This window comes from Flavobacterium tistrianum, from assembly GCF_003254545.1.
Taxonomy (GTDB): Bacteria; Bacteroidota; Bacteroidia; order Flavobacteriales; family Flavobacteriaceae; genus Flavobacterium; species Flavobacterium tistrianum.
On sequence record NZ_QJRH01000073.1, the window covers coordinates 346,029 to 403,699 of the forward strand.

General features: G+C 34.9%; 52 protein-coding genes (1 of these 52 only partly in view). 24 read left to right on the forward strand and 28 right to left on the reverse strand.

All coding sequences use genetic code 11. From position 1 onward, the window contains the following. Nucleotides 1–1,840, reverse strand: the 5' portion of a protein-coding gene (locus DMB71_RS20540) for a sigma 54-interacting response regulator (RefSeq protein ID WP_111369440.1). The gene continues 134 nt to the left of window position 1, outside the view; only the first 1,840 of its 1,974 coding nucleotides appear in the window; its start codon is at nt 1,838–1,840; the stop codon falls past the left edge of the window. A gap of 205 nt (nt 1,841–2,045) precedes the next feature. Between DMB71_RS20540 and DMB71_RS20545 the strand changes: the two genes are divergently transcribed. After that, on the forward strand, nt 2,046–4,481 hold the full coding sequence (locus tag DMB71_RS20545) for a sensor histidine kinase (protein ID WP_111369442.1): 2,436 nt from the start codon (nt 2,046–2,048) through the stop codon (nt 4,479–4,481). A 210-nt stretch (nt 4,482–4,691) separates the two neighbouring features. Then, nucleotides 4,692–5,462 carry an alpha/beta hydrolase gene (locus DMB71_RS20550; protein WP_111369444.1) on the forward strand — a complete coding sequence of 257 codons (771 nt, stop codon included), beginning with the start codon at nt 4,692–4,694 and terminating at the stop codon, nt 5,460–5,462. 59 nt (nt 5,463–5,521) lie between these two features. Here the strand turns inward: DMB71_RS20550 and DMB71_RS20555 are convergent, their stop codons facing one another. Beyond that, entirely contained in the window at nt 5,522–6,442 is a 921-nt protein-coding gene (locus DMB71_RS20555) for an NAD-dependent epimerase/dehydratase family protein (RefSeq protein ID WP_111369446.1), read from the reverse strand. A gap of 178 nt (nt 6,443–6,620) precedes the next feature. Between DMB71_RS20555 and DMB71_RS20560 the strand changes: the two genes are divergently transcribed. After that, the gene (locus DMB71_RS20560) at nt 6,621–7,439 is read left to right on the forward strand and encodes a helix-turn-helix transcriptional regulator (RefSeq protein ID WP_111369448.1); all 819 of its coding nucleotides are present in this window, start codon (nt 6,621–6,623) and stop codon (nt 7,437–7,439) included. On the opposite strand, the gene DMB71_RS20565 is transcribed toward DMB71_RS20560, so the two are convergent. Then, complete coding sequence (locus tag DMB71_RS20565) at nt 7,436–7,888, reverse strand: YybH family protein (RefSeq protein WP_239453011.1); 453 nt, start codon at nt 7,886–7,888, stop codon at nt 7,436–7,438. The genes DMB71_RS20560 and DMB71_RS20565 overlap by 4 nt on opposite strands. Nucleotides 7,889–7,999: 111 nt before the next feature. Between DMB71_RS20565 and DMB71_RS20570 the strand changes: the two genes are divergently transcribed. Genes DMB71_RS20570 through DMB71_RS20580 form a run of 3 tightly spaced genes read left to right on the forward strand, consistent with a single transcriptional unit; the run spans nt 8,000 to nt 10,955 of the window. After that, a complete protein-coding gene (locus DMB71_RS20570; RefSeq protein ID WP_111369450.1) occupies nt 8,000–8,869 on the forward strand; it encodes an AraC family transcriptional regulator in 870 nt (289 codons plus the stop codon). A gap of 57 nt (nt 8,870–8,926) precedes the next feature. Further along, the gene (locus tag DMB71_RS20575) at nt 8,927–10,138 is read left to right on the forward strand and encodes an MFS transporter (RefSeq protein ID WP_111369452.1); all 1,212 of its coding nucleotides are present in this window, start codon (nt 8,927–8,929) and stop codon (nt 10,136–10,138) included. Between the two features lie 16 nt (nt 10,139–10,154). Beyond that, nucleotides 10,155–10,955, forward strand: coding sequence for a siderophore-interacting protein (locus DMB71_RS20580; protein WP_111369454.1), 801 nt, complete (start codon nt 10,155–10,157; stop codon nt 10,953–10,955). Between the two features lie 63 nt (nt 10,956–11,018). On the opposite strand, the gene DMB71_RS20585 is transcribed toward DMB71_RS20580, so the two are convergent. The 5 genes from DMB71_RS20585 to DMB71_RS20605 all read right to left on the reverse strand — a co-directional run bounded on the left by DMB71_RS20585 (nt 11,019) and on the right by DMB71_RS20605 (nt 18,220). After that, a complete protein-coding gene (locus tag DMB71_RS20585) occupies nt 11,019–12,443 on the reverse strand; it encodes a SusD/RagB family nutrient-binding outer membrane lipoprotein (protein ID WP_111369456.1) in 1,425 nt (474 codons plus the stop codon). Nucleotides 12,444–12,455: 12 nt separating this feature from the next. After that, on the reverse strand, nt 12,456–15,647 hold the full coding sequence (locus tag DMB71_RS20590; RefSeq protein ID WP_111369458.1) for a SusC/RagA family TonB-linked outer membrane protein: 3,192 nt from the start codon (nt 15,645–15,647) through the stop codon (nt 12,456–12,458). 905 nt (nt 15,648–16,552) lie between these two features. Then, nucleotides 16,553–16,996, reverse strand: coding sequence for a hypothetical protein (locus DMB71_RS20595; RefSeq protein ID WP_008463513.1), 444 nt, complete (start codon nt 16,994–16,996; stop codon nt 16,553–16,555). A gap of 183 nt (nt 16,997–17,179) precedes the next feature. Further along, complete coding sequence (locus tag DMB71_RS20600) at nt 17,180–17,815, reverse strand: hypothetical protein (RefSeq protein ID WP_111369460.1); 636 nt, start codon at nt 17,813–17,815, stop codon at nt 17,180–17,182. A 201-nt stretch (nt 17,816–18,016) separates the two neighbouring features. Next, nucleotides 18,017–18,220 (reverse strand): hypothetical protein, encoded by a 204-nt coding sequence (locus tag DMB71_RS20605; protein WP_111369462.1) that lies wholly within the window; start codon nt 18,218–18,220, stop codon nt 18,017–18,019. Between the two features lie 185 nt (nt 18,221–18,405). Here DMB71_RS20605 and DMB71_RS20610 point away from each other — a divergent pair, with 185 nt between their 5' ends. Next, nucleotides 18,406–19,821: an FAD-dependent oxidoreductase gene (locus tag DMB71_RS20610; protein WP_111369464.1), complete on the forward strand. Its 1,416-nt coding sequence runs from the start codon at nt 18,406–18,408 to the stop codon at nt 19,819–19,821. A gap of 417 nt (nt 19,822–20,238) precedes the next feature. Next, a complete protein-coding gene (locus DMB71_RS20615; RefSeq protein WP_111369466.1) occupies nt 20,239–20,448 on the forward strand; it encodes a hypothetical protein in 210 nt (69 codons plus the stop codon). Between the two features lie 51 nt (nt 20,449–20,499). On the opposite strand, the gene DMB71_RS20620 is transcribed toward DMB71_RS20615, so the two are convergent. From DMB71_RS20620 to DMB71_RS20645, 6 genes are all read right to left on the reverse strand, one after another. Next, nucleotides 20,500–20,748, reverse strand: a complete 249-nt coding sequence (locus tag DMB71_RS20620) for a hypothetical protein (protein WP_111369468.1) — start codon at nt 20,746–20,748, stop codon at nt 20,500–20,502. A 174-nt stretch (nt 20,749–20,922) separates the two neighbouring features. Then, a complete protein-coding gene (locus tag DMB71_RS20625) occupies nt 20,923–21,942 on the reverse strand; it encodes a cytochrome-c peroxidase (protein ID WP_111369470.1) in 1,020 nt (339 codons plus the stop codon). A gap of 58 nt (nt 21,943–22,000) precedes the next feature. Continuing rightward, nucleotides 22,001–22,867 carry an MbnP family protein gene (locus DMB71_RS20630; protein WP_111369472.1) on the reverse strand — a complete coding sequence of 289 codons (867 nt, stop codon included), beginning with the start codon at nt 22,865–22,867 and terminating at the stop codon, nt 22,001–22,003. A 50-nt stretch (nt 22,868–22,917) separates the two neighbouring features. After that, nucleotides 22,918–24,897: a TonB-dependent receptor plug domain-containing protein gene (locus tag DMB71_RS20635; protein ID WP_111369474.1), complete on the reverse strand. Its 1,980-nt coding sequence runs from the start codon at nt 24,895–24,897 to the stop codon at nt 22,918–22,920. A gap of 4 nt (nt 24,898–24,901) precedes the next feature. Further along, nucleotides 24,902–25,825, reverse strand: a complete 924-nt coding sequence (locus DMB71_RS20640) for a hypothetical protein (RefSeq protein ID WP_111369476.1) — start codon at nt 25,823–25,825, stop codon at nt 24,902–24,904. Nucleotides 25,826–26,134: 309 nt separating this feature from the next. Then, nucleotides 26,135–26,512, reverse strand: coding sequence for a hypothetical protein (locus tag DMB71_RS20645; protein WP_239453012.1), 378 nt, complete (start codon nt 26,510–26,512; stop codon nt 26,135–26,137). A 473-nt stretch (nt 26,513–26,985) separates the two neighbouring features. Between DMB71_RS20645 and DMB71_RS20650 the strand changes: the two genes are divergently transcribed. The 15 genes from DMB71_RS20650 (at nt 26,986) to DMB71_RS20720 (ending at nt 39,665) form a co-directional block, all read left to right on the forward strand. Beyond that, nucleotides 26,986–27,801 carry an alpha/beta fold hydrolase gene (locus tag DMB71_RS20650; RefSeq protein ID WP_111369480.1) on the forward strand — a complete coding sequence of 272 codons (816 nt, stop codon included), beginning with the start codon at nt 26,986–26,988 and terminating at the stop codon, nt 27,799–27,801. A gap of 59 nt (nt 27,802–27,860) precedes the next feature. Beyond that, the gene (locus tag DMB71_RS20655; RefSeq protein WP_111369482.1) at nt 27,861–28,178 is read left to right on the forward strand and encodes a phosphoribosylpyrophosphate synthetase; all 318 of its coding nucleotides are present in this window, start codon (nt 27,861–27,863) and stop codon (nt 28,176–28,178) included. A gap of 99 nt (nt 28,179–28,277) precedes the next feature. Then, nucleotides 28,278–28,910, forward strand: coding sequence for a hydrolase (locus DMB71_RS20660; protein WP_111369484.1), 633 nt, complete (start codon nt 28,278–28,280; stop codon nt 28,908–28,910). Nucleotides 28,911–29,017: 107 nt separating this feature from the next. After that, a complete protein-coding gene (locus DMB71_RS20665) occupies nt 29,018–30,346 on the forward strand; it encodes an alginate export family protein (protein WP_111369486.1) in 1,329 nt (442 codons plus the stop codon). A 241-nt stretch (nt 30,347–30,587) separates the two neighbouring features. Next, a complete protein-coding gene (locus tag DMB71_RS20670) occupies nt 30,588–31,322 on the forward strand; it encodes a M17 family peptidase N-terminal domain-containing protein (RefSeq protein ID WP_111369488.1) in 735 nt (244 codons plus the stop codon). 8 nt (nt 31,323–31,330) lie between these two features. Further along, a complete protein-coding gene (locus tag DMB71_RS20675) occupies nt 31,331–33,217 on the forward strand; it encodes an amidohydrolase (RefSeq protein WP_111369490.1) in 1,887 nt (628 codons plus the stop codon). Between the two features lie 10 nt (nt 33,218–33,227). Continuing rightward, nucleotides 33,228–33,662 carry a DoxX family protein gene (locus DMB71_RS20680; RefSeq protein ID WP_111369492.1) on the forward strand — a complete coding sequence of 145 codons (435 nt, stop codon included), beginning with the start codon at nt 33,228–33,230 and terminating at the stop codon, nt 33,660–33,662. Between the two features lie 263 nt (nt 33,663–33,925). Beyond that, complete coding sequence (locus DMB71_RS20685; RefSeq protein ID WP_111369494.1) at nt 33,926–34,399, forward strand: Dps family protein; 474 nt, start codon at nt 33,926–33,928, stop codon at nt 34,397–34,399. Between the two features lie 9 nt (nt 34,400–34,408). Next, nucleotides 34,409–35,080, forward strand: a complete 672-nt coding sequence (locus DMB71_RS20690) for a YoaK family protein (RefSeq protein ID WP_111369496.1) — start codon at nt 34,409–34,411, stop codon at nt 35,078–35,080. Nucleotides 35,081–35,199: 119 nt separating this feature from the next. Next, a complete protein-coding gene (locus tag DMB71_RS20695; protein ID WP_111369498.1) occupies nt 35,200–35,490 on the forward strand; it encodes a GNAT family N-acetyltransferase in 291 nt (96 codons plus the stop codon). Nucleotides 35,491–35,575: 85 nt separating this feature from the next. Then, on the forward strand, nt 35,576–36,199 hold the full coding sequence (locus tag DMB71_RS20700; protein ID WP_111369500.1) for an alpha/beta hydrolase: 624 nt from the start codon (nt 35,576–35,578) through the stop codon (nt 36,197–36,199). Then, the gene (locus DMB71_RS20705) at nt 36,196–36,546 is read left to right on the forward strand and encodes a cupin domain-containing protein (RefSeq protein ID WP_111369501.1); all 351 of its coding nucleotides are present in this window, start codon (nt 36,196–36,198) and stop codon (nt 36,544–36,546) included. Before DMB71_RS20700 ends, DMB71_RS20705 begins: the two co-directional genes overlap by 4 nt. 259 nt (nt 36,547–36,805) lie before the next feature. Continuing rightward, entirely contained in the window at nt 36,806–37,744 is a 939-nt protein-coding gene (locus DMB71_RS20710) for a ring-cleaving dioxygenase (RefSeq protein ID WP_111369502.1), read from the forward strand. A gap of 243 nt (nt 37,745–37,987) precedes the next feature. Beyond that, nucleotides 37,988–38,866 carry a restriction endonuclease gene (locus tag DMB71_RS20715; RefSeq protein WP_111369503.1) on the forward strand — a complete coding sequence of 293 codons (879 nt, stop codon included), beginning with the start codon at nt 37,988–37,990 and terminating at the stop codon, nt 38,864–38,866. 175 nt (nt 38,867–39,041) lie between these two features. After that, nucleotides 39,042–39,665, forward strand: a complete 624-nt coding sequence (locus DMB71_RS20720; protein ID WP_162614857.1) for a hypothetical protein — start codon at nt 39,042–39,044, stop codon at nt 39,663–39,665. Nucleotides 39,666–39,691: 26 nt separating this feature from the next. On the opposite strand, the gene DMB71_RS20725 is transcribed toward DMB71_RS20720, so the two are convergent. From DMB71_RS20725 to DMB71_RS20760, 8 genes are all read right to left on the reverse strand, one after another. Beyond that, nucleotides 39,692–40,474 carry a hypothetical protein gene (locus DMB71_RS20725; RefSeq protein WP_111369505.1) on the reverse strand — a complete coding sequence of 261 codons (783 nt, stop codon included), beginning with the start codon at nt 40,472–40,474 and terminating at the stop codon, nt 39,692–39,694. A gap of 81 nt (nt 40,475–40,555) precedes the next feature. Further along, entirely contained in the window at nt 40,556–41,965 is a 1,410-nt protein-coding gene (locus tag DMB71_RS20730) for an efflux transporter outer membrane subunit (protein WP_111369506.1), read from the reverse strand. Nucleotides 41,966–41,967: 2 nt separating this feature from the next. Beyond that, nucleotides 41,968–45,123: an efflux RND transporter permease subunit gene (locus tag DMB71_RS20735; protein WP_111369507.1), complete on the reverse strand. Its 3,156-nt coding sequence runs from the start codon at nt 45,121–45,123 to the stop codon at nt 41,968–41,970. Nucleotides 45,124–45,150: 27 nt separating this feature from the next. Next, nucleotides 45,151–46,251, reverse strand: coding sequence for an efflux RND transporter periplasmic adaptor subunit (locus DMB71_RS20740; protein WP_239453013.1), 1,101 nt, complete (start codon nt 46,249–46,251; stop codon nt 45,151–45,153). Nucleotides 46,252–46,705: 454 nt separating this feature from the next. Beyond that, complete coding sequence (locus DMB71_RS20745) at nt 46,706–47,461, reverse strand: LytR/AlgR family response regulator transcription factor (protein ID WP_111369753.1); 756 nt, start codon at nt 47,459–47,461, stop codon at nt 46,706–46,708. Nucleotides 47,462–47,466: 5 nt separating this feature from the next. Next, nucleotides 47,467–48,561 carry a sensor histidine kinase gene (locus DMB71_RS20750; RefSeq protein WP_111369508.1) on the reverse strand — a complete coding sequence of 365 codons (1,095 nt, stop codon included), beginning with the start codon at nt 48,559–48,561 and terminating at the stop codon, nt 47,467–47,469. 39 nt (nt 48,562–48,600) lie between these two features. Beyond that, nucleotides 48,601–49,647, reverse strand: coding sequence for a beta-ketoacyl-ACP synthase III (locus tag DMB71_RS20755; RefSeq protein WP_111369509.1), 1,047 nt, complete (start codon nt 49,645–49,647; stop codon nt 48,601–48,603). A 616-nt stretch (nt 49,648–50,263) separates the two neighbouring features. After that, nucleotides 50,264–51,097, reverse strand: a complete 834-nt coding sequence (locus DMB71_RS20760; protein WP_111369510.1) for a universal stress protein — start codon at nt 51,095–51,097, stop codon at nt 50,264–50,266. A gap of 629 nt (nt 51,098–51,726) precedes the next feature. On the opposite strand from DMB71_RS20760, the gene DMB71_RS20765 reads away from it, so the two are divergent. Further along, the gene (locus DMB71_RS20765; protein ID WP_111369511.1) at nt 51,727–52,116 is read left to right on the forward strand and encodes a DoxX family protein; all 390 of its coding nucleotides are present in this window, start codon (nt 51,727–51,729) and stop codon (nt 52,114–52,116) included. 332 nt (nt 52,117–52,448) lie between these two features. On the opposite strand, the gene DMB71_RS20770 is transcribed toward DMB71_RS20765, so the two are convergent. The 6 genes from DMB71_RS20770 to DMB71_RS20795 all read right to left on the reverse strand — a co-directional run bounded on the left by DMB71_RS20770 (nt 52,449) and on the right by DMB71_RS20795 (nt 57,620). Then, complete coding sequence (locus DMB71_RS20770) at nt 52,449–53,216, reverse strand: LytR/AlgR family response regulator transcription factor (RefSeq protein WP_111369512.1); 768 nt, start codon at nt 53,214–53,216, stop codon at nt 52,449–52,451. Further along, nucleotides 53,197–54,213 (reverse strand): sensor histidine kinase, encoded by a 1,017-nt coding sequence (locus DMB71_RS20775; RefSeq protein WP_111369513.1) that lies wholly within the window; start codon nt 54,211–54,213, stop codon nt 53,197–53,199. The genes DMB71_RS20770 and DMB71_RS20775 overlap by 20 nt, the downstream gene beginning before the upstream one ends. Nucleotides 54,214–54,508: 295 nt before the next feature. Further along, nucleotides 54,509–55,243 carry a DUF1223 domain-containing protein gene (locus tag DMB71_RS20780; protein ID WP_111369514.1) on the reverse strand — a complete coding sequence of 245 codons (735 nt, stop codon included), beginning with the start codon at nt 55,241–55,243 and terminating at the stop codon, nt 54,509–54,511. Between the two features lie 103 nt (nt 55,244–55,346). Next, nucleotides 55,347–55,757, reverse strand: a complete 411-nt coding sequence (locus tag DMB71_RS20785) for an organic hydroperoxide resistance protein (RefSeq protein ID WP_204251812.1) — start codon at nt 55,755–55,757, stop codon at nt 55,347–55,349. 123 nt (nt 55,758–55,880) lie between these two features. After that, the gene (locus tag DMB71_RS20790) at nt 55,881–56,867 is read right to left on the reverse strand and encodes an alpha/beta fold hydrolase (RefSeq protein ID WP_111369516.1); all 987 of its coding nucleotides are present in this window, start codon (nt 56,865–56,867) and stop codon (nt 55,881–55,883) included. Nucleotides 56,868–57,209: 342 nt separating this feature from the next. After that, complete coding sequence (locus DMB71_RS20795) at nt 57,210–57,620, reverse strand: cupin domain-containing protein (RefSeq protein WP_111369754.1); 411 nt, start codon at nt 57,618–57,620, stop codon at nt 57,210–57,212. Nucleotides 57,621–57,671: the final 51 nt, after the last annotated feature.

Genomic DNA, 57,671 nt, shown 5'->3' on the forward strand with positions numbered 1-57,671 from the left:
AATCTCTTTCATTTTCTAATATTGTTTTTATCGAAAATGATTCGGCTGGCTGTTCAGGATGCATTTTGGCAGACATAGAAAGTTCGATTTCTTTAATTGTACTTCCTTCCGTCAATAGAATAGCTCGCTGCATAACGTGTTCAAGTTCACGAATATTTCCTGGCCAATTGTAATTCATAATTTGCTGCAAAGCAGAATCAGAAAGAACAGGTGCTTTTCTGCCCATTTTGTCACTATAAACCGCAATAAAATGATTGGCTAAATCTGGAATATCTTCTTTTCTCTTTTTTAATGGCGGAACGATAATCGGGAAAACATGCAAACGATAATACAAATCCATTCTAAACCTTCCTGCCGCGACTTCTTCTTCAAGATTTTTATTGGTTGCAGCAATAATCCTAACATCAATTTTCATAGAAGAAGTACCGCCAACTCGTTCAATTTCTCTTTCCTGCAAAACACGAAGCAATTTTACCTGAAGTTCTAGAGACATCTCTCCTACTTCGTCCAGAAAAATAGTTCCTCCGTCTGCCAATTCAAACTTACCAATACGCTTATCTAAAGCACCTGTAAAAGCCCCTTTTTCGTGGCCAAAAAGCAGTGATTCTGCAAGATTTTCAGGAATTGCGCCGCAGTTTATAATAACTAGAGGTTTGTCTTTTCTTGGAGATAAAGCATGAATGCTTTGCGCGATTTTTTCCTTCCCAGTTCCGCTTTCGCCAAGAACCAGAACCGAAGTATCTGAAGGGGCAACTTTTCGGATATAATTAAAAACAGAATTCATTTGCGAACTATTGCCAATAATGCCTTCAAAACCTTCCTCTGCATTGACAGATTTAGTGTTTTTGACTTCAGCTTTTTTCGCAGGCAAATTTAATTCTTCTTTCGAATAGATTTTTTCAATAAACTGACAGAATATAGGTTCTAGTGAATTTAAAATTCGTAAATGCTCCTCCGAATACACATTCAGGTTACGGCTGTAAAACGTAAAGTGATAGTGTTGGATTCCAGCAATCGAAAAAGGAAACACTAAATACGATTTTATTCCGAAATTATGGGAAATCAAAGCTTTTATTGGAGCTTCCTGAAGATTGTTAATCAATGCTTCTTCGCTATAAATAATCGGTTCTTTATCTTTTTTAGATTTTTTGTAGGTTTCATTTATTTCTTTCTCAGACAATTCTGTTATTTGAGCAAGTTTTTGCAGATTAATTATCTGATATTGATCTATATTTCTACGCACAATTCCAAGATTATCATAATGCGCAGCGGTAACAAAACCAGTTTCTAAATAATCAAAAGGAATAAAAGTTTGAACCGCTTTGGCAAAAGCCAATAAACTATCTTCTTTCTTTAAATCGGAATTTATAAGTTCTGAAATTGCTTTCTGAAGCTGAAATTGTTGTCTCAATTGGCTTTCCAAACTATATTGTTGACGATAAAAAGCAATTTCGAGAGTGGTGAGAACATCTTGATCTCTAAAGGGTTTTACGATAAATCCGTATGGTTGTGTGGTTTTTGCTTCGTCTAAAATACTTTTGCTGGAATTGGCCGAAATAAATATAAAACCAATATGTTTTTCTTTCAGAATATGTGCTAATTCTATACCGTCTCGCTTGCCTTTGAGCATGATATCCAAAAAAACAAGATCCGGTTTTTCAATCTCAATCTGTTCCAAAGCCTGCTCCACCGATCTTGCAATTCCTGTTACTTCATAATTGGCTTTTTCAAGAATAAGCTGTAAATCGTGCGCTTCAATAAACTGATCTTCAACAATTAAAATTCGTTTTTTTAATGCTGAAACTGCAGCTTCATATCCGTTATCGGCAAACTTTTTCATAAGTGACTTAATTTTTCTTACATTACACTTAATTCATTGATACAAAAATAGTTAATTAACACAATCAAAATTGAGCGTCTCCAAATTTAGTTAAATAAAAATCACATTTTACCATAATTTTCGTGTTATTTTGCAATCCTAACTGAATTGTTTCTCTTTACATTTATTAATTAAACACTTACTAAAACTTAATTTTAATAAAACAATGAGGCCACTGTATTTTTTTTGTCTGATATTCTTTATTACAATTAACTCAACAGCACAAAATCATCCCGCAACAGCTGGCTATGATTTAAAAAAGAAGCGTCTATTAATACAAACCTGTTCTTCTTATTTATATAATTCAAATCAAGGTTCAATTGACGCCGACAGTGCTGTAGTTTTGGCCTGTAAGGCCTACAAACTGCCAGTTTCTTTAGCGTATGATGAAGGTTTTAATGACGGCTCCTATTTAATTGGAAATGATCTGATTGAAAAAGGAAATATAGATGCCGCAAAAAAGCATTTTCTTAAATCAAAAGGTATAGACAAAGTAAAACTAGCGCTGCAGTTGGGAATCTTTTATTTGTTTAAACCTTTTACAAAACCAGATGACATTAAAAATGCTAATTTTTATATAACAGAAGCCGTAAAAATCAGCAATCAGTTAAAAATTCAAAAATGGCAACATGAGAGTTTAATGCTTTTAGGAAAGTTTTATTTCCAGATTAACAAGTATCCTGAAAGCAAAAAATGCTTTTCGCAAGTCGTAAATGATTGCCGAAAACAAAACGACAAAGCTGCTCTGGCAGATGCTTTATTCTATCAGGCAACAAATCAATACGATTTAGATCCCGAAAAAGAAAAAATCTTGAAAGAAGCCGAAGCTTTATATAAAATCCTAGGCTTTCAGGAAAAAAGAATAATCACAAAAGCAAGGATATGCACCATCTATTTTTGGCACGGAAAAATAAATGATGCCAAGAAAATTTTATATCAAAACGCTGCCGATATGCGAAAAATTGGTTTCAGGCAGCAACAATACATTGAAACTACAATTGCTTATATAGAAGGCGTGCAATTTAATATTAAAAGCGCTCTCTATTATGCTTTAAAGAGTGTAGAAAGCATGGAGCGTACAAAAGATTATACTTTTGCTGATATTTTCTATATGCGCTTAGGTTTGGTGTATTTACAAATGGGACATACAGATGAAGCCATAAAAGTGTCTGAAAAAAGCATTAGATATGGACAAAACATTTTTAGCAGCGGCAGTTGGTACAAAAGTTTTATGACCGCGACAGCATCTTTGTCAATGAAGGGAAAAAACAAAGAAGCCATAGAATACATGAATTCTATTACAAGCCATTATCCACCACCGAATAAGTTTGATAACATGCTTATGAATTATGGTTATGCCAATTGCTACTGGCGAATCAAAAATTACGGCACAGCCGAAAAGTATTTCATAAAAGCAGGAGAAGCCGCAGATGCGTTAGACTCGCCACAAACTTATAGAGATGTTTGCAACACGTATTCGTCTATTGCTTTGTTCTACGGTAATCGAAAAAATCTGCAGAAAACAAAATTATATATTGATAAAATAAAAACAGTTTCAAAAAAATACAGTAAGAATTACAATTCAGAAGCTTTACAAATGTCATTGTACAAATTAGATTCGCTAAGTGGCGATTTCAGATCGGCATTGGAGCATCATAAACAATACAAAATATTGAGTGATTCAGTTTTGGACTATTCTAAAAACAAACAGATTGAAGAGCTTAAATTTCAGTACGAAACTGAAAATAAAGAGCAGAAAATCAAATCCCTAAATCAAGAAACGGCATTGCAGGAAACGGCTTTGAAAAAGTCAAAATTGCTAAACACGGTCTCTATCTCGAGTTTGGTTTTATTGGTTCTTATTATTGCCTTATTGTACAATCGATATCGTTTAAAACAAAGAACTAATGCCGAATTAGAGCTGAAAGAAAAAGAAATCAATCAGAAAAATATCAATTTGAGACATTTGCTCGATGAGAAAGAATGGCTTTTGAAAGAAATTCACCATCGTGTAAAAAACAATCTTCAAACCGTGATAAGTCTGCTTAATTCACAATCGGCTTATCTGGAAAACGACATGGCATTGTCGGCAATTAAAAATAGCCAGCATCGTATTCATTCTATGTCTTTGATTCATCAGAAATTGTATAATTCGGAAAATATTTCGACGATTAATATGCCGAATTACATCAAGGAATTGGTCGAATATTTAAGAGAATCTTTTTCGCTTGGACAACGTATTCGTTTTGAACTTAAAATTGATCCTTTAGAATTAGACGTTGCACAGGCCGTTCCGCTTGGACTCATTTTAAATGAATCGATTACCAATTCCATAAAATATGCTTTTCCAGACAACAGAACTGGAATGATATACGTGACATTGCAAGCCACATCTGAAAATAAATATCTACTAACTATTGCAGATAACGGAGTTGGTTTTGATGCGAATATCAGCGATAAGAAAATCAATTCATTCGGATTGAGCTTAATAAAAGGTTTAAGCGATGACTTGGAAGCTGCTTTTTCAATGGAAAACAATAACGGAACGATTCTTAAAGTTGAATTTTCAAAAGAGTTTCCAATCAATGATAAAAGAGGATAATTTTAAATTGCATTATAGCGAAATCTCACTAATCTAAATTTGTTTAGCGATATATAACATTTGCAAATCAACAAGTTGCAATAAAAAACCTTATTATTAAACTATACTTTGGCATGGCATATAAATTGTTTTTTTGAGAAAAGGTTAATTTTTTAAAAAACTCCAAAAGAGAAATTTTCAAAGAAATTCTAACATTAATCAAATAAAATCATGTCAAAATCAAAAACTATTGTGCTTATTCACGGAAATTTTGTCAATGACAAAACTTGGGTCGATTGGAAAAAGTACTACGAACAAAAAGGTTATACTGTTTATACTCCTGCAAATCCTGGACACGATGGAAATCCTGCTGACATAAGAGCAAAAGTTCATCCAAATCTAGTTAAAACAGGATTTGTAGATATTGTGAATAATATCAGCAAATTAATAGATACTTTACCCGAAAAACCTTTAGTAATTGGACATTCAATGGCCGGTATGGCTACATTAAAATTAGTAGAATTGGGCAAGGCAGCAGCTGGAGTAAGCATTGATGGAGCGCCTCCAAAAAATGTGTTTCCGCCGTTTCAAACCCTAAAAACAGTAATACCTGCTTTTGGCTTTTTCTCTTCTGCTAAATATTTTATGGGAAGCAGAAAATGGTACGATTATGCTTTTTTTAATACCATTCCAGAATCGCAAAAAAGCATTGCATTTGAAAAATTTGCAGTGCCAGAAAGTTATAAAGTTAGCAGAGAATTGGTTTTGAATTCGTTCTCCAATATTGATTTCAAAAAACCGCATGAACCTATTCTATTTGTTGGCGGTGGTAACGATCATATTTTTCCAGCTAACCTGACAGAAACGATTGCTAGCAAATACAAAGAAAATGCAGGTCGTGTTGATCTTAAAATATTTGACGGCAAAAGCCATTTTATCTGCGGAGAACCTGGCTGGGAAACTGTTGCCGATTATATTTTAGATTGGTATGAAAAGCTATAAAAAAAAATGTAATTCTAAAGATGAAAGTCCTGTATCAAAACTGAAACAAGGCTTTTTGATTATTCCTTTTTAATCTCTTCAATTCCATTTTTATAATTCGTTATAACGAAATCTGGAAAACGCTTTCTAAATTTTGAATCATCAAAGATGTTGTCGTATTGGTATCTTGGAAGCAATTCTTGCAATTCTATTGCTTGTTTATTAAAAAACGCTCCTATTGTAAAAACAAATTTTGGGATAACCTTATATTTTAATTCTTTGTCATATAGTTTAGAAGCTAAAGCAATAAATTCTTTATAGTTAATATGGCTTTCATCAACAGGCAAATGCCAGGTTTGTCCAAAAGCATCAGGCGTATTTCCTATTAATGCTGTGGCGCGGCTCGCGTCTGGCGTCCAAATTAGGCTTCGTTTTTTACTGTCGCTCAAAGGCACTCTCAATTTTTTATTTTCTTTAATTGCATTAAAAATTAAAGTATTGGTGATACTCTGCGTTTTGGCAGGACCGTAAAATTCTGGTGCACGACAAATTACCGCTTCCAATTGACCTGATTTTATTTCGTTTAAAACCATCTCAGCCATTTCTTTCCTTACTTTTCCTTTTCTACCGACAGGTTCAAAAGCGGTTTCTTCAGTAAGAACTCTGCCATCTTGCGGATACATATAAGTATTGTCAAAAAATACCAGCTTAGTTTTATTGATTCTGCAGGCTTCGATAACATTACTTATAATGAGCAAAAATTGTTTTTCCCATAAATCAGAATTCATTGGAAGTCCTAGCGTAAAATAAGCTATTTCACTGCCTTTTACAGCTTCTATTGCTTGCTCTTTATTGATTAAATCTGCTGAAAAAACTGTATCTGTGTCATTAACTTTTTTTGCTCTACGACTTACAATTCGTATATCAGAAGTATACTTTCTTTTTAGTTCTCTTGCCAGTTCTTCGCCAATCTGTCCGTTTGCTCCTAATATTGTCTGCATATCATTTAACTTGTTTTAATTTATCCGCTATTGGTTTGGTATTTTCTTCTTAGCTTCTAAATTATGGAAAATTCTAACAATATCTCAGAAACTTTAATTAGTTTATATTGTATTTATTGCTAATTTAGAACTCGCTATAAATCAGTTAATTTACTTCTAAATTACAACAAAAAACGATATGCAGATTTTGCCATCCGCCAGTTTAGCGCCTTTTATCAAGAATTATACTGTTGTGACAATTGAAAAAGATCTCGACAATGAAGTATTTTATCCCAGCGGATATGTCGATTTGATTGTGAATATTTCTGGAGGATTTGCAGCTACTATTATCAACGGCAAACAAAAAGATACTCCAGCAATAGAATTATTAGGACATCTTACGCTTCCAACACGTCTTTCTGTAGCAAAAGGAACATCTGTACTTATTGCAAGAATTTATCCGCATGCGAGCGCATTGTTTTTTTCAGATCCATTATCAGAATTTACCAATTATGCGACCGATATGTATGATGTTGCTTTGGGAGAAAACAGGGACTTGTATGACCGGATTATGGAAAAGGATGATTTATTGTCTAAAATAGGTGTTTTAGAAAAGTATTTTCTTCAAAAATTAAAGAAAAATGAAACTCGTTTAAAAAAGGTTTCAATAGTCCAAAATCTAAATCAGGAACTTTTTCGTCATCATCAGCAATTGGACTTACCTTTCCTTGCCCGCAATTCAGGTTTATCAGAAAGGTATATCCAAAAACTTTATCTGTCTAATATTGGCATCAGCCCTGCCGCTTTTACTTCTGTAATCCGCTTTAATAAAAGTCTGGATTTAGTACTCAACACAACAGAATCATTGACTACTATAGCTTATGACAATGGCTATTATGATCAGGCTCATTTTATTAAAGAATTTAAGAAGTTTACAGGCATTACGCCCTCTGCATCCAGAAATTCGATGCTAAAAAACGATACCGATTTACAGCAGGCTGTCAACATTGGCTTTTAGCCTTGTTTTGCAGGGTGATTGCTGCTAAACATATCGCGATGCATTTTCCAGCCATCTTTTGTTTTTTTCCAGATTACAATTACTTTTCCGTCATCTAGTTTTTTGCCATTCATATCAGTCATTTCATAAAAACTCTCTTCTGTAACAGCTGTTTTTGCGTCTCCATAAAGATGCTGGATTGTGAATACAACATGCACTTGAGGTCCGCCTCTAAAAAAGGAATCGATTTGCTTTGCTCCACATTTTGGCTCTCCATTTGGCGGAAATAAACAAGCATCATCCGTATATCTTGCAACAATAGAACCGTCGTTCTTATTGGTAAAATCGGAGAACGTTTTGTTGCTGGCTTCAATAATTTTTTTCACTTCTTTTAAAGCAGAATCTGTCGTTTGGGCGTTACACCAAAAAGTAAGCATCATGAATGTGCTTAAAATGATTTTTGTTTTCATGGTTTATATATTTTTTTACAAAGGAAATTATTCTGCTAGGGCAAAAATTGTAAAATAACGAACAACTTCTTCTTATTCCTTTTTACCTTTGAATACAATTCAATCTAAAAAATGAGCCTAAATCATATTGAAATACATCGGGATGAAATGAAAACCATCGGGATCGATATTATTCCGATCGGAGCATTTTCAGAGAAAGCACAGGCGCCTCATCGTGATGACCATTATATGTTTATTGTACTGACTCAGGGTATTTTTGAAATGGAACTGGATTTCAAGCACATTACAATGTCCAATCATTGCGTTTATTATGTTGCGCCTGGACAAGTTCATTCTTACACAAATCAAGAGAATTGCAAGGGATGGTATATTTTTATGGATTCTCTTTTGATTTCTGAGAAATATACTCAAATCTTAAATACCTATTTAAATAGCAGACAAGGAATTCAACTAGAAAAAGATAATTTGATTTTTTCTATTATTCCGATACTTGAAAATCTACTACAACAAAAAAGAGAATTCTTTCAAGATCAGACCGAATATTCGCTGACTGATGCTTTTTTGGGATTTTTTATCGGAGCTCTTATACAAGAAGATTCCGCTAAAGAACTTATTGGCGGACAAAAGTACCAGACGGTAAATGCGTTTAAACAGCTTTTGCAATCAAAATTTAAAGAATTCAAACAGGTTAAAGATTATGCAAGTCTGTTAAACATTACGCCTTTGTATTTAAATGAAATTGTAAAACAGGTTACTGGTTTCACCGTAAGTTATTGGATACAACAGACCATCGCATTGGAAGCCAAACGTTTATTGTATTATACAGAATTGGATATAAAGCAAATCGCTTTTGAATTGGGATATGAAGATCATGCTTACTTTTCGCGTTTTATGAAAAAGAATATCGGTATGACTGCATCTGAATTCAGATTAAAAAACCATGATTTGTCCAACAACACCCCTGCTATAGACAACCATTAAAACGTAATGCAGGCATAATTTTGCCTTTGTAAAATTATTAATATACAAAGTAAAATTATGACAGAAAGTACCACTACAAACAGTACTCCCAAATTAAATTCTGAATCGAATACCAAACTTTTAATTCCTATTGTGATAACGGTTTTGGCAGTTTATACCACAATCGGTATTTCTCTAGGTATACTTCCAAAATTCATAAAACAAGAATTAGGATTTGGCAATCTTGCCGTTGGTTTAGTTATTGGTTTACAAGCATTGGCAACATTGCTTACACGCGCTTACGCAGGAAAAACGACTGATGTTCTAGGGTCAAAAATCAGTACAACAAGAGGCATTTTTCTGGTTTTATTGGCTGGCGTTTTATATATGTGCGCTTGCTCTGCAGTTTCAATTCCTTTATTATCGTTTTCTTTATTGCTATTGTCCAGAATCGTTCACGGAATAGCCGAAAGTTTTCTGGTAACAGGAATGCTCACTTGGGGAATTGGACTTTTAGGCCAACAGAATTCTGGTAAAGTAATGACTTGGAACGGAATCGCCATGTATGCGGGAATTGCAATTGGCGCTCCTTTTAGCCTATGGATTGTCCAATTTGGAACTATATTGGCTTTTTCTTCAATTATAGTTCTGGCAATTATAAGTTGGACAGCTTCTAAAGGATTGCCAATAGTTCCTGTGCACAAAGGACATTTGAGAACCCCTTTTTATAAAGTAATCGGAAAAGTGTTTCCGCAAGGAATTGCGCTCGCTTTCTCTTCTATTGCATTTGCGTGTATTGCATCGTTTATCGCTTTGTTATTCAGTCAGAAAAACTGGGAAGGAGCTTCTCTTGGATTTCTTTTCTTTGGAGGTTCTTATATTCTAACTCGCGTCTTTTTCTCTTCTTATCCTGATCGTTTTGGCGGATTCAAAGTTGCTATAATTTCTATTTTGATTGAGATTGCAGGTCAGTTATGTATCGGTTTATCTACTAATGGCTGGACAGCCATTTTAGGATGTGCTCTTACTGGCATTGGGTTTTCGCTTGTTTTTCCGTCTTTAGGTGTTTTGGCCATACAGAAAATATCACCGCAAATGCGAGGAACTGCCTTAGGAGCTTATGCCGCTTTCTTCGATCTTTCGTTAGGAATTGCAGGACCAACGGCAGGTTTAATTGCGGGATGGTTCAATTATCAGTCTATCTACTTTTTCGGTGCATTCAGCTGTGTTATTGCCATTGCAAGCCTTCTTCAATCGGAACGAAAAGAAATTCAAGCAATTGTAAACTAAAAACATTAAAGTAATTATGGATAAAGCAATACGAAATGCGGCGCGTTCTATTTTCGAAGTAAAAGAAAAAACGTTCGTTACGCCACATTACATCAGGATCACTTTTAAAATGTCTGATGAACAAGTAAATATCTTTCAAAATATGCATTCTGGAAGCAATAACAAAATTTACATTCCTTCAGAAAAAGCAATTTACGGCGCCAATTATGACGAATCGATCTGGAATTCGGATTTTTTTATCGCGGTGCGAACGTATACCACACGCAGTATTGATCTTATTAATAAAACGCTACAAATCGATTTTGTGGCGCACGGCGATAACGGACCTGCTTCTAAATGGGCAGAAAATGCAAAATCTGGAGATTTTCTTGGAATTGCAATGAAAGAAAGCCAAAAACCGCTTGTTCCTATGAATAAAAACTATTTTATCGTGGGAGACAGTACGGCGATTCCGGTTATTTCGGTTATTCTAGAAACTCTGCCTTCAACTACAAATGTTATGCTTTTGATCGAAGTAAGTTCTTATAGGGACGCATTTGTTCTGAATACCAAAGCTAATCTTAATGTAAAATGGATCTATAATCCTTCACCATTAAATGGAAGTAAACTAGCTGAAGAATGTATCGCTTTATTAGCTGAAGAAAAACAGCATTACGTATTCGCTGCAGCAGAATTTGAGACAATTCGGAAAATAAAAAAACACCTAAAAGAAGATCTTCAATTAGAACGTGATCATTTTCAAGCCGTTTCATATTGGAAGCGTGGAAGTTCTGAAGAAGAATCAAATCAAGAAAGACAGAAACAACGAATGGAATAATGCAAAAAGCCCTATATCTTAGTTGATATAGGGCTTTTTTGACTCAAAAAAATAATAGATTTATTATTTCACATCAAACCACAATTTGGTTGTCAATAAATCTTTTCCTTGATTGGCAACAGCAGCTTGATAACTAGCTCCGTTAAGAGATTGTTCTGTTCCAGGATAGAAAAGACGAGAAGGAATTTTTCCGTCTAAAACAGTTGCTGGACCAGCTTTTAATACTGGATAATCCAATCTTCTCCATTCTGTAAAAGCATCAAGACCTTGCCCGAAGAACGCAATCCATTTTTGTGTACCGATTGATTTAGCATAGTTTGAAGCATCATATTTTACACTTGCCTGATTCAGATAAGTTGAAATTGTTGTTGGGTTTGTAACTCCAAACTGATTCAAAGAAGCCGTAATGGCATTATTATAATACTGTTCTGCATCACCAGAAATATAACCACGAGCCGCAGCTTCTGCCAAATTAAATAACGTTTCAGAGTATGAAGCAATTACAGCAGGCGAAGCTGATGTAAGGAAATAAGTTCCCGGTTTTGATGTTTTAGCAAAACCCTGACTGTTTGCATCACTGTTAGACAATCCGTTAGCTCCACCAACATATTTTACTACAGTTTTATCTGATGGCAATTGCGCAAAAATTGGCAAACGCGGATCTGATAATGCATATAATTGATCCACCATAGTTTTTGAAATACGGAAATCATCTCTCGTTTCAAACCAAGCTGATGCTGGATTTTGCTGTGGCGAACTTGTATAAGTGAACTTAAATGTCTCACTTTCACTGCTGATTACTCCTGCAGCATCGCTTGTTGCGTCAATCGCAGCTTGTTTTGCTAATGCAGGTTCTCTGTCTGAGATTCTCAATGCAATACGTAAACGAAGCGAATTCACAAATTTTTTCCATTTTGCTATATCACCTTTATAAACCAAATCTCCAGTAATAGAACCATTTGCAGCATTCAATAAAGATTGAGCTTGTTTCAAATCTTCAAGCAAACCTGTATAAACTTCTTTTTGCGTATTGTATGCTGGCGTTACTTTTTGCCCCGCTTCTTTGTACGGAATGCTTCCGTAAGCATCTGTCAGCAATAAAAATGTCCAAGAACGTAACGTTAATGCTATTCCTTTATAATTAGAATTAGCCTGTGCGTCCGAAAATTTCAAAATTGTATTCAAATCTGTAATCAGAGTTGCATATCCTGTATTCCACAATGAAGTAAACGAAGTGTTTGAAACATCGTATCTGTCTGGTTCTGTATATTGGATTTTTGCCCAATGCTGTGCAAATAGCAAAGTCGAGTTAAAGTTATTTGCATCCCCCCAATACAAATCTGCTCCTTGTTTTAAAGTTCCTGTCAGCAAATATGGCGCAAGCGGAGTTTCAGTTGCATTTGGGTTTTTATTTATATCGTCTAAAGTATCACTGCAAGAGCTCAGTGCCAATGCAAACAGTATTGTATATGATAGTTTTTTTAGCATGATTCCGAGTTTTTAAAATTTAACATTAAGGTTAAGACTGAAGTTTCTAGTTGTTGGCAACGCTAAACTTTCCAATCCTTGCGCATTTCCAGTATTGAAAGCCGTTTCAGGGTCAATATTTGGCGCATCTTTGTAGATAAAGAATAAGTTGCGTCCAGCAACAGTAATGCTTGCTCCTTCTAGTCCTAACTTTTTAACCAATTTTTTATCAACATTATAAGTTAGTTTTATCTCTCTCATTTTTACAAAAGTTGAGCTGTAGATATAAGCCTCGCTAATATTGTATGATGCTTTATAATATTCTTGTGCACTAATTACTTTATTGTTTGGCGTTCCGTCTGCAAATACACCTCCGAAAATCATTCCGTCATCATAAACCGTTACACCACTTGGAGCAGCTCCACCGCTTACCAAAGTTTTTGGGTTAGCCGTATTGTTTCCTGGATAATAGTAGCTCAAACCACCGTTTTCAGCACCACGTCCCGGAAGAGTCTGTGCTAAAACTCCTGTGTAATTTCCTGTTCTATTAGTTCCAGAGAAAAGTTCTCCGCCAACGCTAGCATCAACAAGGAACGAAAGCTCAAGATTTTTATAAGTCAAAGTATTTGTAAGACCTGCCAAATAATCTGGCGTATAATGTCCTAAAACTCTTTTTGTCGGATCTGCTTTTGGAAGACCGTTTGCTCCTACCACAATATTTCCGCTTGCATCGCGCTCATACGCTGTTCCGTAAAGTGCTCCGTAAGCTTGTCCTACAGATGCTAATACATCTACACCTCCAGAAGAACCAATTGTATAGTTTTTAATATCTCCAGCGTAATCTAGAATTTCTACTTTACTCTTATTTTTTGAATAATTTACAGCCACATTCCATTTGAAGTTTTCAGTTTGAACTGGATTTCCGTCCAATTGCACCTCAATACCTTGGTTGTTGATTTTCCCCGCATTGATTAACTGCGAATTATAACCGCTTGCCGCTGTAGTTTTGATTTCCAAAATTTGATCGAAACTATTTGTATTATAGTAGGCCACATCAAAATGAAGTCTATTTTTCCAGAAAGAAGCTTCAAGACCTACCTCTGTAGAACGAGTTGTTTCTGGTTTTAGGTTTTCATTCAATTTCTTTTGAGAAGAAGTCTGAATTGGGTTTCCGTCAAAAGCAGTTTGGAAATTATAAACCGTAGCCAATTGGTACGGATCTGCATCATTACCTACTTCAGACCATCCACCTCGAACTTTTAAGAAATCAAGTGTACTGCTCTTGATGTTTAATGCATCTGTTAAGACTACACTTCCGTTAAATGATGGATAGAAATAAGAACGGTTGCTGCTTGGCAATGTAGAAGACCAGTCATTACGCGCTGTAACGTTTAAGAAAGCATAGTTTCTAAATCCTATCTGAGCAGATGCATATAAACTGTAAACTCTTAATCTTGACAATGAGTTAGACGAAGTCAACGGATCTCTTGAGTTGGTTAAAGTATACAAATCTGGAACCGCTAAACGTGGCGCTTTCTGATAGTTATTAGCATCACTGTGATTACGAATATTGAAACCCGCCAGTGCATCTAAACTGATGTCATCATTAAGCTGTTTTGTATATTGAAATATACCTTCAGTATTTTGCTCATTTACAGTGTAAGCATCTTCTGCATACGATCCGAAAGGAGTTCCGTTTGTACCATACTTAATAGTATATTTTCTGCGGTCGTTATAATAGTCAACTCCTGTGCGGAATCTGAAGTTAAGTCCCTCAGCCAATTTCGCATCTAAGTGAACATCTCCAATTATACGGTTACGCTGTTGGCTTGTTGTATTGTAATACGCATTCCAATATGGGTTGCTGTAGTAACTGTTGTTCCAGTTAGTTGTCCAATCTTTATCAAGCTGATTGATGTCAACCTGACGTCCGAACCAAAGAAACTGAAGCATTACCCCTGCCGCACGCCCACCAGACGGACCTCCTGGCAATTGTGGAGCATTGGTTACAATATAATTAGCATTAACACCAACTTTCACATTTTCAGAAATCTGATAATTAGTATTAACCGTAAAGTTGGTTTTGTTTATTTCACTGTTAGGCACAGTTCCAAGCTGTTTCTGATTGTTTACACCTAAACGGAAATCTGATTTTTCGTTAGATTTTGCGATAGAAACGCTATTGTCATACGTAAGTCCAGTGTTGAAGAAATCTTTCACATTGTTTGGATGTGCTACAAAAGGCACAGCTTCTCCTTTAGAATAAAATTGCGGAATAAGACGCCCGTCCAATCTTGGTCCCCAGCTTTCGTCAACTCCATCATTAACTCCTCCTCCTTTTCCGTCTACGTAACTGAATCTTCCATTAGAACCTTGTCCGAAACTATTCTGGAAAGAAGGTAAAGTAGCCACTTGAGAAACAGTTATACCAGTATTAAAAGTAACCCCATATCCTGATTTTTGTCCTTTCCCAGATTTTGTAGTAATAAGCACTACACCATGCGCAGCACGCGATCCGTAAAGCGCGGCAGCATTTGGCCCTTTCAAAACGGTTAAAGTTTCAATGTCCTGCGGATTTAAATCGGCAATTGCATTTCTGAAATCACGTGTAGCTCCTCCATAGTTCAATTGTGAGTTATCTACAGGAACTCCGTCTACCACAAAAAGCGGCTGGTTGTTTCCTGCAATAGAAGTTTCTCCACGAATAATAATACGCGAAGATCCCATATCTCCTTGTGAATTGGTAATACGAACACCCGCCAGTTTACCTGAAAGGCCATTCAAAAAGTTGGTTTCTTTTGTAGTCGCCAATTCTTTTCCTTTCAATGCTTGAGTCGTATATCCTAGAGATTTCTTTTCTTTAGAAATTCCAAGTGCCGTAACCACTACTTCAGATAATGCATTTTGTTCTTCTGTAAGACTAATAGTTATAGCGTTTTTATTTACGACAACTTCTTCTTTCTTATATCCTAAATAACTAATTAAAAGTGTGTAAGGGAATTTTTGTCCTGTTTGGAAGAAAAATTTTCCATCTGTATCTGTGATAACACCATGTGTAGTTCCTTTAATAGTTACCGAAGCCCCAATAATTGGCTCTTTTGTAACAGCATCGACTACGGTTCCTTCCAGTTTAGATTGAATTAAAGGCTTAGTATCTTGAGCTTTAACTCCTATGGAAATCAATAAAATACATAGCCAAGCATATCTTTTTAATTTTATTTTCATTACTTTGTTTTAGTTTAATAAATAAGGCGAGCCTGGAACAGTTTTATACTATTCTTGCTTTCCTTTTAGAGATGACAATTTCTTTAAACTCAGACCATTTCTGCTGCAACAGAAATGGTTTTTCTTTTTTATCTGCAGCACATTCGTTTTTTCATTTTTACTTTTTTTTAGATTATTATTTTATTTGGCCTATACAATTTTTACCCTTTTTCAGGATAGTGTTATTAAAAATTTACAAATGAATTTAAAAAGAGGAATTTTAACCGTAGTGATGCATAAGGTGCAAATGTCTTATGCTTTATATTTCTGAAAATGAAATGGTAAGGTTTTAATCTCTGTATTTCTAACTAATTTTTAAACTCTACTAATTTGATAGAACAAAAGTATGTTAAAAATTTTAGTTCCCAAATTTTAATTAAACTTTTTGCAAAAAAAATGTTAATCCGCATAAACAAAGAACCTTAAACAACTAAAAACAAAACAGTTATAAAAAATGTAGTTTTTTGCGGTTTTATAAGAATTGTACTAAAAGCCCACTATTTTCAAAGGATAGTTCAATCAGATAGGCTACTTTAATATGCATAAATCTGATCAAATCTGCGAGAGTTATTTTAATAGAATTGATGGCCGAAGAAAAAATAGCGAAGTTTTATTTATTGCTCCTAGTTTCAACTAGGGGATTTTTTTAGAAATTGTCAATTGATGGCTTTAGCCAAAATTGCTGGTTTCTTTGTGTCTTTTTTATTGAAACCAGTGGTTATCTTCTAAACTTTGAGAAGTTTGGCTAAAGCCATTTCAAGCTAATTTTATCTACCTCCATCTAAAGATGGAGGCAATTTAATTTTTTATAAAAAAAAAGCTCCAAGATCATAAGACCTTGGAGCTTCTATTTTAGTATTGGAATATTACAATTCGTTAAACTCGTGTAATGATTTCAATGTAGTTTCATAAAATAAAATTGCTGCGATAAGATTTCCTTTATCAGAATACGGCATCATTTTTCTTTGGAAATCTACTGTAGTATCTAAGAAAACAGTTGTTCCTTCTGCCTGTCCATCTAATATTTTTTTGTTTTCACTAGTGTCTGGAATACCTAAATCAGCCATTGTTACACCAGGTTTAGTAACCAAAGCAATGTAAGGAAGTGTTTTTACTAGAACTTTAATACGTTCAATGTACAATTCTAAAAGTTCTCCTTTTTGCATACCGCTTAATTCTTTTTGGTCATGGTATTTACGGATTAAGGCTGTTGTACTAATGATACTTCTTGGTGCATTTTTTGCCTGTGCAGAAACGGCAGCAGTTGTCAAGAAGAAAAGGACACATAATAAAATAATCTTGCTCTTCATTTTCTTAATAGATTTGGTTCTTGAATAAAAACAAAAATATATAAATTATGTTAAAATGCAACTTTTATAAATTCTTTTTCACAATAAAATTATAATTGTTACGTTGCGATAAGGAAAAGATTACAGCAAAAACTGAATTTTTGGCTATTTCAGCACATTTTTCCAAAAGTTAATTTTACTGTTTTACGACTTAATTATTCTGAAACGGCTCGGATATTTAATCCATAAGCTCTTTTTGTTTCCATAATAATCCATAAATTCTCCGCAAACAAAAACAGCATGCACTTTTGACCAAGCCACAACACCGCAATAATCTGTTCCAGATTCTTTTTTAAGCTTTTGAATCTGTTTGCCTAATGCAAATCCGAGATATTTGTAAATAGTTGGAGTATAAACTGTACCATCTTCTAAATCTTCCAAGGCTTTATCAAAGGTAGATTCTCTATCAATAATTTGTTTGTATTTTGCCATTACCGCATAAGTCAATTCTGCATAATCGGTAATTTTCTCGCTGTCGCAATTGTCTTTAATATAAACAAAACCTGCTGATTGTTTTGCCTTATTTATTTCAGTACTGTTCAGATTGAATGAGGCATTGTTCTTTAAAGTAATTTTATATAAATCGTCGTTTAGCTTTTCGCTCACAAAAAGATTATCTAATCCGTAGACATTTAAAGAAGCTTTAATAAAAGCTATAGATGAACAATTGGTGCGTTCACCTTGTTTAAAACTTTCGAATATTTTATCAGAACTCAACTGAGCGAATGCATTTGAACAGACAAACATTAAAAGTAAAAAAACTGAAGTAACCGATTTCATGCCTTGTATTATATATTGTTTCTCAATTATTATTTGAGAGATTCTAATAGATTTTTACAAATCTATAAAAATCATGTCATATTTTTTACTTCTTAACCTTTATCTCTTGAAAAAAGTGATTATAAAAATATAAAATGGATTTTTCTACGAAGAAATAAGCACAAAAAAAACACCTCAAATAAAACTTGAGGCGTTTTTACATTATTTTTTTTCTTTATTATTCAACTTATCATCTAGTTCAGGTTCTTCTCCTTTGAACTTTTTAGTATCAGCATCATAATTTTCATCATTTGTCAGCACTTCATCATGCTCTTTATATTGATGTTTTCTCATATCATTTCTATGATCTCCTCCGCCCTGTTCTTTAGGATTCGGATTTTTCTGGGTTTGATTATTCTTTTCCATAATTTATTCGTTTTTAAATGATTATTAAAATTAACGCATCTACAACTGGCTCGCTTATACAATCATTTTTAAAAATTATAAAATAATCCTATAACATATTGTAAATCAAACCTTATTAAAGATTAACGATTTATTCTGACAACATTTAGCTATTTTTGCAACTTTAAAGTAAGCTACAACAGATTATGTGGACTATATGCCATGAATGCCAGGGACTGGGCAAAATAAATCGCGGACTTAGTAAAAAAGTGCAACGCCGTTATAAAACGGAATTGGCTTTATATGAGAATAAGCAAACTAATGTTGCTCCAATACGTCCCAAGGCACATTTGCATTTATGCCAAAATTGTTCTGGGTCTGGATTAATGCAATCTGAAAAGTATCTTGAACCCGATCTTACTAAACCGCATGTTGCCATTATTGGCGCAGGTATTGGTGGTGTTGCATTGGCCGTGGCTTGTTTACACCGCGGAATTCCTTTTACAATCTATGAAAGAGATAGCGATTTTAATGCCAGATCTCAAGGCTACGGACTTACTTTACAACAAGCCAGCAAAGCCATGAAAGGCTTAGGAATTACTTCTCTCAACGGTGTAATTTCGACAAAACATATCGTACACAATACTGCGGGAAAAATATTAGGCGAATGGGGAACCAGAAAATGGCTAGAAACCGCCATTAAATCACCCACAAAACGCACCAACATACATATTGCAAGACAATCGCTTCGATTGGCACTTTTGGAACAGCTTGGAGCTAATAATGTACAATGGGGACATCAATTAATAAATCTAAGAGAATTTGAAAATGGTGTTGAACTAAATTTTCAGACAAATGGAGAAATAAAAACCACAAAAGCCGATCTTGTTGTAGGCGCAGATGGCATAAGAAGCGCCGTTAGAAAACTCATAATTGGCGAAGAAGCAACACCTCTTCGTTACTTAGATTGTATTGTAATCTTAGGAATCTGTCCTTTAAGTTCTCTAGAAGGACTTTCAAGTGATTTACTAGATGGCGCAACGATATTTCAGACTGCCAACGGAAATGAGCGTATTTACGTAATGCCTTATACAGCAGATTCTGTTATGTGGCAACTTAGTTTTCCGATGTCTGAAGAAGAAGCCAAAGAGCTAAGTGCTAAAGGACCGCAAGCCTTAAAAGAAGAAGCTTGCCGACGAACGCAATGGCACGCTCCTATTCCTCAGATTTTAGAAGCAACGCAAAAAAATCTAATCTCTGGATATCCTGTTTATGATCGCGAATTATTGAATGCAGTATTACTAGAAAAAAATCAGAATATTACCTTAATCGGCGATGCGGCACATCCGATGAGTCCGTTTAAAGGACAAGGCGCCAATCAAGCTTTATTGGATGCTTTAAAATTGGCTAGAAAAATTTCGAAAGGCTGTAATGCAAAGTCAAAATGGAAAGAAAGAGGATTGAGAGAATGTGTATTAAACGAATTTGAAGCTGAAATGCTCGAACGAAGTGCAGCAAAAGTACAAGGTTCTGCAGATGCCGCTCAGTTTTTACATTCTGAAATCATACTTCAAGAAGGCGACGAACCGCGAGGACGATGCCTTAAGAGAAAGAAAGATTAAAGATTAGAGACGAAAGACGAAAGATTAAAAAAGAGGCTGCCTCAAAAGTACAATCATTTTGAGTTAACAGGTTATCTATAAAATTATTATATTAGCAAACCCCAGCGTGGTAAAATATTTATAGAATTTTCAATAAGACAAATAAAATAGCTCCAGAGGAGCGACATATAGGATTGTGAAAAATATGTCGCTCCTCTGGAGCTTTTTATATTGTAAAAACATTCTTGGCTATAGATATTCAGCTTCTCCGAAGCTTAAAAAAGAAAGAGCTATCCTTTGAGACAGCTTTTTATAGAACTAATTTTCAACCATATACATGAAAATTAAACAATAATTTAATATTATTTTATAACTAAATCACATATGAGATTTTTAATTTTATAATCTCATTTACAAACAATTATAAAAAATCACGTCATGGAAAATTTACAAATAAATTTCAGTCCAAACAATGAAACCTGTACAGACCGAACTTTGGTTTGTAATGGTGACAATAATGAATTAATATTCCGTAAAACTTATGTAGGAGATTGGGGAGACTGGGATGAGAAACCAGAAGATGCTTTACAAGACAAACCTTTTTATCTGGATCAAAATACAAGTTTTACAAGTGTAAATGCAGTTTAAAATCAAACTGTTTAAATCTATTTTAGCAATACAATTGTGTAATCTATCAAATTATGCTAGAACACTAATTGTATTGCTTAAATTTTCTTTGTTTATAAAATCCAAAATAAATTCTTTTACTTCGTTGCTTGCTTCAGTTTTGGTTGCAAACGAATTAATATAAAATTCATCGTCCTTATCGCTAATATGGATAATTTCTGTGTAGCCTTTGGTTATTAAACTGCCTTTGAGCTTAATTACATTTACTTGCTGCTTCCCATCAAGTTCCTTACGAACCTGTAATTTTATAGCTCTTTCCATATTCAAATACTTTTAAATAATTAACTATCATTCAGTTACTAAATTTAAAACATTTAATCTATCGAAATCAGATTTTAACACTATCCGCAACGTATTATTTATCAACATATTATAAACATTCTTTCTTTTTTATAAAAGAAATGCCAGATATCAATAAAATCAGGCGTTTCGAGATTAGTTGCCAGTAAAATCTTTGTCGCTTAAGGTTTTCATAAACTCAATAAGGTTATCTTTTTCCAGTTCTGTAAGCGGAATTCTGTTTCCATTATTTTTAAAAATAGGATCTAGATTTTCTGCTTCCAAAACACCATTATCAAAATAATCCAAAACCGATTTTAAAGTAGCAAACTGACCAAAACTTCCGTAAGGTGCAGTATATTCAACATTTCGTAAACTAGGAACTCTAAAATTCATAAAATCAGACGGAATTCCGGTAACTCTGCCTCTTCCTGCTTCATTAGAATCTATGTTTAACGGAAACCCAATATTTCTAAAACTCTGGTCTGTAAACAATTCTGTGCTATGACAGCTGGCGCATTTCTGCTGAAATGTTACATAACCTGCTGCTTCCCTTTCTGTAAAAGATTGGCCTTCTTTCCGTTTTACTTTATCATATTTGCTGTTAGCAGAAATTAAAGTGTATTCAAACTGAGCAATACTTTTATAAATCCTGTCCGCAGTAATTTCTTGATCTTCAAATGCTTTTTTAAATAAATCTTTATAAGAAGCATCATCTTTAATTTTTCCGATCACTTCCAGAATCGAAGAATCCATTTCTTCGTGCGTGATAATTGGTACTAATGGCTGTGTTTCTAACTGTAGTCTGCTTCCGTCCCAATTAAAAAACTTTAGAAACATCAAATTCTGAAGCGGTGGTGCATTTCTTAGTCCAACTCTTCCTTCAATGCCTATTGCTCGCGCATTATGATCTGCAAAAGCATTCGCTTGGATATGACAGCTTGCACACGAAATTGTATTGTCTGCGCTAAATCTTTTGTCAGAGAAAAGTTTTTCACCCAATTCAACTCCATATTTTGTAGGCTTGTTCAAACTCACGTAACTGTTTACTTCTGGAAAATCAGTCGGAATAGGCAACGCAAGTTCAGGATTATCAAAATAAGTTTCATCAGAATCACTACTGCTACAAGAAGCGAAAAAGATTACGATTATGATAAAGCCAACTATTTTTTTCATTTTAATGAATTTTAAAATAGAGCCGTCTTTTTAATTTCAGACGGCTCTGAAATATGATTTAGTTTTCTACACTAGTAACAGAAAACATTCCTGAAATATCATTTGTTCCGTTTCCTCCCAGATTATCCACAAATTTTGCCATTTGCGCAGCAGTATGAACATTTGGAGTAGCATTATCGCTCATTCCTTCCCCTGTTGATAATGTTATGGTATTGATCTTACCGCTCAATAATTTATCAAAATCAGCTTTAATTTTGATTTTTGGAGCCTTACTTCCTACTACTGCATTTGCTGTAAGATTTAATGTAATATCTCTATAAGCATTTACGCCTTGTTTGTATGCGCCCTCTTCTCCGGCAACAGTACTTCCCGTGTGAATAGACATTACTTTATTATCAACATCATAAAAGCCCTCCACTTTTGCAAAACGGTATCCTGTTCCCCACTCCCACATCATTTTTGTATCATTTGCTCCTGCTGTAACATAGAATTTAGGAAATCTTGTCTGATCCAGAGTGTTTTGCTCCGTTTTTATACCCAAACCAAATTTAATCTGCTTATACGTTGCAGATGGCACATTGCTTAAAACATAGTTTAGTGATGCCGCTTTTGCCTGATCGATTACTGTTGCGCCTTTATCTAAATCATTTACATTGTAAGGGACTTCACTTCCATCGTCTTTAATAAGACGGATATTGCTGATGACATATTTCACCTCAGAGAAATGGTGAATTTGTCCAGCTGCTGAAGTATTTGTCGTTGCAGAAGTCGAAGTTGCGTCTCCTAAAACAATTGTCTTGTCTTTGAAGGTATTATTGAATTCCAATGTTAGGTTGTTTGCTGCGGGATTATCGTCATCACTTGAACATGATACAAATGCTAAAGCAACTACTGATAATAAAAGGTATTTTTTTAAAGTTTTCATATTGTGATTTAATTTATTGTGTTTAAATTCTATTTTTACGTTTTTCTAATTTAGAAATTCAATTTTAAAGACGTGAAAATATTACGTCCCATTCTTGGGATATTTCCCCAGTCAGCGTAAGTGCTATAATATTCATTTAACAAATTCTCAGCGCCAATCTGGATCGTGCTTCTTACTTTATTGATTCTAAAAGAATAATCGGCAGAAATATTCCAAATGGCATAAGCTGCAGTCAGATCTTCTCCGTATTCGGGACTATAATTAATCTGTTCAAAATCTCCATTTACAGAAGTCTGGATTCCGAAATTTTTATACATATAATGCAATGAAGTCAAATAACTTAACGGACGTATGAATGGTAGATTTCCTCCTTTATTGTCCATTCCGCGAGCATAAGTAAGCGTTCCTTTCCAATGAAGATGCTCCAAAATATCATAACTCACATTGGCAGACATATTTAAAAGCGTGGCATAATCTAATGTAGTATAACCTTTTACGCCAACTGACTGATAATTCATCGGACTTCCTAAACTCAAGATTTTTCCAATAATATAATTGTCAATGTAGAAATAGTTTATTTTTCCCTGAATGCTTAATCGTTCGTTTTTAAAACCTGCACTTGCATTTCCTTCGTACGAAATTTCGTTTTTCAGATTTGGATCTCCGATATAATCATAACGATCAAAACTATTGTAAATGTAATATCCGTAACCTTCAGAAACAGAAGGCGCTCTATGTCCGTAACCCGTTCCTATAGAGAAATTAAACTGATCTATATTTAACTGATAACTCGCATTTAAGCTTGGCAAGAATCTCGTTTTTTCCTGTGGTGCGCCTGGGTGAAAAATCCAGTTGAACTCTATATATTTAGAATAATTGTAGTTCACACCCAAAGAACCGCCTAAATTTACCGTACTTTTCTCCGAAAGTTCCCAAGAATTATTCATAGAAAGTCCAGCAAAACGTGTAGTAACCCAAGGCCAGCTGTACGCAAACATCGTTCTTTCGCTTCGATCCTGCGGATACATACGCATTTCTGCAATCGACAAATTATCGTAAGCATTCATCTGAATTTCAGACGAATAATTATTCTTTCTTAAATTGGCTTTAGAAACTAATCCGTAAGTCGTGCTCCAGCCCGGCATATCCATGTGAACCAAGTTTTCAGGACGCGTAGTATCATCCATATAATGCTCGATTGCATTAAAATATACTTTTGTATCTACTACTCTAACCAAACCTTCTTCGAACAATTGTTTATAAGAAGCTGACGTAATTAATGCCCGCGAAAGCCATAAATCCATTGGCAAAGCGGGATAACCTACGTCTTTTGCCACATCAAAAATCGCGTCCAATCGTAACGACGATAAATCGCTGGTTTTATAAGCCAATCCCAATGAAGTGTTGAATTTATGGTATTGCGAATGTTTCACTTCATTGTTATTTCCATCAGAATAATTATCGGCTGTTCGGTACGAAATACTTCCGTCAGCCACAAATTTAGTTCCTGCATAAGAGATGTTTCCTAAATTGAAAAACTGTTTATTATTAAACTCAAATCCTGTTTGATACGCTCCATTCCATTTCTTTTGAAGTCCAAATGGCGTGCTTTTTCTTTTTAAATCGATGCTTCCTGCAATGGTAGATCCGTGCAGACTTCCTTCTTGTCCCGATTTAATATCGATTGCCGCGAGATTATTGCTTTCTACATAAGACGTAATTGGATCCATTTTATCAGTACAAGCGCCAAAAACGTGCATTCCGTCAATGGTAACCGTTGAGCGTTCTGTGCTCATATTGTTCAACAAAGGTTCCCACGCATAAGCTCCTCGTTTTATAAAACTGATATTTTCAGATGATGACAAAAATTCATCAACAGAAACAGCTATTTTCATTTCTGTCTCAATTTTCTTTTTCGTCCTATTTTTTACTGTTACTTCTTCTAAGTTTTTGATGCTGTCGTGATGTGCATGCTGATTTTGAGCTGTTACTGACATTCCCAAAAAAAGCAGCATTATAATATATTTCATGTTGTTAGAATAAAGTATCAATATATAGTTCGCTTTTCACGCCTTCTACTCCTGGCGTATGATCAGTTGGAACTACGGTTCCTTTTACGATTAATCCGTTTTGATTCATCATAATTAAATTCAATGTCCAGTTTCCTGTCATCGTGTAATTAACCACACCATGATACAAACCATCATTTTCTTGAACCAAATCTTTATTATTTGGCGAAGAATGATTTCCCATTGATGGCTCAGGCATTCTAGGATCAAGCTTTAAAGTATAGCCCATAACTTCTGAATACGAAAACTGAGTTGGATCTGGAAAAGTTCCCGCTGGAGTTGTTGGTTTATTGTATTTATAAACCCCAGCCACAAGCGAATTTTCTGAAACTGTTGGTTTTTGAGGCGAAATCAAGGCAATTATGTATTGTTCTCCATCGCTTCCTGCAAAAGCCGTCATATTAAGATTCTTATTGGTTTGTTGTGCTACAGAAACATCTTTAGTAATCTCAAACTTTTGGTTATCAGCCGTAAAACTGATGTACAATTTCCAGCTTGCCGTAGTTGAGCTTTCGCCAGTAAAAACAGAATATCCACCATAATATTTATTTGCAGTATTATATGTCATATTATACTCATGCGGACATGAACTTTTACTTCCGTCAGCATTACTCAAAATTGGGAGAAAAGTTACTGTTGAGGAATTCACTTCCTGATTGTTTTGAGTGTTGACAATTTTTAAGTGAAGTTCATTATATCCTTTATAAAATGTTCCGTTTAAGGCATCTATAGTAATCTTGTAGCTTCCGCTGATAAACGAAGTCGCTTCTTTAAATACGTAATTCTCAGGAACCTCAGAACCAGTTTCAGCTTCGTAATCTGTTTTATCAATTGTACAGGAACTAACCGCAAATAATAGCGCGATTATCCAAAAATTAAAAGATTTCATTCGATGATGTTATAAAAAAAAATTAAAAAATAGCCTTTTGATATATTTTTTTTAATATCAAAAAAAGTGTGAATGCGTCAAAAGAATGGCAATGTAAATGAAAATGTAAAAGTTTTCTTTTTCAATTACAAAAGAAGATCAGAATCAGTTTTAGAAAAATAAATTGAGTAATTTTAACTCAAAATCAAAATGTTAGCACAAATAAAATGCTCCAACAAAACATTTTGAAATTTCAAATTTCAGAATTGGAATTTGGTCCCGAAACTTCGGGATAAAATTGAAATTTATTAAGTAACCGAATTTTAATCCTTACACTGTATAGAGCGGAGGATGAAAAGTAAGATTAGAAGCCCCGATTGGTTTCTTTTCAAATAAAATAGAAGAATTCTCTTTTGATTCGATAACAGGAATTACTCTGAAATTGATTTCAGCACTATTTTGAATATACACAAGCTCTAATTTATCTTTTAGACTATCCTGCATTTTTCGTTCGTTATCAGAGTATTTTTTAATGCTTTTTTGAAGTTCGCAACGACCGTTACAGCTATTAAAAGCTTGTTTACGTTGAACGCAAATGGTTTTAGCAATTTCTTTTTGATTGATTTTAAAAGAAGCATAAACGAACAAGCTGCCAAAAGATGGCGACAGAATTAAAATAGAAAGTGCTATGATGATTACCCTTTTCAATTGCTTGTTCAAATAGTTGCTGGCAAAAGTACATACTATTTTGTATTTATTTTAAAGCATTTATCATTTTTTATTCGATAAATCGTATTCAATCCTATCTGTAAAAAAGCGACCTGCTCATAAATTAACGAAATATCGCCAATAAAAAACTGCCTCTTTTCGATAAACCCTTTAAAATAAAGGCATTGCAAATAAGGCACGTTAATTGGCTAAAATCTGACATCCTTAACAATATAAAAATACTAAACATGACAATTAGAAAAAATCCTTCTGTACACAAGTCTCAGCGCATTCTAGACACAAAAAAATCACTTCTTAATCTAGATTAACCGCTATACATTTCAGTCTGCAATACATTTGCAGTGTAATCATAACAAAACAAAATATAAAACCATTTATAAGTTTAAAATTTAAACCTATAAATCAATTTAAATTAAAAATACAAACAAATATTAATCTTAAAATCAAAAACCATGAGCACATTTACAGTAAAAGACGGAACAGAAATTTATTACAAAGATTGGGGAACAGGACAGCCAATTGTTTTTCATCACGGATGGCCTTTATCAAGCGATGATTGGGATGCACAGATGATGTTTTTTCTTCAAAAAGGATACAGAGTTATAGCGCACGATCGCCGCGGACATGGTCGTTCAAGCCAAACTTCTATCGGAAATAACATGGAAACTTATGCATCTGACATCGCACAATTAGTTGAGGCTCTTGATTTAAAAGATGCTATTCACGTTGGTCACTCAACAGGAGGCGGTGAAGTAATTCGTTATGCAGCAAAATACGGAAAAGGACGTATTTCAAAAGCAGTAATCATTAGTGCTGTTCCGCCGATTATGGTTCAAAGCGAATCAAATCCAGAAGGTGTGCCTTTGTCTGTTTTTGACGAAATTAGAAAAGGAACAGCTTTTACTAGATCACAATATTTTTATGATTTCCCTATTCCTTTCTACGGATGGAATCGTGAAGGTCAAACAGTTCAAGAAGGAATTAAGCAAAATTGGTGGCGTCAAGGAATGATGGGTTCAGTGTTGTCTCATTATGAAGGAATTAAAGCTTTTTCTGAAACAGATTTTAGAGAAGATCTTAAAAGTTTAGATATTCCAGTTCTTGTGCTACATGGAGAAGATGACCAGATCGTTCCTTATCACCAAGCACCAAAATCGGCTGCTTTACTTAAAAACGGAAAATTGATTTCTTACCCAGGATTTCCTCATGGTATGCCAACTACAGAAGCAGAAACAATCAATAATGATATTCTAGCTTTCATAAAATAACGCTTAAAACATAGCTGTCTGCAAAAATTCTTTGCAGACAGTTTAAACCTCTCCAGACTATGAGTTCACTACAACAACCCTATTTTGAAACTGTCACAGAAGCTTTGCAATGGCTGAATGGACAAGGTTTTACAGAAAACTTTAATCTCGATTCAGATTGTATTCGTTGCAGTACCAACCCGCTTAGAATGTCACCGGAAGAATTCAAAATTGAATATTTATTCCGTTTTGAAGGCGATACCGATCCTGGCGATGAAGACATTGTATACGGTATAATCTCTGACATCTATAATGTAAAAGGTGTTTTAACCAGTGCCTTTGGAATTTATGCAGATTCTGTTTCTGCCGAAATGATTAAAAAGCTGTCTACACATTAATATAAAAATAACAGCATATCGCAAGAATAACGATATATCGCTAGTTCTCTCGGAACCTAAAATAATCTTTTAACTAATTATAAATCTAAAAAAAAAATCATGAAACCATCATCTAACTTATTGACACCAGACAATCACGCTTTAGTATTAATCGATTTTGAAGGGCAAATGGCCTTCGCAACTCACAATATTCCAGTAAGCGAATTACGCACTAATGTGGCAATCGTTTCTGGAGCATCAAAAATTTTTAATGTTGCAACAGTGGTAACTACAGTTGCAGAAGAAAGTTTCTCAGGTCCTGTTTTTCCAGAAGTTGAAGAATTTTATCCAATTGCAACTTCTGGATATATTGACAGAACGACTATGAATACTTGGGAAGATGAAAACGCTTATAAAGCTATTGTAGCAAAAAACAAAAAGAAAATAGTTCTTGCCGGACTATGGACAGGAGTCTGTATTGTTGGACCAGCTTTGTCTGCTATTGAAGAAGGTTACGAAGTTTATATCATAACAGACGCTTGCGGTGACGTAAGCAAAGAAGCTCACGAACGTGCTGTGCAGAGAATGGTACAAGCTGGTGCAATTCCAATAACTTCTATCCAATATTTATTAGAACTTCAAAGAGACTGGGCACGCGAAGCCACTTATGGTCCTGTAACTTCTTTAATGAAAAAATATGGCGGTTCTTACGGTTTAGGCATTCAGTACGCACATAAAATGCTAAAACACTAATCAGAAAACCGAAATTTAATATCAATCTCTTACGCTTCATTATCTTGGAATCATCAAAATCCATATCGCCAAAATTCCTTTTGCTTGTTATTGTTTCTTTTCTTTTAATGGGAAACATATTATCAGCTCAAAATTTTAAACTCTTGCGCTATGATGAAAATTATGAATTCTTAAAAGATTCAAATCGAAATTTTTACGAAGGATTAAAATTCATTCCATTAAATCAGAAGAAAGACATTTATATGTCAATTGGAGGAGAAGCTCGCTATGAATATGTTGATTTCAACAATGAAGACTGGGGAAGATTTAATATAGGACATAATAATTTCCTGCTCCAGCGCTACGATCTTCATGCTGATACTCATTTAGGAAAAACCTTTAGAATATTTGCCCAATTACGAAGTGCCTTAGAAGATGGCCGAACTAATGGAGCACGCGGAATAGACGAAGATCAGCTGAATGTTCAAAATTTATTTTTGGATGTGAATCTCTGGCAACAAAAAGACAAAAAAGTAACGATTCGTGTCGGAAGGCAAGAATTAGATTATGGTTCGGGAAGATTGATTTCGGTTCGAGAAGGTCCAAATGCAAGACTCTATTTCACAGGAGGAAAATTAATGTATACGTCGTCAAGACTATCTATTGATGCTTTTGCAATGATGGCAGACACTGTTCATACAGGCGTTTTTGATAATAAAATGTCTAAACAGCTTAACCTTTGGGGAGCTTATTCTAAAATAATATTTCCGAAAGCAGGAAATCTCGATCTGTATTATCTCGGGTTCAGAAGAGATGCTTCTGTTTTTGAAGAAGGAATTGCTCCCGAAAGACGCCATACAGTAGGTTCTAGATTATGGAAATACGGCGGTGGTTTTATTTACAATCTCGAAGCTGCCTATCAGTTTGGAACATTCGGATCGGGAAATATAAACGCTTGGACAGGTTCTATTGATATTGGATATATGTTTGAAAATGTAAAATTCAAACCGACCATAAACCTTCGAAACGATTATATCTCAGGAGATAAAAATCAAGGGAATGGAAATCTCCAGACATTTAATCCGCTGTATCCAAAAGGAGGTTATTTTGGTTTTAGTCCGCAAGTTGGCCCAGTAAACCTTATTGATATTCATCCGTATGCCACGTTGGATTTACTTTCGAATTTAAAGATGCAGGTCGATGTGGTTTTAAACTGGAAATATTCAACACAAGATGGAGTTTATAGACCAAGTGGTATTTTAAACCTTCGCGGAAGCGATTCTGACGAAAAATATATAGGAACGGCTTATCTCGCCAATTTTACATACGGCATAAACAAATATATTTCGGTTGTCAGCGGTATTCAGTACTTCAAAACGGGTGCTTTTATCAATGACGTGATTCCGAATTCTAAAGACGGCGTTTTCTTTAATGCCAGATTAACATTCAAATTTTAATAATAAATTAATTTTTAATACATAGAAACATAGCTTTTTGATGCGCAAAAAGATGTTTTACTTTATATAAATACACATAGCTGGATCAACTTTGTCAAAGTTTAAAACTTTGACAAAGTTCTCGCAAAAACGTTCATACGGCTATGTGTTAGAAACTAGTTTCTTTCTCTACTCTTTTTTCAAAGTAAAGAAAATCTATGTTTCTATGTGTTTAAAATTATAAACCTAAACTATATAAACAATGAAAACAACAACTTCAAAATACAGCTTTAGATATTCTTATCTGATGCTTCTAATTATAACATTTGCAGGCTCATTTAGTAACAATGCATTTGCACAAACTGCTTCAATCGGTTCTACGGTAACTTGGGGGAAAGTAGACGGAATTGCAGTAAACGGATTGGTTCAGGGGCCATCTGCAGCAGAAGCTGATTTACAAGTTGCCTGCGTTTTTGAATACTCAGAAGGTGATATTTTTAACCCTCCTGCTCTTCCTGCCAACTTAAACGGAATGGTTCATCTAGACGACGCATTAAAAGGCATTATTACTGAATTAAGAAAAAGCGGTAAATTTACAGGACATTCTCTAGAAACTTTATTGATAACGCCTCCAAAAGGAACTTTAGCCTCCAAACAATTATTATTAATCGGATTGGGAGATCGCAATAAATTTACTCCCGATTTAATGATTAGCGTTGGAAGCACTGCCATGCGCGAAGCTTTACGTTTAGGAGTTTCTAATTATTCTTTTGCAAGCGATATTAAAGATGCAGGAATTGATTCTCCAACTGCTTTAGTAGCCGAAAATGTAGTTTTAGGTTCTTTTGAAGCGTATAGAACTCAGACCTATTTGAAAGATAAAAAATTAGCAGAATACAAACCTTTAAACAAAATAATCTTATTGGCTGGCCCTGCTTTTTATACGGTTGCAGGAGAAGGAATTAAAAGCGCCATTGCAAAGTTGAACGCTAAATAATCAAAATTATGAAAGCAGATTTAATTTTATTCAACGGAAAAATTCATAGTTTTAATACAGAAACTCCAAACGTTACAGCAGTAGCCATTAAAGACGGAAAATTTATTGCGGTTGGAAAGGACAACGACATTATGAGTTTTGCTTCTGAAGAAACCAAAATAATCGATCTTCAGAATAAAAGAGCCTTTCCCGGAATAAACGATTCACACATTCACCTTATTCGCGGTGGATTAAATTATAATTTAGAATTGCGCTGGGACGGAGTTCCATCTCTAGCCGATGCCCTTCGAATGCTGAAAGAACAAGTAGATCGCACTCCAAATCCGCAATGGGTTCGTGTTGTTGGTGGTTGGTCAGAATTTCAGTTTGCTGAACGCAGAATGCCAACTTTAGAAGAAATCAATGCGATTGCACCCGATACTCCAGTTTTTATTCTGCATTTGTACGACAGAGCGATTATGAACAGAGCCGCATTGAGAGCAGTAGGATATAACAAAAATACTCCTGCACCTCCGGGCGGACATATCGAGCGAGATTCAAACGGAGAACCGACGGGACTTATTATTGCAACACCAAATGCGATGATTTTATATTCGACTTTGGCTAAAGGTCCAACTCTTTCTTATGAGCATCAAATCAATTCAACGCGTCATTTTATGAAAGAATTGAACCGTTTTGGAATCACAAGTGTTATTGACGCTGGTGGTGGATTTCAGAATTTTCCAGACGATTATAAAGTGGTTAACGAATTGAACGAGAAAAATCAATTAACGGTAAGAATTGCGTACAATCTTTTCACACAAAAGCCAAAACACGAGTTTGAAGATTTTTCAGATTGGATTGATAGCGTAAAATTATATCAAGGAAACGATATGTATCGTCACAATGGTGCCGGCGAAATGTTGGTTTTTTCTGCTGCCGATTTTGAAGATTTTCTGCAGCCAAGACCAGATCTTCCAGAAAACATGGAAGCAGATCTAGAAAAAGTAGTTCGCCTTCTGGTAGAAAATCGTTGGCCTTTTAGATTGCATGCCACTTACAACGAAAGCATTACAAGATTTCTAAATGTCTTTGAAAAAATCAACCAAGATATTCCGTTCAACGGACTTCCTTGGATATTTGACCACGCAGAAACGATTGATGAGAGAAACATTGAACGTGTAAAAGCTTTAGGAGGCGGAATCGCTGTACAAAGCAGAATGGCTTATCAAGGTGAATATTTTACAGATAGATACGGTGCGAAAGCTGCTGAAAACACACCGCCAATCAAAAAAATGATTGAAATGGAAGTTCCTGTCGGCGCCGGTTCAGACGCTACACGTGTAAGCAGCTACAATCCGTGGGTTTCAATGTATTGGATGACCGTTGGTAAAACTGTCGGAGGATTGCAATTGTACAATGAAACGAGATTAAACAGACAAACTGCTTTGGAATTATATACCAGAGGAAGTGCTTGGTTTTCGCAGGAACAAACTAAAAAAGGGGATATCAAAGTAGGCATGTTTGCCGATTTAGTGGTTTTAGACCGAGATTATTTTACAATTGACGACGAAGACATCAAAAAAATCGAAGCCGATTTGACTATTGTAGACGGAAAAATTGTGTATGCAAACGGAGATTTTTCTTCTTTCTCCCCACCTCATATTCCGATTCTGCCAGATTGGTCGCCAACAAATATTTACAACGGATATCCTGTGAGAAGCGGTTTGCAAAGTGCTATCGAAAAAAATGCAAAAGCAGATGCAAAACCTAAACTGACTTCACAAATTCATAACTGTAGCGGAAGTTGCGACGTTCATTTACACAATCACGACGCTGCTCGATTAAGCAATGTTCCAGTTAATAATTATAATGCGTTCTGGGGCGCTTTGGGCTGTTCTTGTTTTGCTTTTTAAATCTTAAAAAATGATCGATATTATAAAACAAATCCTTTATTCCGATTTAGGAACCTCATTCAATAATGCAGCGCTTTTAGCTTTTAGAGTTCTGCTGGCGGTTGAATTATTCAGAGTACACGGAATGAAGAAATTCAGAGTCGAAAACGGACAAAAAGAACATGTCCCGAATCCGTTGCATTTGCCAGAAAAACTAAACGGTCTGGTGGCAACATTTTCAGACACTATAATTCCGTTTTTTATTATTCTGGGGCTTGGAACAAGGCTCGCTGTCTTACCTACAATTGGCGTAACGGCAATTGGCTATTTTGTGGTTCATAGAAATGATTCGCTTGAAGTGCGTGATGTACCTTACATGTACACTTTATCCTTATTACTGCTTCTTGCCCTTGGCGCAGGAATGTATTCGCTTGATTATTATTTAGTAACATTATTAAACAATTAATTTAAACACAAAATATTTTTAACACATAGAAACATAGCTTTTTGGAGCGAGTAAAAGGCGTTTCACTTGCATTAATACACATAGCTTTGTCAACTTTGTCAAAGTTTTAAACTTTGACAAAGTTCTCGCAAAGAACTATGTGTGAGAAACTTGTTTCTTTCATATCCTTTTCAAAACAAAGAGAAAAACTATGTTTCTATGTGTTTAATGATTTAGATTCCTCCACAACTCATAACTCAAAACTTAATAAAACCCAATTTAAAATGAAAGCAAACATCGGAATCAAACAGGAGAACATCTCAAAAATCGTAGAGATTTTAACTAAAGTTCTTGCAGACGAATTTATCCTTTATACCAAAACAAAAAGAGCACATTGGAATGTTGAAGGCCCAGATTTCTACAACAAGCATATTTTCTTTGAACAGCAATATGATGCAATTGACGAAATTGTGGATACTGTAGCAGAAAGAATACGTTCTTTAGGTCATTATACTCCGGCCACTTTAAAAGATTTCTTAGCTTTAACACATCTTACCGAAGAATTACAAGAGAAAAATGACAGTAATGGTTTTATTAAAGAATTACTTTTAGATCACGAAAGCATCATTATTTATCTGCGAGAAAACATCAATCTTATTGCTAACGATCTGCAAGATGCGGGAACAAGCGATTTTATTACAGGTCTTGTAGAAAATCATGAAAAAATGGCGTGGATGCTTCGCGCTCATTTAAACTAAAAAGAAATTATGGAAATAAAACAAAACAATATCTGGTACGTAACCCTGCTTTTGACAATCATAGCAGGGTACTGCGATACCGTAACTTTTGTCGCCGCCGATTCGATATTTTCGGCACATGTTACAGGTAACTTTATCGTATTTGCTTACCAGATTATCAAAGGCTCAGATCTTCATGCGTGGATAAAACTGTTTACTTTCCCTATTTTTATTATTGCGGTAATTACGGGAGGAAGAATTGCTTTAAAAGCCACCAATCGCTACACTATTTTATTTTGGGAAGGCATAATACTACTTTTAAGCGGAATCGCTTCTTACACTTTTGGTTATCTGCAAAACTTCGAAGAATGGACGATGTATACTGTTGCGATGACAACCGTTTTTGCAATGGGACTTCAAAATGCTTTTGGAAAGCTTTACGCTAAAGAAACGCACGGGCCAACCACTATGATGACGGGAAATGTAACTCAGGCTTCTCTTGATTTGGGAAATCTACTAAAAAACGGATTTAAAGATGCCGAAGTTTTATTAAGTTTTAAAAAGCAGTTAGTTACTATAATCGGATTTCTTGTCGGATGTTTTCTTGGCGCTATTGCAGGAAAGTTTTTCGGATTAGGAACTTTAATTCTGCCAGGAATTGCTATGATTATTTGCTATTTATACCACCGAGACAGCCAGTAAACACGCATTTTTGAATTGCAGTTTACTAATAATATAGTATCTTTAAAGAATGGTTTTCTCTCTTTTTCCTAAAAAAGAAATAGCTCTATAAGTATAAAATAAAAATACAACCCAATAATATGGAAACAATAAAATTAGAATTAGACGAAAAAAAACACGGTGCCTTTAATCTATATGTTGATGGTAAAAAACTAGGCGAAATGACAGTAAGCATTAAACCGGATTTATTGACGGTTTACCACACAGGAGTTGAACCAGAAGCTGAAGGAAAAGGGTATGCAAAGAAACTTTTAGAAGAAATGGTATCGTACGTTCGCGCCAATAATTTGAAGGTTTTGCCGCTTTGTCCTTATGTTCATGCGCAATTCAAAAGACATCCAGATGAATATGCAGATATTTGGAAGAAGTAAAAAGAAGAAAGACGAAAGATTAAAGATTAAAGACTGGAGATGAAAGTCTCTAGTCTCTAGACTAAAAATTAAAGATTAAAAAAGTATGAATACAGATATATTAACAGACGGTGTGCCTTTAAATGAAGCCAAAAAAGCCCTTGTTATGATTCACGGCCGCGGTGCTAGTGCGCATGATATTCTTTCTATCACCAAACATCTTAAAGTAGAAGATTTTGCTCTGGTTGCACCACAGGCAGAAAACAGAACTTGGTATCCGTATTCGTTTTTGGCTCCAATAAACGAAAATGAACCTTCATTTTCAAAATCTTTAGAAGCAATTCATCAGATTGTGGTGGCTATTCAGCAAAATGGAATTGAAAAAGAAAATATTTATTTCTTAGGCTTTTCTCAAGGAGCTTGTCTTGCTTTAGAATTTACAACCCGAAACGCAGCAAAATATGGCGGAATTGTAGCTTTTACGGGCGGATTAATTGGTGATCAAGTTTATGAAAATCATTATTCTGGAAACTTTGAAAATACTCCAGTTTTTATTGGAACAAGCGATCCAGATTTTCATGTTCCTGTAGAAAGAGTAAATGATACTGAAACACTTATGACAAAAATGGGTGCCGATGTTACTAAAAAAATCTACCCAAATATGGGACATACAATCAGTCAGGATGAAGTTGATTGCGCCAATGCATTGATTTTCAATAAAAAACAATGATTACCGTAACTCGTGTTTACAGCGATGAAAACGGAGAAAGCCATTTTGAAGACTTTCAAGTTCCGTTAAAGAACAATGGCGATATCGGATTTTTATCTGATGATGAACCTGTCAAATCTATTGTTTTTAGAGAAGTAAATCCTTCTTACGACTACGATTTTCATAATGCGCCAGACCGCCAGTATATTGTTTTACTGGAAGGAGGCGTAGAAATCGAAACTTCGTTGGGAGAAAAAAGAACATTCCCAACTGGTTCAATTTTATTGGTAGAAGACACTACAGGAAAGGGACACAAAACAAAAAATATCGAGCCAAAACTTCGAAAATCCATATTTATAAAATTATAGGCTATATTCTGCACTTCGGATTCTCTATAAATACATTATCCATTCTCAAAATCCCGATATATCGTGTAATATCTAATTGACTTTTTCTTAAAACCCTAATAATAATGCATTTAATAAAATAAAATAGGATTTGGTTATTCTTTGAAAATTTCTAAAACGTGCCGTTTTTCATTTCTTAATCTAGGTTAATCGATGCAGAAGCATAACGGACGTAAATTTGTAAAAGAAAAATCAATAACAATTTAATATAACAAATACCATGGAAAATAAAATATTAGGCTTACACCATATTACTGCAATCGCAGGTGACGCTAAACGCAATTTTGACTTTTATTCAAAAGTTTTAGGATTAAGATTTATCAAAAAAACAGTAAACTTTGACGATCCTGGAACATACCATTTTTACTTCGGTGACGAAGTGGGAAGCGCTGGAACAATTCTAACTTTTTTCCCTTGGGGAGAAGGAATCCAACAAGGAAGAAAAGGTTCTGGAATGGCAACAGAAATTGGTTATTCTGTTTCAAAAGGAAGTTTGGATTTCTGGCAGAAACGTTTTGAAAAATACAATGTAATTTACAATAAACCATCTGAAAAGTTTGGAGAAAAATATTTGGCTTTCTTAGATCCAGACGGACTAAAATTAGAGTTAATCGAATCTAAAACAGACGATAACAGAAAAGCTTGGGAAACTGACGAAGTAAAAGCTGATGTGGCTACAAAAGGGTTTCATAACATTACTTTGACTTTAAACAATATCAAAGCAACTGCTGCAATCTTAACAGACATATTTGGTTACAAATTAATCGATCAGGAAGTAAACCGTTACCGTTATGCTACAGATGCTGTAGAAAATGCCGCAATTGTTGACTTGGTAGAATTGCCAGAAGAAAAACGTGGCTTAAACGCAAACGGAACTGTTCATCACGTAGCATTCCGTGTTCCAAACGACGAAATTTTGATGAAATTCAGAGAGAAAATCGAAGATTACGGATTGTCTATTACACCACAAATTGACAGACAGTATTTCCATTCTCTATATTTTAGAGAGCCAGGAGGGGTTTTATTCGAAATTGCAACTGATAATCCTGGATTTACTGTAGACGAAAGCTTAGAAGAATTAGGTCAGAACTTAAAACTTCCTGCTCAATACGAACCTCAAAGAGCTGCTATTGAAGCTCATTTGGTTAAAATTAATTAATTTAAATGCTAAACTGGGGTTAATCCCGAAACACACAACTATTTTTTTGAAAAAGCTGTCCTGAAAGGGATGGCTTTTTTTGTTTTGGAGAGTAAATGGATTTTGATCTGTAGTAAAACTTCTTATATTTACTTGCAAATTATAAAATAACGACAATTAGCCTGTTTCAGCATGTGTTGTCGCTACTGAGTGGCGAGAATAAACGAGTTATGTGCAATGTTAATCTAAATTACTCAAAATTAAATGACCAAAGAAATACCAAAATTTTACGAAACCTTTAAACCAATTTTAGAAACTTTAAGAATAGAAGATAATATATCACGCGCTAAACTTCGTGAAAAAGTAATTAAAAAATATTATGACGAAATTCCAAAGGAACTTTTGACTCAGAGAATCAAATCAGGAGACATACTTATTCATAATAGACTAAATTGGGGAATTTCGTATTTAAAGCAAGCTGGGTATTTAGCACATCCCAAAAGAGGTTACGTACAATTAACTGAAAAAGGTAATAAAGCTTCAACTGAAATAAGCTTAAATCAAATAAAATCAGACATATATTCTTTAAATCCTTATAAAGAGAAAGTTGAAACTTCAAGTGTTGATGAAATAAAAACAGAAACTCCTGAAGATTTAATTAATGAAGGATTTAGTCAAATTGAAAATGAAGTAAAAAACGATCTACTTGATAAGTTAAAAACTATGGATCCATATTATTTTGAGAAAGTAATTTTAATACTTCTGAAAAAAATGGGATATGGGGATTTTATTGAGACATCAAAATCTGCAGATGGTGGAATCGATGGAATAATTAATGAAGATAAACTTGGATTAGATAAAATTTACATTCAAGCAAAAAGATTTGCAGAAAATAAAGTTAGAGAAAAGGATATTCGAAATTTTATTGGCGCTATGAGTGGTGATACAAATAAAGGTGTTTTTGTAACAACCTCTCAATTTGACAAAGGTGCTGAAGAAAAAGCAAAAAATGCTCATCATAAAATAATACTGATAGATGGCAATAAACTTGCAGATTTGATGTATGAATATACTGTTGGAGTTCAAATAAAATCAGTTTATGAGATAAAACATCTTGACGAAGATTTCTTTGTTGAAGAATAAACCCAATAGCGCGGATTTGTAATCAGTTCCTGTAAAGATTATCTGTTTTCCGTAAATACAAAAAATACATATTTAGTGTTATGCCTCAATGTTGCGGGCACGGATTGCAAATCCGCTCTATCGATATAAAGTCATCGACATATATAGCTTAATATATCAACGAACAAAAGAAAGCATGCCAAAATTTTCAATCTACACAAAGTCAAATAAATTTTATTGGAGTCCAGAAATTATTACATATTCAATACTATTTTTTTGTTGTGGAGTTATGCTTTTTAAACAAGAAGTTCTTAACCTAGAGCCTAACTTTATTGATGAAATTTTTATTTGGCTTACCGTTGGCACATTTATGTTTGGTGTAATTTTAAAATTCTATAACTTAAATAAAACTGAACCACTTCGTGGAAAATTTGAAGGTTACTTATCATTTGAAAAGGAATCAATAACTGTGGGCAATGAGATTTATCCAATTGAAAGAATACGAAAAATTCAAATCTTCAATGATGATTATGTTGGTAGATTAGCTCATATTTCAAGCGGAAATTTGAGACCAGCGCTTTCAAATGGGACCAATAACTTTGTAATTATCTATTTTGAATCCGGCACATCAAAAAGATATGATTTTGAATTAATTAATTCAGATGATTTTCAAAAAGTAAGGGAAACGCTTATTTATTATCACTTAATTGGAAAAATTGATTATTGGGAATTGGCAAATGTATTGGGCGAAAAAAGTACTTCAGAAATTCGTTCACTTACTGATGAAATTAATACAAAAAGAGATATCTCTAAATTTTAAACATTTACTACGAACATATAATAAATCTAATTTTCCGCAGCCATTAATTCTAATTTAGCCATAATTAATGCCAAATTATTTTCTAAAACAACCTTGCCATCACGCCATTCTTTTTTATTTGATCCTCTCCAAATTCTAAAAATAAAATCGCCTGTAAAAACATATCCCCAAGTTTCTCTCATACTATTTTTGGTTAGTCTTTTTTGCGCTTCTCTTAAATCAACTTTAATTTCACATCCGTTTTTAAAAACCACAGTATCCAATCCGTCTAGACCTTTTCTAAATTCGTGTCCGCGGTATTGAACCAGTTTGATAAAAGCATTCATAAACAGTAAGGCGCGATTCAAGTTTCTCTCAGAAACGCTCACGTCCAAAATCTCCAACTTATCAGGTAAAATATCATTATTCAAAATTTTACTTTCCCAATATTCCTTTGTTGAATTAATAATTGCATGCGCATTTTCTAGTTTTTCCTTAACGATCAAAGGTGCGTTGAGATCATTTTTAATAGTTAGAGTCAAATCTAATAAAGGAGTAGATTTTGAAGGAACTCTAAGTTGCATTTCGTACGTTTTTTTCAAAATGGCAATCTCATTATTCCCATCAAAATCTAACGAAAGCTCTGGAATTTTTTTTCTCTTATATTCTGGCCCAACCCAATGTCTGCTTTTTGGTAGCGGAATTTTCATCTTTTCACAGGCATTTTTGATTCCCATACTGGAAATCTCATAATGTTTTGCAATCTGTGGAATCGGAAATTTCCAAACCAAAGTATAAAGTTCTGATCGGGTAAAAGTAATTTTGTCCATAAATCAGTAAATTCAATTCAAAAAGAAATTCACCACCTCCATAATTGCTTACAGAAATGGTGAACCATCAAAAATTAAGTGTTACTCTACTCCGCCGCCTAAAGCACGGTACAGGTTAATTGCTGCATTCAGCTTTTCGAGTTTTATTGTTACCAGATCCAATTCGTTTTGGAGCGAACTGTTCTGAGCTGCGATTACTTCAAGGTAATTAGCCATTCCGCTTTTGTAAAGCAAAGAAGCATCTGAAGTTGCTTTGTCCAATGACTCTGCTTTTTCTTTTGCTAAAATCATACGTTCGTCTGAATATTTCAATCTAGACATGGCATCATTTACTTCTCCAACCGCCGTTATAAAAGACTGTTTAAATTGTACAACCGCTTTTTCCTGTTCTAAAACCGCTACTTCATAAGCAGTTCGCAACGCTTTTTTTCTAAAAATCGGCTGCGCTAAATTGGCAGCAATGGTTTTGGTGATTGAACCTGGAAAATCGAACCAGTTTTCAAATTCAAACGAATTCACTCCAATTGACGGATTTAAACTTAAAGTCGGATACATAGTTGCTTTTGCCAATCCTGTTTTAGCATTAGCAGACATCACAGCATATTCGCTAGCTTTTACGTCTGGTCTTCTGCTTAAAAGCGAAGCTGGAATTCCTGTTGGAAAAATTACCGAAACTTCGGCAGCATCAATATTTCCTGCTCTTTCAATCTTATCTGGATATTCTCCGCACAAAATCTGCAAAGCATTTTCTTGAACTGCAATATTCGCTTTCGCTAAAGGCACTAATAATTCAGCTGTTTTTTTCTGAGCTTCTGTCTGGTTTACTGCCAAAGAACTGATTGAACCTGATTTATATTGTAATTGCATCATGCTTAAAGTGTTCGTACTCAATTCGATGTTTTTCTCTGCAATTTTCAGCTGCTCATCTAAACCTAACAGATTGTAGTACGACTGCGCTACCTGAACAATAATTCGGGTTTTTAATGCCGAAAGATTCTCTTTTTGAGCAAAATAAGCGGCTTTGGCATCTCTTTTCTGCATAGCTGCTTTTCCCCAAATATCTACTTCCCAAGAAAGACGAAGATTCGCGCTATAATCGTCCATATAATCTTTACCAATAAACTGCTGGCTCAAAGATCCGTTTAGGGAATTTTTAGACGGATAAGAACGGCTCGCTCCAGCATCGAAATCTAGTGTGGGTAATAACGATAATTTGGCTTGTTTATAACTGAGGTCGAGCTGTTCCATGCTTTTCATAGCAATGATAACTTCATTGTTTTTTACTAAAGCTTTTTCAATTAAAGCAACCAGTAAAGGATCTTTATAATAATTTTTCCACGGAAGCAAAACCGTGTCTCCAGTTACCGCGATTTCTTCGCGGAACTTTTCTGGAGCATTTAAATCTGTACGTGAATATTTTTTTCCTACCACACACGACGTCATGACCGTTGCGGTAAGTAAAAGCATTCCGATTTTATATAGTGTTTTCATTCTTATTCTTTTATCGTTTGAACTTGAGTTGCGATCTTCTTTCTTGATACTTTTTCCTGTAAATACTGGAATACAATGAAAAGCAACGGAATCACAAAAACTCCTAGCACAACACCGCTAAACATTCCGACTGCGGCACTCACACTGATAGATCGGTTTCCAACCGCCGTTCCTCCAGAAGCAAACATTAGCGGAATCATACCTACAATAAATGCCAACGAAGTCATGATAATTGGTCGTAACCTAGATTTTGCCCCTTCAATTGCTGCATCGATTATGGTTAATCCAGCGAGACGTCTCTGCAATGCAAACTCCACAATCAAAATCGCGTTTTTAGCCAGAAGTCCAACAAGCATGATTAATCCAACCTGAACATAGATATTGTTATCTAAACCAACCACTTTAATTCCGGCGAAAGCCCCTAAAATTCCTGTTGGGATAGAAAGCAATACGGCAAGTGGCAATAAATAACTTTCGTACTGCGCTGCCAATAAGAAAAATACAAACAGAAGACATAATCCAAAAATGGCAACAGTCTGACTACCTCCTGCTTTTTCTTCAAGACTTAAACCTGTCCATTCGTACGTATAATCAGATGGCAGTTTATCTAAAACTTGTTCCAGATTTTCCATAATTTGTCCGTTACTATAGCCGGGCAATGCCATGGCTGTAATGTTTACCGAATTATAAAGATTATAACGGTTTACAGATTCTGGTCCGTACACTTTATGGAACTTCACTATAGATTTTACAGGAACCATTTGCATATCAGCATTTCTTACGAAAATTTCATTAAACGCATCTTCATCCATTCTAAAAATACCATCAGCTTTTACGTTCACACGGTAAAATTTACCAAATCTCGAAAAGTCAGCTGATTGGTCTCCTGCAAAATAGGTTTGAATATTTCCTAAAAGCTCTTTGATATTTACACCCATTTGGCGCGCTTTATCTTCGTCAACTTCCAATTCCAATTGCGGATAATCGGCTCTAAAAGTCGTGTACGCATATTGCACTCCAGGCTGTTTCATAATCTGTGCGATTACTTTATCAGACATGGCTTTTAAAGTTTCTGGACTTCTCGCCATTCTGTCCTGCAACACGATTTCAGCACCACTTGTTACACCGAATCCTTCTACGGGAGGCATTCTAAAAACCATGATCTGACCTTCTTTTATTTTAGCCAGTTTTCCGCTTACGATATTCATGATTTCTTCAATATCCTTAACCGCTCCTCTATCTTTCTTTGGTTTCAGTTTTATAAAACCTAATCCATAAGCTGGACTGGAACTGTTACTCAAAATATTAAATCCTGTAATACTCGTATTGACATCAATTGCTTCAAGCGGAGCCAATTCTTTTTCCAATTTCTGAATTACAGCTGTAGTACGATCAAGTGCTGTACCTGGCGGCATTGATAAACTGTACACCATAAAACCGTCATCTTCAAGAGGCACGAAACTTTTTGGCGTAGACATCATGGTATAAACCGCAATGGCTGTAATTCCCACAACTAACCCTGCTGCAAACCATTTTCTGCCAATTAAGAAACGAACACCTTTGATATATCTTCCCGTTAAATTGTTGAAACTTGTATTGAATCCAACGAAAAAACGGTCTTTAAAACTCGTTTTGTGTTCGTTATCTCCATCCTTATGTCCGTGATTTTTTAGCAAAAGCGCACATAATGCAGGCGTTAACGTCAAGGCATTTACAGCAGAGATAATAATTGCAATTGCCAATGTATAAGCAAATTGTTTATAGAAAATCCCTGAAGACCCCGTCATAAATCCGATCGGAATAAATACAGCCGACATCACCAAAGTAATCGAAATTACCGCTCCCGTGATTTCTGCCATTGCGCTGTGTGTTGCTTCTTTGGCTGAAATTCCTTCGTCTTCTTCCATTTTACTATGTACCGCTTCGACAACGACAATCGCATCATCGACTACGATTCCGATCGCGAGAACTAAAGCAAAAAGCGTTAGGATGTTAATGGTAAATCCGAAAACGAGCAGGAAGAAAAACGTTCCCACAATAGCAACCGGAACCGCGATAGCTGGAATAATCGTCGAGCGAAAATCCTGAAGGAAAATAAACACTACAATAAATACCAGAATAAAAGCTTCTAATAAAGTTGATTTTACCTGTCCTGTAGCTTCATCCAATCTTTCTTTGGTACTCATTACGTTAACGTATTTAATACCTGGAGGAAAAGATTTAGATAATCGTTCTACTTCCTTATTGATTCCGATTTCAATGTCATTTGCGTTAGAACCCGAAGTCTGTAAAATGGCCATTGTAACGGCATTTTTACTATTCGATTTGTTGTCCCCGCTATACGAAAGAGAACCAAATTCTACTCTCGCTACATCTTTCAATCTTAAGACATTACTTCCAACGTTCTTAACGACAATATTTTCATACTGTTCTGGTTTGTTCTTTTTTCCTTTGTAACGAATTACATATTCTAAAGCTGCTGAAGATTCTTCTCCCAATTTTCCCGGAGCCGATTCTAAACTCTGTTCTGCAATGGCCTGAGTAACATCTGACGGAACCAAACCTGCATTGGCCATTTTACGCGGATCCAGCCAGATTCTCATCGAATAATCCTTTACCCCAAAAATCTGAACCTGTCCTACTCCAGGAACACGTTTCATTTGTGGCACTAAATTGATATTCGCATAATTCTGCAAGAACAACTCATCGTATTTGCTATTATCATCTGTATACAAGTTGAAAATAACAATCATACTATTTTGCTGCTTAGAAGTCGTTAATCCCATTCGGATAACTTCCTGAGGCAGTTTTGGCGTTGCTTGCTGTACTCTGTTCTGAACGTTTACCGCAGCTTGATCTGGATCTACTCCTTGTTTGAAAATGACACTGATCGAAAAAGATCCGTCATTACTAGCAGTAGATTTAATGTACTGCATGTTTTCAACTCCGTTAATCTGCTCCTCTAATGGCGTTACTACCGAACGAATCACGGTTTCACTATTTCCTCCCGGATACGAACCGCTTACCATAACTGTTGGCGGTGAAATATCTGGGAATCTTGTTACCGATAATCGGGTAAGACCTATAATCCCCAGTATAACCAGTACAATAGAGATAACTGTGGCCAATACTGGCCTGTCTATTATTTTCTTTAACATGGAAATGTTATTTTATTAAATGAAAAATTATTTGCTGCCTGTGTTTTTAGCAGCGATTTTTGGAACGACTTCCATTCCATCATAAAGCACATCGATATTATTCAACGCTACTTTATCTCCAGCTTTCAATCCAGATTTTACAAAATAATCTGCTCCAGCGCTTCCCGCGATTTCAATTGGAACCATAGCTATTTTGTTGCCTTCTTTTAGAACAAAAACAAAAAATTTATCTTGGATATCTTTTACGCTCGCCATCGGAACAGTAATTACAGATGACAAACTTTTGTTCAAGACAATTCTTGCCGAACCTCCAGAACGCAATTCTTTTTTCGGATTTGGAAAGATCGCTTTTAAGGCAATTGTTCCCGTTGCACGATCAATGTTTCCGCTGGCAACTTCCAGTTTTCCTTTTTGATCATACTCGCTGTCATCGGCCATAATTAAACTCACGGTCTGATTGCTTTTTGCATCTTTTGAAAAAGCCAAATAATCTGCTTCTGTCAAAGAAAAATATACAAATACGCTATTAATCTCTGAAAGTGTCGTTAGTGGAACGGCATCATTTGGGGTAACTAAATTTCCGATACGGTTTGGAATACGGCTAATATATCCGCTTACAGGAGCTTTAATTAAAGAGAAATCGGCATTTAACTGAGATGATCCTAAAGCAGCTTTTGCTTGTGCTACTTGTGCAGTTGCGGCTTCATAATTGGCTTGTGCTGTTTTTAATTGCATGTCTGAGAAAACTTTTCCCTCAACTAAAGGTTTGATTTTCTCCACTTCCAATTTCGCATTCGCCTGATTTGCTAAAGCGCTTTTATAAGCTGCACGGCTGTTGTTTACTTGTTCGGCATACACATCGCCTTTTATTTTAAAAAGCGATTGTCCTTTGGTTACATAATCTCCTTCTTTTACATAAATAGCTTCCAGATAACCTGAAACTTGCGCTTTTATATCAACGTTTACAGTACCTTCGACTGTTCCTGGGTATTTTTTTTCTACTTCTCCTGTTGCCGAATTAGTCTGTAAAAAGTCGACTTCTGGCTTTGGAGGAGCCATTTGCGCCTCTCCGCTTTTTCCGCATGAAGAAAGGGAGATCATTATCAATAAAATTGCAATCTTGCCCATTGCGTTATTATTTTTAAAAAACTGTTTTGTCATTTTACTTTTCATTTTTAAATGAATTACCTCAAATTTGGCAGCAAAATAACAGCGTAAAACTGCTTTTTTAGGGAAGAAATTTACCCAAACGACATTTTTTGACACTGAAACGTTGGCTCGGGTTTATGCCATGAAGGCGCTAGGGCGCGAAGTTTTTTTTTGCCACGAATTCACGAATTTCTCTAATTAAAATTATTGTTTGAAATACTGTGGATATAATTTCTCGAATTTTTATCAGCAAGAATGATAAAACACATAGTTTGTCATTTCCGACAAAAATGAGAGTAAAACATAGTAATTGCAAAAAAAAGAATTAGCGAAAATTTGTACAATTCACAGCAAAAACAAAGAATAAAATTCTCGTGAATTCGTGGCGAAAAAAACCTTTGTCCCTTTGTGCCTTTGCGCCTTTGCGCCTTTCCTAACGATCCATCCACTGTTTAAAGAAAGGTGTTTTTTCTCTGCTGATAATCACCTCGCGTTCTGGATCGAGTTTAAGTTGGATTTTTAGTTTTGCGTTAAAGTAATTCGCAATCGATTTGATGCTTTCTGCGCGAATGAAAAACTGGCGATTGGCACGGAAAAAGACATTTGGATCTAATTCCTGCTCCAGTTCTTCCATGGTTTGCGGAATCGAGATAATTACACCAGATTTTAGGAATAAATTAGTGTTTTTAAATTCAGAATATATAAAATCGATATCGGCAACGTCTACGCTTTTATAACCGTCACGATAGGTTACTAAAAAACGCATTCTGAAAACTGGTTTTTCAATCAGTTCTTTTAGAATTCCAGCGATATTGGTTACGCTAGATTCATTTTTATTTAAAGATTTGAATTTGGTTAAGGCAAACTCCAATTCGTTTTTTTCAATGGGTTTCATCAAATAATCGATGCTGTTTACCTTAAAGGCACGAATCGCATATTCATCATATGCTGTGGTAAAAATGACTGGACAAGTGATATTGATTTCATCAAAAATGGCAAAACTTAATCCGTCAGCTAGACGAATGTCCATCGTAATTAAATCGGGAGTCGGATTTGAATTTAACCATGCAACAGTATCTACAACAGTATCAATAATGCCTAGAATTTCACAATTGGGTTCCAGTTCTTCGAGCAACCTTTTTAATCGGCTGGCATTAATGCTTTCATCTTCTACAATTAAAATTTTCATAACTCTTAAATTAATGGCAGACATACGTCATAATAACCGTTTGATTCACTGAAAATAGGCATTCTTTCAGATAAAATTTTATAACGAAATTCGATATTTTTATTTCCAATTCCTGTTGAAGCCAGACTTTTACCAGCTGTTCTTTGCAAGTTATTTCGAACAATAATATCACCCGAATCAGAAAAAACAGCAATAGTAAGCGGATTAGCCAAAGTTGCCATATTGTGCTTTACGGCATTCTCTACCAATAACTGCAAGGTCAAAGGAGGTAAATGAAGCGCTAAAGAAGACGGATCAACTTCAATCTTTAAAGCAATTTTATCTCCGAGCCTTTTCTTCAACAAATAAAAATAAGCTTTTAGGAATTCTATTTCCTCTTTTACAGTAATGGTATCTTTATTTGAATTTGAAATCATATAACGATATACTCTCGTTATATTTTCTAAAAACGAAGCCGCTTCTTTCTGATCTTCATAAATCAACTCAGTCAAAGTGCTGAAATTATTGAACACAAAATGCGGATCTAACTGCATTTTTAAAGATTCTAATTTCGAACGTGTTACCGCTTCTTGCAGTTTCGACGCTCTCACTTTTAATTCAGCCGTTTCTATAGCATTTAAACGCCATCTGTTCAGTAGAAATATTCCCGTATGAATCGCACTGATGAAAAGCGAAATAATGGCTGCCATAATTTTAGACTGCCAAATAGTAACCAAATCGTTTACTTCTAGAGCTGTACATGGATATAAATAATCCCAAAGCCAAGAAAAAAAGTAATTGAGAAGAATATTTCCCGCAATTAAGCAGATAAATTGGGCAATGGCCCTGAAAGCTGGATTTTGTTCCCAACTTATGTAATAGTTTAATTTTCGGCCGACAAACAAAGTGAGTTCTGTAAGTATGGCACAATACAATAAAATTATGAAGATATCGAAGGTCTGATCTAAGTCGAGCAAACCTTCTTCTTCAAAATTTCGATACGGATTTAGGAAATAATACGAAGAAAGATAGACCAAAAAAACGGCTGGAATTACTATAACCCTGTAGTACTTATAGAAAAAATTCTTGCTCGATTTTTTATTTTGGTTCTTTCTACCCATTAATTCACCCAACTTGTAAAATTGAAAAATCCTATCTTATTAGTGTTCTACCAGAACAGCTTCTGCCTTATTGATGGCTGTAATAGTTTCAACAGATTTTCTCTCGCGCATAACGCCCCATTTCAAGCACGTTGCTCCCCATGAAAATCCTGCTCCAAAAGTAGTGATCAATACATTTTGTCCTTCTTTAAAATCATCTTTGAAATCCCACAAACACAAGGGAACTGTTGCAGATGTCGTATTTCCGTAACGGTCAATATTTACTTTTACTTTTTCGAAATCAATACCTAAGCTTTCGCCCACAGCAGTGATAATTCTTAAATTAGCCTGATGTGGAACTACCCAGTCAATTTGGTCTGATTCTAATTCGTTTTTCGCCAAAGCATCTTGCGAAACTTGGCTCATGGCAGCAACGGCTCTTTTAAATACAAAAGCTCCGTCTTGTTTTAAATAATGCGTTCTATGCAAAAGACTCTGCATAGAAGTTGGATTTCTAGAACCTCCAGCTGGTACAGCCAAAGAAGAAACTCCGCTTCCGTCAGTTTTTAGGATTGTTTTCATTAATCCCGCATCAGATTCACTTTTTTCTAATAAAACTGCTCCTGCTCCATCTCCGAAAAGAATACAAGTATTACGGTCTTCATAATCTACAATAGAGCTCATTTTATCTGCTCCAACGATGATTAATTTCTTATAGCGACCGCTTTCGATCATGTTTGCTCCCATTTCCAGCGCATACAAAAATCCGCTGCAAGCTGCATTCATGTCAATTCCAAAAGCATTTGTAAGTCCGCTTTTATCGCAAACAATACTTGCTGTTGGCGCTAAAATGTGATCTGGAGTTGCTGTTGCTACAAGCAAAGCCTCTATTTCTTCGCGATCTACCTTATAATTTGCGATAAGATTTTCAATCGCTGCCGCAGCAAGATCAGATGTTGCTGTATCGTCGTCTGCGATTCTACGTTCTCTAATTCCGGTTCTTTTAATGATCCATTCCTCCGATGTATCAACTGTTTCTGAAATTTTCTTATTGGTCAGAATTGATGATGGTACGTAACCACCTATAGCTGTAATTACTGCGCTCATTGTTTTTTATTTTTTTTAAGCTTTGTACTCTTAGAACCCAATGCTTACAATTTTTTCTCTCCTTTTTGACAGCTCATAATTAGGAAATAAAATCTTTTAGAGAAGTCAGAGGAATCCATAGTAGTATTCCTTAAAAGCCGATTAAATCTGTTGGCGATAACTTTTTCTGAGAAATAATGTTTTAAAAAAACTTAACAAACTAAAAACATTATATAAAATCCAATTAAAATAAATTAAAAACCTACACAAAGTGTTCTCTCGGTATTACCTTGTATAGAACCTTTAATTTATTTTATTTTAAAATCATACAACGCGGTTTCAGTTTGCAGATAATTCCCAATTTTTAGCTGTTGCTATACTGATAAAAAAAACCTTTCTGCATTACGTTTTTAGAGTGTTGCAAAATTAATTTAAAAATATCTTAAACGAGCAGACAATTAAGAATAATTAACAAAACTACCCGAAATGTTAAGATATAATTTTGAAATTCGGCAACCAGCCCAAAAAATTATAGAATCCCTAAAATCAAAAAAAATCTGTTAAAATTTATTTTGATACTATTTCCTCAAAAAAACTTTATAATTTTTATATCATTAGTTTTAAATCAAATCAATCTTTAATAATTCGGAAACGACAATAATGGGATATCAAGTCCCGCTGCCAGAATCCTAGTTTTACTTCTGTGAACCAAAGAATCCCAAAAACCATATTTTTGAGGCACCATAATTAACAAATTGGCCTCATAATTTTTAATTTCTTTCCTTATTTCGTTAATAACGGCATTTGATCTTACCGTTTTATACAAATATTTTACGTCCTCAAATTCTTTTTCGAGATTCGAATTCATCAATATCCTCTGTTGTTCTTCTTTCAAATCGTCCAACTTATCATCTACAGTAAAAAATTCAATTTCGGCTTCAAAATCTCCTAAAGCATTTTTTATCCAGCTAAATTTTTTAATAGCCGAAAAACTTAAATTGTCACAAGCATATAAAACCTTTCTTACATTAAGGAAACGTGCATTTTGAGGCACGGCTAAAACTGGAATCTGCAAATTCTTAATCGCCGTTGTAGTTGAATTTCCCAATAATTCTTGCTCAAAAGAACGCTCCGCCATTCCCATTACCACAACATCTGCATGGGTCTCCTCAATAATTCTTGGGAGTTCGTCTTCTAAAAAAGAATATGTACAGATTGCTGCAGTTTCAATTCTATACAAATCGGCTGTTTCCTTTGCCAAATTTTCTAGTCTAGCAATAGCTCGATCAATCTGCTTTTGCATTGCATCTGCAGTTATATGTGAGTTTGCGCTGTGCACACTCAATGAAAATGAATTAAATAAAACCAGTTTTGCGCCAGTAGCTCTAGCAAGTCCTGCTGCATAAGCAACGGCATTATTGGCAATATCAGAAAAATTTGTCGCGGCGATTATAGTAAGAGGTGAAATCATAAAAATGTAATTAAGCTTTCTGCAAAATTGCCTAAATAAATGCCTTCCACTTTTTTTATATAACTGAATAATCATTTTTTACGACCCAACCGTAAAATATCATTCCCGAAAAAACAGGCTTTCCTTTTTTGTTTCTTACTTTAAAAATGATAAAATATGTGTGAATTTTAAACGCAAAGCACGCAAGGTTTTTTACTCGTCGGAATTTGTAAAAACGCAAAGATCGCAAAGCTGTATGTCTAAAGCTGATGCAAATTGCTCGCAATCCCGATAGCTATCGGGAGCGAAGTCGCAAAGCACTATATTTTTAATGCCACAGATTAATATGATAAAAATGATTTTGTTTCACGCAGATCCTTCAGATTTTAGCAGATTTTAATTTTTAAGACTTAAAAAAATCTGCGTTTATCTGCTTAAATCATTTAAAATCCGTATGAAATAAACCTTTGCGAACTTAAAATCTCCAGCATTTATATAAAAAAAACTTAGCGCATCTTTGCGTTAAAAAACACCACGCTGAATCCTGTCCATTTCACCCCGAAGTTTGTCCGTTTCAACAAGTTTCTGATTTCGTTATTAGCGCTTTCAACGCACATTTGTACCGTTAAATAACTTTAAATATCAAAATCATGAACTCAAAAACAACAAAAATTATCTATTGGACAGGGGCAGTATTAACTTCTTTATGGTTTGGCGCAAGCGGTTTCTTCGAATTAACAAACAATCCATTGGTTTGGGGAATCACACAACAATTGGGTTATCCGGCACATTTCATTTATATCCTTGGCGTTTTTAAATTAGCAGGAGTCATTACACTTTTAATTCCGAACAAATTATTGCGATTGAAAGAATGGGTTTTCGCAGGTGTATTTTTCGATATCATTTTTGCTTTCTTTTCAAAAATTGCCGTTTTAGGTTTCGGCGCTGCTACAGATGCTATTATTGCTTTTGTTATGGTCAGCATTACTTATGCAATGTATAGAAAATTGTATACAGCTACATATGCTCCAGTGGAGTAAAATATTTATAGAATTTCAATTAGACACATGAAAGAAGCTCCAGCGGAGCGACATCTATTAAAGATTATGAAAATATGTCACTCCTCCGGAGCTTTATATTGTAACCGCATACTTCTTTCTATAAATATTGCGCTTCTCTGAAGCTTAAAAAAGAGAAAATATACTTTTGATATGTTCTCAACGAACTTTAAATTTAATTTTTTACAATGAAAAAGATTATTCTAATTCTCTGCTTTATACTTTCAGCTTTGTTTTTTATAAGCTGTTTTATGTTTCCTGGATTGTAAAACCAAGCCAATTAATTTATCCGAATCAACTAATAGATTAATTGGTTATCTATTTTCCAGCCAGCTTAAAAATGCAGTTGCTTTTTCTTTTCCAACCAATAATTTTTCTTCTGTTGGAACGCTTAATTTCACAATTATTTTACGTGAAAAATAATGTTCTGCTTCGCGAATTGCCGAAAAATTAACCAAATATTGCCTGTTGACTCTAAAGAACTGAATTGGCGATAATAGCTTATGAATTTCATCTAACGACTGCGTTAATGGATATTCATTTTTATCCAAAGTCATAATCGTTGGCGTTTCGTTTTTGATATAAAAAAACGCAATATTTTCCGTTAAAACCGTTTGGTATTTGTTGTTTTTGAAAACCAAAAAACTGCTTTTTCCTTTGTTTTCTCCATTTCGTGTGAGCAAATAATCAAAATCTGGCATGGCTTTTTTATTTCTCTGAAAGAAGTTTTTCAGTTCTCCCGCTTTCTTTAAAGCCTGCGAAATACTATCTCTCGAAAAAGGTTTCAAAACATAATCAATTCCGTTTGATTTGAAAGCTTCGATGGCATAGTCATCAAAAGCAGTACAGAAAATTACAGGCGATAAAACCTCAACATTCTTAAAAATCTCAAAACATTGACCGTCTGCTAGCTGAATATCCATAAAAATAAGATCTGGCTGATCGTTTTCTAAAAGATAATCTACTGCGCCGTCAATGCTTTGTATATAAGACAAAATCTGAACATCGGATCTGATGCTTAGAATTAGCTGGCCAAGTGCTTTGGCTGTTTTTACTTCATCTTCAATTATTATGATAGTCATAATTTAGCGGTATTTTTACTTTAAAGGTAGTTTCGTCTTTATCGATTTCAATTTCTTTGTGAATCAAATGCATAAAACGCTGGTTGATATTATCTAAACCAACACCTGTAGAAACGGCGCCTCTTTTGAGCTGAATTTTATTTTCGACTACTAAAAACTCATTTTCGGTATAGAGTTTTATTTTCAAGGGCTTATCTAAAGAAACAACATTATGTTTGATACAGTTTTCAATTAATAATTGCAATGTGAAAGGTGGAATTGCCGAATCGTACTGTTTTGGATTTACTTCATTTTCTAAAACAAATCCGTCTTCGAAACGTGCTTTCAGCAGATAAACGTACGAATCTAAAATCTGAAGTTCCTCGCTTAGCGGAATCAAATCCATTTTTCTGCTTTCGAGTGTAAAACGATAAAAATCGGATAATTTCAAGATAAAATCTGAACTCTGCGGATCTTGGATATCGACCATCGATTTCAGCGTGTTCAAACTATTAAACAAAAAATGCGGATTGACCTGCTGTTTCAACAATTCGTATTGAGCGCCAAGATTTACTGCTTTTGTGCGCTCTAGCTCAACTCCCATTTGCTGTGTTTGATAATTTTGAAAAAGCAAATGCAGGAACATATACACAATCAAGTTGATTAAAACTCCTCGAAGTTCAAACATGATTGGTGCATCCATTTTTGAAACCTGAAACAATTCCTGATGCGCGATTACCAGAATCACCATTAAGACAATTCCTAGAATAACACTCAGTAAAAGTTTCCAATTAAAGAGACTTTTATTCGCATGATTAGCAGAAAATTTTGGTAAACTGTAGATGTTGTAATACCATATAAAAAGAGAAAACAACAGCGTAATCGAAGAATTTATAATAAGATCTCCAGGTGTAGAATCGGCATCAAATAATTTAGGTATCGAAGCCATAACCGCCAATGCAACCGAACTTCCCCAAATGACTTTGAGCGAAACCTGAAAACGTTTTGGTTTTTCCATAATTGTAATTGGTTTGTTATCTTAAGAATCAAAGATAGGTTTATTTGAAAAAGATTTCACGCGGATTTAAAATGATTTTGGCAGATCTATATAGTTTTTTTATTAAAGTTTCCCTAAACAGTTTGTCATTTCGAGGAACGAGAAATCTCACTCGGGATTCGACAAAGATTGGCGAAAATCTGTGCGGAATTTCTAGTGTGATTTCTCGTTCCTCGAAATGACAAAAAAAGAGAATAAAAACTTTGCGCCTCTGTGACTTTGCGAGATTAAAAACAATCTGCGTGAAACAAAAAACCTAAACTCTCTTAACTCCCAAAATAACACCTGAATTCATGTCTTGAATAAATCCGATGATTTCAAAATCTTGTGCAATGTAATTTTTAGGAAGATGAATTGCCGCCGTTCCTTTTTTGGTTTTGTTTAAATCTACAGATTGTAGATTACGAACAATCTGATAATGCGATAAAACCCTGTGAGCATTCTCGCCTCTTTTTACATTGCTTTTGGCTTCTTTCTGAACAACTGCAAGCAATAGACGACTGTTTTTTGAAGTGCCTTCTACATTATAATTTACAGAAAGTGAATTAGCATTTTTATTTGCCTCTAAATTTAAACTTGCTGAAACTGGTTTTGAAAGTGCCGATTTAATTCCGTTTCTGAGACCTGTTTCCTGAGAACCGATATAATCTGTTTTTCCGTTAATGATTACCTGAGGCGTATAGATTGGTTCTTTTCCTAGAAATTGAGCGTAATCGTATTGTCTTTTGGTGAAATCGGCACTGCTGAAAATATCTTTCCAACCCTGTTTGTCCCAATAATCGACATGATACGCCAATACATAAACATTCATATCCTTGTATTCATTCTGAATTCTTCCAAGCAATTCATCCGCTGGCGGACAACTCGAACAGCCTTCTGAAGTATATAATTCTAAAAGCGCAAAACCTTTTGAACTGTTTTGACTAAAAACGCTGTTTCCAATTAAAAGAAACAACATTACAAATCCACTTAAAAATTTTATCTTTTTCATAATTCTTATTTGTTAAACCTAACAGGTTTTAAAAACCTGTTAGGTTTGTTAAGAGTAGGGTTTTCAAATCAACTCATAACTCATAATTCATAACTTAAAACTATTAAAGAATATTAATCTCAACGTTTATATTTCCTCTAGTTGCTTTAGAATATGGGCAAGTCTGATGCGCTTGCGCCGCCAAAGCTTCTGCAGTTTGAATATCAATTCCTGGAAGGCTTATATTTAATCTTGCCTGAAGCGAATATTCTCCTTCTGTTACACATAAATCTACTTCTGCATCTACCGCAGTTTCGGCAGGAAGCCTAACTCCAAGTTTAGAAGCGGCAATTCCAAGTGCTCCAATAAAACAAGCCGACCATCCCGCTGCAAATAACTGCTCTGGATTTGTTCCAGGACGTGAAGATCCCGGTGCGCTTAATTTGATATTCAATTGTTCGTCTGAACTTTTAGAAGCTCCTTCTCTACCGCCTGTTGTGTGTGTTTTTCCTGTGTATAAAATTTTTGTGTCCATGTTCTTAATTGTTAATTGTGAATTATTAATTGTGAATTTTTATATGCTTTATGTTGATTTTTTTGTGAGGTGTAAAATATAAGTCGTGAGAGGAATTAACCATTCACCATTTACAATTCACCATTATTTAGAAACATCAATTATCGCTTGTGCAAAAGCTTTCGGATCTTCTTGCGGAACGTTGTGTCCGATTCCTTTTAAAATTCTGTGTTCGTATTTTCCTGTGAATTTGTTTGCATACGCTTTTCCATCCGCGAAAGCGCCGTCAAAATCACTTCCTATTGTAATAGTTGGAACTTTAATTTCTGGTTTTGCTGCCAAACGTTTTTCTAGATTATCGTATTTAGCTTCTCCAGCCTCAAGAGACTGTCTCCATCTGTAATTGTGAATCACAATTGCTACGTGATCTGGATTATCAAAAGACTGAGCCGTTTGATCGTAAGTTGCTTTATCGAAATTCCATAATGGTGAAGCGATTTTCCAAATTAGTTTATTAAAATCGTAAGTGTTTTGTGTGTAACCTTGTTTTCCTCTTTCTGTAGCGAAATAGTATTGGTACCACCATCCTAATTCAGCTGTTGGAGGAAGCGGTTTTAAATTTGCTTCTAAATTCACCACCAGATAACCGCTTACAGAAACCAAACCTTTTACACGTTCTGGCCAAAGTGCCGATACTACCACAGCTGTTCTAGCACCCCAGTCGAAACCACCAATTACGGCTTTGTCAATTTTTAGCGCATCCATAAAAGCGATAATATCACTTGCCAAAGCCGCTTGCTGACCGTTTCTAAAAGTATCTTTCGAAAGGAAAGTTGTTGTTCCGAATCCACGTAAATAAGGTGTGAAAACGTGATATCCTTTTGCTACTAAAATCGGAACGACTTCGTTATAACTGTGAATATCATAAGGCCAGCCATGAAGCAAGATTACTGGCGCTCCGTTTGACGGACCTGCTTCAGTATAACCAACGTTTAATAATCCAGCATTGATTTGTTTTAAAGTTCCTAAAGAACTGTTTACTTCAATTGTTTTTTGTGTTGAAGTTTGTGCTTGAGTGAAAGCTGCATTCATAAAAAAAATAGCGATTAGAATATTTGATAGTGTTTTCATGATTATTTTTATTTTATTATTTGATTATCAGTTAATTTCTTCGTCAAAGGTATTTTGACAATGCTTGTTTTAAAAGGTAAAAAAAGGTGAAGTGGACAAAGTTTGGGTTGAAGCGGACATGCTTTACATTGTAATAATTTAACCGCAATGCACGCCAAGTTTTTACGCAAGGTTCGCAAGGTTTTTCTAATCTCGCAAAGTCGCTAAGACGCAAAGTTTTATTCATATAGCTTTGCGCTCCTAGCGTTTTTTTACAAAGTCTTATAGGCAAAAAACCTTGCGTACTTTGCGGTTAAAACCCACACGCATTTCAACATGCAACTTGAAACTTGAAACCTGAAACTATTTTTTCATAGTCAAAATAGGTTTTCCTTTTTCTACTATATAAGTTGCCAGTTCTGATGCTTTCGCATTTGTATTATTTTTCGCTGAGTGAACTACGCCTGCTGGAATAAAAAGTACTTCTCCTGCTTTTAGTGTTACAGGTTCTTTGCCTTCAATTTGATATTCCAGCGAACCTTCAACCACGTAAATCACTTCTTCGCCTGGATGAGAATGTTTCCCAAAAGCTGAATGTCCGTCAAAATCGATTCTTGCTTGCACCATTTCTTTTCCTGGAGTACTTAGATCATGTTTCTGCAAATCGATGCGTTTAACTCCTTGCGCTGTAATTTGATTCGGAACTAAAAAGGCAATGATTCCTAAAACAATAATTGCGATTATAACCCATGTTTTTTGTTTTTTCGTTTCCATAACTTCTGATTTAATTATTTGTTTTTCTGTTAATTTCTTCGTCAAAAGTAT

Coding starts and splice junctions, on each gene's coding strand:
- DMB71_RS20555 (WP_111369446.1), bottom strand. CDS start 6,442: ATGCAGACAATATTAGGAGCAAACGGACAGATTGGCGAAGAACTGGCA.
- DMB71_RS20625 (WP_111369470.1), bottom strand. CDS start 21,942: ATGAAAAAAATAGTTGGCTTTATCATAATCGTAATCTTTTTCGCTTCT.
- DMB71_RS20760 (WP_111369510.1), bottom strand. CDS start 51,097: ATGATTTCACCTCTTACTATAATCGCCGCGACAAATTTTTCTGATATT.
- DMB71_RS20670 (WP_111369488.1), top strand. CDS start 30,588: ATGAAAACAACAACTTCAAAATACAGCTTTAGATATTCTTATCTGATG.
- DMB71_RS20605 (WP_111369462.1), bottom strand. CDS start 18,220: ATGGAAAAGAATAATCAAACCCAGAAAAATCCGAATCCTAAAGAACAG.
- DMB71_RS20730 (WP_111369506.1), bottom strand. CDS start 41,965: ATGAAAACACTATATAAAATCGGAATGCTTTTACTTACCGCAACGGTC.
- DMB71_RS20585 (WP_111369456.1), bottom strand. CDS start 12,443: ATGCTAAAAAAACTATCATATACAATACTGTTTGCATTGGCACTGAGC.
- DMB71_RS20785 (WP_204251812.1), bottom strand. CDS start 55,757: ATGGACACAAAAATTTTATACACAGGAAAAACACACACAACAGGCGGT.
- DMB71_RS20545 (WP_111369442.1), top strand. CDS start 2,046: ATGAGGCCACTGTATTTTTTTTGTCTGATATTCTTTATTACAATTAAC.
- DMB71_RS20640 (WP_111369476.1), bottom strand. CDS start 25,825: ATGAAATCTTTTAATTTTTGGATAATCGCGCTATTATTTGCGGTTAGT.
- DMB71_RS20750 (WP_111369508.1), bottom strand. CDS start 48,561: ATGGGTAGAAAGAACCAAAATAAAAAATCGAGCAAGAATTTTTTCTAT.
- DMB71_RS20655 (WP_111369482.1), top strand. CDS start 27,861: ATGAGTTCACTACAACAACCCTATTTTGAAACTGTCACAGAAGCTTTG.
- DMB71_RS20610 (WP_111369464.1), top strand. CDS start 18,406: ATGTGGACTATATGCCATGAATGCCAGGGACTGGGCAAAATAAATCGC.
- DMB71_RS20635 (WP_111369474.1), bottom strand. CDS start 24,897: ATGAAATATATTATAATGCTGCTTTTTTTGGGAATGTCAGTAACAGCT.
- DMB71_RS20740 (WP_239453013.1), bottom strand. CDS start 46,251: ATGGGCAAGATTGCAATTTTATTGATAATGATCTCCCTTTCTTCATGC.
- DMB71_RS20790 (WP_111369516.1), bottom strand. CDS start 56,867: ATGAAAACACTATCAAATATTCTAATCGCTATTTTTTTTATGAATGCA.
- DMB71_RS20550 (WP_111369444.1), top strand. CDS start 4,692: ATGTCAAAATCAAAAACTATTGTGCTTATTCACGGAAATTTTGTCAAT.
- DMB71_RS20595 (WP_008463513.1), bottom strand. CDS start 16,996: ATGAAGAGCAAGATTATTTTATTATGTGTCCTTTTCTTCTTGACAACT.
- DMB71_RS20770 (WP_111369512.1), bottom strand. CDS start 53,216: ATGACTATCATAATAATTGAAGATGAAGTAAAAACAGCCAAAGCACTT.
- DMB71_RS20720 (WP_162614857.1), top strand. CDS start 39,042: ATGCCAAAATTTTCAATCTACACAAAGTCAAATAAATTTTATTGGAGT.
- DMB71_RS20565 (WP_239453011.1), bottom strand. CDS start 7,888: ATGAAAACAAAAATCATTTTAAGCACATTCATGATGCTTACTTTTTGG.
- DMB71_RS20685 (WP_111369494.1), top strand. CDS start 33,926: ATGAAAGCAAACATCGGAATCAAACAGGAGAACATCTCAAAAATCGTA.
- DMB71_RS20680 (WP_111369492.1), top strand. CDS start 33,228: ATGATCGATATTATAAAACAAATCCTTTATTCCGATTTAGGAACCTCA.
- DMB71_RS20775 (WP_111369513.1), bottom strand. CDS start 54,213: ATGGAAAAACCAAAACGTTTTCAGGTTTCGCTCAAAGTCATTTGGGGA.
- DMB71_RS20600 (WP_111369460.1), bottom strand. CDS start 17,815: ATGAAATCGGTTACTTCAGTTTTTTTACTTTTAATGTTTGTCTGTTCA.
- DMB71_RS20735 (WP_111369507.1), bottom strand. CDS start 45,123: ATGTTAAAGAAAATAATAGACAGGCCAGTATTGGCCACAGTTATCTCT.
- DMB71_RS20580 (WP_111369454.1), top strand. CDS start 10,155: ATGGATAAAGCAATACGAAATGCGGCGCGTTCTATTTTCGAAGTAAAA.
- DMB71_RS20570 (WP_111369450.1), top strand. CDS start 8,000: ATGAGCCTAAATCATATTGAAATACATCGGGATGAAATGAAAACCATC.
- DMB71_RS20755 (WP_111369509.1), bottom strand. CDS start 49,647: ATGAGCGCAGTAATTACAGCTATAGGTGGTTACGTACCATCATCAATT.
- DMB71_RS20695 (WP_111369498.1), top strand. CDS start 35,200: ATGGAAACAATAAAATTAGAATTAGACGAAAAAAAACACGGTGCCTTT.
- DMB71_RS20560 (WP_111369448.1), top strand. CDS start 6,621: ATGCAGATTTTGCCATCCGCCAGTTTAGCGCCTTTTATCAAGAATTAT.
- DMB71_RS20620 (WP_111369468.1), bottom strand. CDS start 20,748: ATGGAAAGAGCTATAAAATTACAGGTTCGTAAGGAACTTGATGGGAAG.
- DMB71_RS20660 (WP_111369484.1), top strand. CDS start 28,278: ATGAAACCATCATCTAACTTATTGACACCAGACAATCACGCTTTAGTA.
- DMB71_RS20725 (WP_111369505.1), bottom strand. CDS start 40,474: ATGGACAAAATTACTTTTACCCGATCAGAACTTTATACTTTGGTTTGG.
- DMB71_RS20780 (WP_111369514.1), bottom strand. CDS start 55,243: ATGAAAAAGATAAAATTTTTAAGTGGATTTGTAATGTTGTTTCTTTTA.
- DMB71_RS20765 (WP_111369511.1), top strand. CDS start 51,727: ATGAACTCAAAAACAACAAAAATTATCTATTGGACAGGGGCAGTATTA.
- DMB71_RS20665 (WP_111369486.1), top strand. CDS start 29,018: ATGGGAAACATATTATCAGCTCAAAATTTTAAACTCTTGCGCTATGAT.
- DMB71_RS20630 (WP_111369472.1), bottom strand. CDS start 22,867: ATGAAAACTTTAAAAAAATACCTTTTATTATCAGTAGTTGCTTTAGCA.
- DMB71_RS20590 (WP_111369458.1), bottom strand. CDS start 15,647: ATGAAAATAAAATTAAAAAGATATGCTTGGCTATGTATTTTATTGATT.
- DMB71_RS20745 (WP_111369753.1), bottom strand. CDS start 47,461: ATGAAAATTTTAATTGTAGAAGATGAAAGCATTAATGCCAGCCGATTA.
- DMB71_RS20700 (WP_111369500.1), top strand. CDS start 35,576: ATGAATACAGATATATTAACAGACGGTGTGCCTTTAAATGAAGCCAAA.
- DMB71_RS20650 (WP_111369480.1), top strand. CDS start 26,986: ATGAGCACATTTACAGTAAAAGACGGAACAGAAATTTATTACAAAGAT.
- DMB71_RS20575 (WP_111369452.1), top strand. CDS start 8,927: ATGACAGAAAGTACCACTACAAACAGTACTCCCAAATTAAATTCTGAA.
- DMB71_RS20710 (WP_111369502.1), top strand. CDS start 36,806: ATGGAAAATAAAATATTAGGCTTACACCATATTACTGCAATCGCAGGT.
- DMB71_RS20675 (WP_111369490.1), top strand. CDS start 31,331: ATGAAAGCAGATTTAATTTTATTCAACGGAAAAATTCATAGTTTTAAT.
- DMB71_RS20615 (WP_111369466.1), top strand. CDS start 20,239: ATGGAAAATTTACAAATAAATTTCAGTCCAAACAATGAAACCTGTACA.
- DMB71_RS20795 (WP_111369754.1), bottom strand. CDS start 57,620: ATGGAAACGAAAAAACAAAAAACATGGGTTATAATCGCAATTATTGTT.
- DMB71_RS20705 (WP_111369501.1), top strand. CDS start 36,196: ATGATTACCGTAACTCGTGTTTACAGCGATGAAAACGGAGAAAGCCAT.
- DMB71_RS20690 (WP_111369496.1), top strand. CDS start 34,409: ATGGAAATAAAACAAAACAATATCTGGTACGTAACCCTGCTTTTGACA.
- DMB71_RS20715 (WP_111369503.1), top strand. CDS start 37,988: ATGACCAAAGAAATACCAAAATTTTACGAAACCTTTAAACCAATTTTA.